Raw genomic sequence first — 55676 nt, 5'->3', positions numbered from 1 at the left:
GTGCTGGAGGGGCGGTAGAGTGGGAGGAGTGGGAGGAGTGGGAGGAGTGGGAGGAGTGGGAGGAGTGGGAGGAGTGGGAGGAGTGGGAGGAGTGGGAGGAGTGGGAGGAGTGGGAGGAGTGGAAAGAAAAGCCGAGAAAGTTACTGACCCCGTTGCGCTCCGCGCCGACGCTCTTCCTTCCCCTTCCTCCCGTTCTCCCCATTCCTCCCACTCCGCGCCGAAGGCGCACTCCCGGATCAGCCCACCGCCTGCGCCGTTGGAGTCCTCGCCCTTCTCCCGCTGCCCCTCGCGCCATGTCCGACGACCTCGCGTTCGACCTGCTCAACAAGCTGCCGCTCGGCATCCTCGTCTACCACCTCGAAGACCCCGAGGACCCCGGCTCGCTCCGGCTCGTCCAGGCCAACAAGGCCGCCTCGGTCGCTCTCGGCTTCGACGTGCGGCCGGACCTCGGCAGGACGATCCGCGAGGCGTCGTCGCAGGCGCTGGGGACGGACCACGCGGCGGCGTACGCGAGCGTAGCCCTGACCGGCGAGGCGCGTGACCTCGGCGCGGTCGAGTACGGCGACGACCGGGTCGAGCGCGGCGTCTTCCGCGTGTGCGCGTTCCCGCTGAGGGGGCGGCGCGTCGGCGTCCTCTTCGAGGAGGTCAGCCGGCGGCAGAGCAACGAGCGGCGGCTCCGCCTGCTGACGAGCGCCGTCGAGAACGCCCGCGACTCCGTCGTCATCACCGACGCCCGGCTCGACGAGCCGGGGCCGGAGATCGTCTACGCCAACGCCGCCTTCACGCGGCTGACGGGCTACACCCTCGCCGAGGTCCTCGGGCGGAACCCGCGCTTCCTCCAGGGGCCGGAGACGGAGCGCGCCGTGCTCGACCGGCTGCGGGCGTGCCTGGAGGCGGGCGAGTCCTTCTCCGGCGAGACCTACAACTACCGCAAGGACGGCACCCCGTTCGTCATGGACTGGGAAATCGACGCCATCCGCGACAGCGGCGGCCGCGTCACCCACTGGGTGGCCACGCAGCGCGACGTCACCGAGCGCCGCCGCGCCGCGGCCCGGCTCGCCGAGCGGACCGACGACCTCGCCGGGTTCTCCGAGGACCTCAAGCTCCTCCACCGCATTACCACGACGCGCCACGAGACCGCCGCCGAGGCGTTCCAGGCCTACCTCCGCACCGGCTGCGAGATCTTCGAGATGCCCATCGGCATCCTCAGCGAGACGCCCGTCGTGGACGAGGCCACGGGCGAGCGGAGCTACCGCCTGCGCACGGTCGAGAGCCCCGTGCCGGAGGTCCACGCCGGGATCGAGATGCCGCTCCGGGAGTCGTTCTGCGACGCTGTCGTCGAGCGCGGGACGACGGTGAGCTACGCCGACGTGTCGGCCGAGGACGACAGCGTGACGTGCAAGGCTGCCCATGCCGAGCACGGCCTCCGCGCTTTCATCGGGACCCCGCTCGTCGTCGACGGCGCGCTCTTCGGGACACTGAACTTCGTCTCGCCCGAGCCGCGCCCCGAGGGCTTCGCCGCCCACGAACACGAGCTCGTCGAGGTCATGGCCGAGTCCGTCGTGCAGCTCCTCAGCCTGGAGCGCGCCGAGGCCGCCCGCCGCGAGGCCGACGCCCGCATCCGCTCGGTCGTCGAGACGGTCGAGGAGGGGCTGATGATGGTCGACGCCGAGGGGCGCGTGCTGATGAGCAACCCGGCGGCGCAGGAGATGCTCGGGCTCGACGAGCGCATGGTCTTCGAGCGCGTGGCGGGCCTCCCGCGCTGGCGCCTGCTCCGCGAGGACGGCTCGCGCTTCCCCGACGACGACCTGCCCGAGCGCGAGGTCCTCCGCACCGGCCGGCCGGTCAGCGGCGTCGTCCAGGGCGTGGTCAAGCCCAGCGGCGAGACGTGCTGGTACTCGGTCAACGCCCGCGCCGCCGACCGCGCCGCCGACGGGGCCGTCGTCTCGGTCGTGCTCTCGTTCAGCGACGTCACCGAGCAGCGCCAGGCCGAGGCCGACCTCCGCGAGTCCGAGGCGCAGCTCCAGAAGGCCCAGGAGATCGCCCACATCGGGAGCTGGCACTGGGACATCGAGTCGAACGACCTCACGTGGTCCGACGAGATGTTCCGCATCTTCGGGCTCGAGCCCGACGCCATCAAGCCGAAGCTCGACAGCGCCATCGAGCGCCTCCACCCCGACGACCGCGAGCCCATCCGGGTCCTCCTCGCCCGCACCCTCGAGCACAAGTCGAGCTACGAGATCAACCAGCGCGTCGTCCATCCCGACGGACGCCTCCGGCACATCCACGCGCTGGGCGCGACCGTGCTCGACGCCGGCGGCGAGGCGGTCGGGATCCAGGGCACGGCGCAGGACGTGACCGAGCAGGTCGAGGCCGAGGCTGCGCTCCAGCGCTACGCCGACCAACTCGAGGAGCGCAACGCTGAGCTCGAGCAGTTCGCCTACGTCGCCAGCCACGACCTCCAGGAGCCGCTGCGCATGGTGTCGAGCTTTCTCCAGCTCCTCCAGCGGCGCTACGGCGAGCAGCTCGACGACACCGCCGACGAGTACATCGCCTACGCCGTCGACGGGGCTAAGCGGATGCAGAAGCTCATCCAGGACCTCCTGGCCTACTCCCGCGTCGGCACGCGGGGCAAGGCGTTCCGCCCGATCGACATGAACGAGCTCGCCCGCACCGTGCAGACGGACCTCAGCCAGGCGCTCGCCGACCACGGGGCGACGGTCGAGGTCGGCACCCTGCCGACGGTCTCGGCCGACGAGACCCAGATGCGGCAGCTCCTCCAGAACCTCGTCGCGAACGCCGTCAAGTTCCGCGCCGAGGCCGCCCCGGTCGTCCGCGTCTCCGCCGACGAGGTCGAGGACGGCGGCCGCCGCGTGTGGCGCTTCGCCGTCGCCGACAACGGCATCGGCATCGAGCCGCAGCACGCCGAGCGCGTCTTCCAGATCTTCCAGCGCCTCCACACCCGCGACGAGTACGAGGGAACGGGGATCGGGCTCGCGATGTGCAAGAAGATCGTCGAGCGCCACGGCGGGCGCATCTGGTTCGAGTCCGCCCCGGACGCTGCTCAGAGCGCCACCGAGGGCACGACGTTCTACTTCACCCTGCCCACGTCTCCATTCCCTTCCGGCCGCACCGATGGTTGATGAAACCCCACGTCCTATCGAAATCCTCCTCGTCGAAGACAGCCCCGGCGATGTGACCCTGACCATCGAGGCGCTCCGCGACGCCAAGGTGGCCAACAACCTCCATGTGGCCCGCGACGGCGAGGAGGCACTCCGCTTCCTCCGCAAAGAGCGCGAGTTCGAGGGCGTCCCCCGCCCCGACCTGATGCTGCTCGACCTGAACATGCCCAAGAAGAGCGGGCACGAGGTCCTGGCCGAGATGCGCGCCGACGACCGGTTCAAGAAGATCCCCGTCGTGGTGCTGACGACGTCGCAGAGTGAGGACGACGTGGCGGCCGTCTACAACCTCGCCGCCAACTGCTACGTCGCCAAGCCCGTCGACCTCGACCAGTTCCTCGAAGTCGTCCGCGCCATCGACGACTTCTGGCTCTCCCTCGTCAAACTGCCCTCGGAATGACGAACTGCGAATGCCGAATGACGAGTGGGCGCTGCGACAGGCCGCTCGACATTCGCCACTTGACACTCGGCATTTGACATGACCCGTATCCTGCTGGTCGAGGACAACCCCGGCGACGCCGTCATCTTCCGCGAGACGCTGGACGGCAGCGAGCTGGACTACGACCTCGTCCACGCCCAGCGCCTCGGCGAGGGCCTCGAGCACCTGGGCGGTGCGGCCTTCGACATCCTGATGGTCGACCTCTCGCTGCCCGACGCGCAGGGGATGGAGACCGTCGGCCAGGTCCGCGACGCTGCCCCCGACGTGCCGCTGATCGTGCTGACCGGCCTGGACGACGCGGCCTCGGCCGCCGAGGCCAAGCGCCTCGGGGCCGTGGACTACCTCGTCAAGTGGTACGTCGACAGCACCTCGCTGGCACGCTACATCCGCTACGCGATCGCGCAGTACGAGATAGAGCGAAAGCGTGCTGCGGACGAGACGGTCGCAGAACCTAGCCCGGCCCCGCCGCCGGCCGCCGAGGAGCCCGAAGCCGAGCGTCCGCCCCCGGACCCGCTCCCCGAGCCCGGCACGCCGGAGCCGGCGGATCCGCTGGCCGGCCCGTCGACGCCGCAGGCCGACGGGCTGCTGCGCGGCGCGGCCGAGTGCGCCCTCGCCTTCGCCGAGCGCTCCGAGCGTCGCAGCGCGTGGATGGCCGACGTGCTGCGCTCGGCGCTCGACCTGCACCGGGTGGCGGCGGGCGAAGTCGGGGTCCAGCCGGAGGGCGTGGACGTGCTCGACCTCGCGCGGCAGGCCGCCGCGGCGCAGCGAGGCCTGGCCATGCAGTGCGGCGTCCCGCTCCACGTAGACTCGGAGCGCAAAAAGGTCATGGCGCAGGCGGACCGCAACCTCGTCACCGGCACGCTGCGCCGCCTCGTGGTCGATGCCTTGCAGGCGGCCGACGCGGCCGGCGTCGAACTCCGCGTCGGCGTCGAGGGGCCGCAGGCCGTCGTCGAGGCGGTGTGGACCGAGAGCCGGGCGTCGCTCGACGCCGCCGCCGACTGCGTCGCGCTCGGCCGCAGCGTGGTCGAGCAGACCATGCGCCTGGCCGGCGGCGAGGCGCTGCGCCAGGGCGACGCCAGCGGCCGCCACGTCCTCACCCTCCGGCTGCCGGGGCCGGCATGAGCGCACCCGCCCAGCCGCGCCGCGCGGCGCTCCTCGTCTTCGCCAAGCAGCCCGAGCCGGGGGCCGTCAAGACCCGGCTGACGGCCCTCCTGACGCCGGGCGAAGCGGCCGATCTCTACGCAGCCTTCCTCTTCGACAGTCTCGACGCCTACCGGCACCTGGCGGAGACCGTGCCGCTCGACGTGCGGCTCTACCTCGCCCCGTCGGCCCGCCCCGCGCCCGAAGGCTTTGCCCCCGACGGGGCCTCCGTCCACGCACAGCGCGGCGACGGCCTGGGTGCTCGGATGCTGAGCGCCTTCGTCGAGACCTTCGTCGCGGGCTACGAGCGCGTCGCCGTGATCGGGACCGACCACCCGACGCTGCCCCTCGCGTTCGTCGCACGCGCGTTCGAGGAGCTGGCCGCGCCGCTCTCCGTCGTCCTCGGGCCGAGCGACGACGGCGGGTACTACCTCCTCGGGATGAACGAGGTCTACCCGCAGCTCTTCCAGGACATGACCTACAGCCACCCCCATGTCTTCGCCGAGACCCTGGACCGGGCGCAGGCTACGGGGGCGGCCGTCAGCGTGCTCCCTCCGTGGTACGACGTGGACACGCCCGACGCGCTCGGCCGCCTCGCCGCCGACCTCGCGGACGGGGAGGCCGCGCACGCGCCACGCAGAACCCGTGAACTCCTCGCCATCCTTTGCGAGAAATACGAAGCGCTAGTGTAGATTGCCAGCGTTAACCCGTCCTGCGCCCGTGCCGATAGGTTGAATCTCCAAGCCTTTGCCCCTCCTATGCACACCGTAACCGCTCCGACCCAGCAGTCGCTCGCCAACGGCGGCGGCAAGCTCAAGACCCTCGAACAGTTCATCCTCGAGCGCCAGAGCGACGTGCCCGGTTCGACGGGGCAGTTCTCGCGCCTGATCCGCGACATTGCCCTCGCGGCGAAGATCGTGGACCGCGACGTGCGCAAGGCCGGCCTCGTGGACATCTTCGGCGAGGCCGGGGGCGAGAACGCGACTGGCGACACCCAGAAGAAGCTCGACGTGCTCGCCCACGACGAGTTCGTCCGGGCGCTTCGGCGCGGCGGCGAGGTCTGCATGATCGGCTCCGAGGAGCACGACGAGGCCATCCCGATCCGCACCGCCGGCCACTCTGGCCGCTACATCGTGCTCATGGACCCGCTCGACGGCTCCTCGAACGTTGACGTCAACGTCTCGATCGGGACCATCTTCTCGATCTACCGCCTCCCCGAGGGCTGCGAGGAGCCGACGACCGAGCACTGCCTCCAGCCGGGCCGCGACCAGGTCGCCGCCGGCTACGTCGTCTATGGCTCCTCGACGATGCTCGTCTACACGACCGGGGCGGGCGTCAACGGCTTCACGCTCGACCCCTCCATCGGCGAGTTCCTGCTGTCGCACCCCAGCATCCAGACCCCGGACACGGGGCGCATCTACTCTATCAACGAGGGCAACTACCGCTCGTGGGAGGCCGGGACGAAGGACTACATCAAGTGGCTCCAGATCGAGGACGAAGCCACGGAGCGCCCCTACACCTCGCGCTACATCGGCTCCTTCGTCGCTGATTTCCACCGCAACCTCCTCAAGGGCGGCATCTACATCTACCCAGCCAACGTGCGCGACCCGCGCGGCAAGCTCCGCCTGATGTACGAGGCCAACCCGATGGCCTTCATCGTCGAGCAGGCCGGCGGCCGCGCCTCGACGGGCACCCAGCCGATCCTCGACGTGAAGCCGGAGATGCTGCACCAGCGCACCCCGGTCTACATCGGCAGCGCCGACATGGTGGAGATGGCCGAGGACTTCGTCGCCGGCCGCCGCACGCTGAAGGGGTGAAAGAGCGGATGAGCGGACGCGGGAAAGAGCGAAAAAGGGCATGGAGACCACGGTTCTGCCTGATCCTCTTCCGCTCTTCCGTTCTTCCGCTCTTTCTCGCTTGCCCCGCCCTCGCCCAGCCTGCCGACTCGACGATGAGGCAGGCAGAGCCGGCGGCCCCTGCCACCGTCGAGGTGCCGTTCGAGCGGCAGCCGGGGGAGCGCGGGACGCTGCGCGTCACCAAGACGCTCGCCGAGCGGGAGGACGGCCTCCTCGCCGACAGCCTCAGCGGCGCGTGGCTGGTCGAGACGCGGGTGCTCGCGGCCCGGCCGCGCGGGTACACGCTCGCCTGGACCTACCGCGCCGAGGACACGGGGGCCGCACCGGGCAGCCTTGCCCGCCGCGCCATCCGCTTCGACCTCCGGACGAACACGCTCGAAGGCGTCCCCATCGTCTTCCGCACCGACCGCACCGGGCAGCCGTACGAGATCGCCAACGGCGACAGCCTCCGTGCGGCACTCGACCGGGCGCTCCGCCGGCTCGCCCCGCGCCTCGCTCCGGAGCAGCGCCCCGCCCTCGACGTGGTCCGCGCCACCGCCGCCACCGACGACGGGCTGGAGAACCTGCTCCTCGCCGATGCCGAGCGTTTCTACCTCGCCTCCGGCGGGCGCTACCCCCCTGGGCGCGCCCTCACGTCGCGCTCGCTGCTGCCCAACCCGTTCGGAGGCGCGCCGATTCCGGCCGTGACCAGTTTCCGCCTGAGCACGCCGGCGGCGGCCGACTCCGTGCTCACCGTGCGCTGGCAGCAGACGCCCGACGCCGGAGCCCTCGCCCGCGTGATCATCAACCTCCTGCGCGAAGTCGCACCGGGCAGTCCTCGTCTCTCTCCCGACGAGATCGCTCAGCGGTTCGGGGTGGAGGAGGAGGCGACGTACCGCGTGGAGCAGAGGCGAGGCACCGTGCTCGGCGTGGACTACCGGAAGACCGTGCGCTTCGGCGGCCGGCTCCGCACGGAGCGCACGGCGATGGAGGCGTTGCCGAAACGAACCCCAGGCTGAGCGCGCCGTATCGCCTACCTTCCCAGCGCATCATGACGCAGATACTGAAGCAGGCTATCGAAGAGATAGCGACCTTGCCGGAGGACCGGCAGGAAATGCTGGCGCATCGCATCCTGGTCCATGTCGAGGAAGAGCGGCGCAAGGAAGCCGACCTGCTGGCTGCCCTAGACGTTGGGCTGAATCAGCTCGACCGAGGAGAGTCTGGACCTGTAGACTTCGAGGAGGTCAAGCGCCGAGGCCGAGAGCGGCTGGCGAACCGGCAAGCGGCGGCAGACTGATGGCGCGCCTGAGCTTCGCCGACCAAGCCCGCCTCGATGTCGACGACATCTAGTTCCACATCGCCGAGCGCAATCCTGCCGCTGCCGACCGGTTCGTCGACGAGGTACGCGACAAGTGCTGGATGCTCGCAGAGAACCCGCTGCTCGGCCAGTCGCAGGAGCACCGGCGGCCAGGACTGCGCAAAGGGCCGGTCGGGAGCTACCTGATCTTCTACCGAGCGACGAGGGACGGGGTCGAGGTGGCTCGCGTTCTACACGGCAGCCGAGACATCGACAGCTTGATCTGAACAACGAGCCAGGCAGCGTGAGGAGCGACCGGGGGAGGCTACAGGAAGACAGCAAACCCGACGGAGGCCGCGAGGAGCACCTCGCCGACGAGCGCGAGCCGAAGCTGCGCGAACGGAGCGCCGACCGCCGCTTCGGCTACGTTGATGTCGGGAAACTGCACGCCGGCCGAGGCGCTCGGCCCGAACCGCAGCCCGTCGTCGGCACCTTCGAACGACCCCTGGAACGCGTCGCACGCCGGGTCCCCGCCGCAGTCGAAGCCCGTCGTGACGTAGTACAGCGCGAGCCCGACCCCGCCGAACGGACGGAGGCCCTCGGCTCCCACCCGGGCGCTCAGTCCGGTCCTCGCCAGGAACCCGGACGCCGTCGCGTCGACGAGCGCCGTGTCCACCGCGTCGAGGAACACGTAGTCGACAGCGGGGCGGACCGAGAGCGCGAACGCGCCGCGCTCCAAGACCGGCACGTTCAGTTCGGCCCCCACAAGCGGGCCGGAGGCGCCAAAAGCGTAGCCAGCGTGCGGGACCGCGGCGAGCTGGGCGAGCGCGCCCGGCGCGCCGCACACGAGGCAGAGGAGCAAAAGGCGAAAGACGGACACGCCGGAAGATAAAGAAGCCCCGGCCCGCCGAAGCAGACCGGGGCGCTCGCGGAACGCAGCAGACACTAGTTGGCACCGAGCGGAATGCGAAGACCACCGAGGATGGAAATCGCGCTTCCATCGAGCAGGGTCAGGCGGCCCTGGACGTACGGCTCGCCAAAACCGAAGGCACCGGGGAAAGACACGCCGCCACCGAGGTTGAGGCCGAGATCACTGCTGCTGGCGTCGAAACCGCTGATGTCGCTGTCGACGGAGAAGATGCCGAAGGCCAGACCGGCGAACGCAAACGGAGCGATGGAGCCGTTCGGCGCGAACTTGGCCACTACGTCGCCATTGATCTGGATGTAGCTGGTGCTTACGCCCTCGAAGCCGAAGCCTCCGTCGAAGTCTTCCGTGAAGACGTACTCGACGCTCGGCGCGATGCTGAGGTCGAGGTTGCTGATCTCGAAGGGGGCCACGAACTCGCCTCCGACGCCGACGAGAAAGCCAAAGCCGCTTTCGATGTTGTAGCCGATGTAGGGCATCAGGACGAACTGAGCTTGGGCCTTTTGCGCCGTGAAGGGCAGAGCAACGGCGATGAGGAGGGCGAGGGCGAATGCTTTACGCATAGCGTATTCGGGGTTGGGTTGAACGAGGGGGGAGGGTGTCGCGTAGGGGGGTGAGTACCCCCGGTCCATCACGACAAAAATAAGCAAGGCAGGTCACTCAATGGCATCACCCCTTCACGTAGTAAGCAAAACAGCGGACCCTTCACACAACCCAGCTGTGTCCGCGGAAGCCCGGCCGTTCCTCACACCGTCACCATTGAGTTTGGACTTCGAAGGCTTCGGCGAGGAGACCTTTGCCGTGCTGGAGCGGCTGCGCGAGGAGCCGCACATCGGACAGTACCGGAAGGAGAAAGAGGCGATCAAGCAGTTCGTCACCGACCCCTTCAAGCGCTACCGCGACGACCTCGCCCTCAACTGGGTGATCCCGAACCGGCTGGGGTTCGAGACCGAGAAGAACGTCTTCAGCCGCCTCCTCAAGAATGACTTCGGGGCCGGCGGCTGCCACCACCACCTGTGGATGGCCTTCTACCGCCCGCCGCGCCGCCGCCTCTCCGACGTCCAACTCTCGCACGGCGTCTACCCCGACGGCTTCGCGTTCGGCCTCTACGCCGGCGAGTACGCCAAAGACCTCTTCGCGCAGGCGAAGGCGCGGATGCAGGCGCACCCCGAGCAGACGCTCGCGCTCATCAACGACCTCATCGAGCAGGGCTACACGTTCAGCTACGCCCCGACGGTGACCAAGAAGCAAACCTCGCCGAGCTTCGCCGAGCCGATAGACGCCCTCCCGGACGACCTGGGCCGGGCGAAGGGGCTGTGGATGCGGCGGAGGATGCCGCGCGAGGCTGTGCTCGAAGCCGGGCCGGACCTCGTGCGCCACGCCATCGGCGCGCAGGCGGAGCTGTGGCCGCTCTACGCGTGGTGGGCTGAGGGCGCATAGACGCAGTGAAGCACGCCAGGACGGGGTCTGCGTATCGGGTCGGCGGGGTCGAGGCAGCGGTCTCCTCGCCGTTGCATGGTTCAGTATGGCTCCTGTACCTTCCGCCGGGAGCCGCGCTCTCACTCATCCTGTTTCAAATTGACTCCCCTTACCCTCATGCGTCACGCTTCCAGCATGCTCCTCCTAGTCCTCGTCGTCGCGGCGACGGGTTGTTTCCACACCCGCGTCGAGACCGGTCTTCCGCCAGGGGCTGTGGGCTACGAAAACACCTTCGCGCCCAGTTTCCTCTTCGGGCTCGTCCCACCGCCGCCGGTTGACGGCGCGGCAGAGTGCCCGACGGGCGTCGCTATCGTCGAGAGCCAGATTAGCTTCCTCAATGGACTCGTTGCCGGGTTGACGTTCAACCTGTTCACGCCGATGACGATCAAGGTGACGTGCGCTGCCGGCGGTACGTCGGCAGCACCGGGTCAGACGCTTGACGTGGCTGCCGACGCCTCCGCGGAGGAGATCCGTAGTGTTATCGGGACTGCTGCCGATCAGGCCGTCGAGACCGGCAGCCCGGTCTACGTGCAGTTTACCCCCTAGCTCCGGCGATGGGGTGCGGCTCAACACTCCACGCGTAGGGGCGGCCCAACGGGCTGCCCCTACTTTTTTCTACCCCCGCTCATGGCGTACGTGCCCCATGTCTGACCTCGTACTGCGCGACCACGACGGCCCTGTCCTCACCCTCACCCTCAACCGCCCCGACAAGCGCAACGCGCTCAGCGCCGCCCTCGTTGGGGCGCTGGGCGACGCCCTTGCAGAGGCCGCCGCCGACGATGCGGTTCGTGTCGTTGTGCTGACGGGGGCGGGCAAAGTATTCTCCGCCGGGGCCGACCTCGCGGCACTGGAGGCGCTCCAGACGGCCTCGCCGATGGACAACCTCGCCGACAGCCAGCACCTCGCCGGCCTCTTCGAGGCGATCTACCGGCACCCGAAGCCGGTCATGGCGAAGGTCAACGGGCACGCGATCGCGGGCGGCTGCGGGCTCGCCGCGGTGTGCGACTTCGCCCTCGTCTCGGAGCGCGCCAAGCTGGGCTTCACCGAGGTGCGGATCGGGTTCGTCCCGGCCATCGTCTCCGTCTTCGTGCTCCGCAAGCTCGGCGAGGCGGCGGCGCGAGACCTGATGTTGCGCGGCCACCTCGTCACCGCAGCCGAGGCGGCCGCCGCCGGGCTCGTCACCCGGGCCGTTGCCGCGGACGACCTCGACGAGGCCGCGGGCACCCTCGCGCACGAGCTCGCGAGCCAGACCAGCGGGACCGCCGTCGCCCTCACCAAGCAGCTCCTCGCCGACGTGCCGGGGATGGGGCTTGCCGAAGCGCTCGGCCACGCCGCGAAGCTCAACGCCCTCGCCCGAGGCACCGATGACTGCAAGGCAGGAATCGCCGCGTTCCTCGGCAAGACGGACCCGCCGTGGCGAGTGGCAAAGGGAGGGTGAAGGAGTGCCCGGAGTGGAACACAGGGCCCCGAGTTGTTCGTTGAAGAAACCACAGCACAGTCAGCCCCAGCGCGGGGCCTCTTCTCACGAATTCTCTTCTACCATGTCTGAATCTGTCGCCACCCAAACCGCTCAACCTCAAACTGCGCACGCGCCCGAAGCCAGCGGGCAGGACAGCGGCCTTGAACTCAAAGCCTCCATGCACGCCCAGCCCATCCGCAAGGTCGGCGAGTACGAGGGCAACCCCATCGGCCTCAGCGAGGAAGCCTGCAAGGCTATCGCGCCGGAGTTGGACAAGCACCTCGCGGCCTACAACGTGCTCTACCACCAGTACCACAAGCACCACTGGCTCGTCGTGGGGCCGCAGTTCCGCGACCTCCACCTCTTCCTCGAAGAACACTACCAGAAGGTGCACGAGCACATGGACAAGGTGGCCGAGCGCCTGACCGTGCTCGGGTTCGTCCCGACATGTAGCCCCATCGAGCAGGAGAAGCTGAGCTACATCCGCCACGAGCCGGAAGGCCAGTTCCGCGTCCGCACGATGCTCGATCTCGACCTCGCCGCCGAGCGCAAGGTGAGCATCAGCCTCCGCGAGACCGTGAAGCTCTGCCTGGAGCACGGCGACTTCGGGACGAAAAAGCTCCTGGAGAAGATGCTCCAGCACGCCGAGGACCGGGCGCACCACCTCGAGCACTTCCTCGAAGAGGACAGCCTCGCCATCGGCCTGTTCCACGACGCGTCGGACCTCAAATAGACGCGCTCACGGCCCGAACAACCTGAGCGGGGCGGCCCTTCCGAGGCTGCCCCGCTTTTTGTGTCCCGGCCCCGCAGGGTCTCAGCCTGGTTCTGTGTAGGCCGCGATCCGGTCCACCTCGATGCGAAAGGGGCCATCCTGTCCGTCGTAGATGAACAGTTCGAGCACGGTGGCCCCCGCCGGGTCGAGCACCGCGCCCTCGACCGGGCGGCCGATGCTGGAGCCGCGGAAGGCGGTGAAGGGCAGCTTGGCCTCCTGCCAGGTCCCGTCGCTGGCCGCGGTCTCGAACGAGGCGCGGTAAGCAATCGGGAAGCCCCCGGCGCGCTCGCCCGTCTGAAGGCCGATTTCGTAGGTGCGCCCGTCGGCCCGGTAGCGGACGAGGATACCGTCGGCGTCGCCGAGCGCGAAACCGGCGGCACGGGTGCGGATGGAGGAGAAGCCGCCGCCGTTGGTGTTGGTGGACCCGGAGAAGACGAGGGTCGAGTCGGTGAAGGCGGGGCCGCCCTCAGAGCGGCCGCCCATCACGTTGTCGTTGACGATGCGCCAGCGGTCGGCCTGGTCGGGCTCGGAGAAGTCGATGAGGACGCGCGGTGCGGCGTCTTGGGCGGAGGCCATCGGGACGGAGGCGAAGAGGAGGGCAGCGAGGAGAAAGGTAGCGTACGGCATAGGAGTGACAGGGTATAGGAGCGAGAGGTAAACACCGGTGAAACTACCCGCGACGTGCGCCTAGTGTACACGGGAATGGAGCGCCCACATTTAACTGCCGGTCCACCGGGCGCTCGCCTATCTTGCAGCCCCACCCGAACCTGCCGCTCATGACTACCTACCGCGACGCCGGCGTCGACATCGCCGCCGGGGACGAGACCGTCGACCGCATCAAAGGCCTCGTCCGCCAGACCTTCACGCCGGGCGTGCTCGCCGACATCGGCGCGTTCGGCGGGTTCTTCGAGCTGCCGGCGGGCTACCGGCAGCCGGTGCTCGTCTCGTCGATCGACGGCGTCGGGACGAAGCTCAAGGTGGCCGTCCGCGCCGGGCGGCACGACACGGTGGGGCAGGACCTCGTCAACCACTGCGTCAACGACATCGCCGTCTGCGGGGCGCGCCCCCTGTTCTTCCTCGACTACCTCGGCACGGGGCGGCTCGACCCCGATGTGGCCGAGCAGATCGTCAGCGGGTTCGTCGCGGCGTGCGAGGCCAACGGCTGCGCACTCGTCGGCGGCGAGACGGCCGAGATGCCCGGCATCTACGACGTGGGCGACTACGACCTCGCCGGCTGCATCGTTGGGATCGTCGAGCGCGACGGGGTCCTCGACGGCAGCCGGGTCGAGGCGGGCGACGTGCTCCTCGCCCTCCCGTCGACGGGCCTCCACACGAACGGCTACTCCCTCGCCCGCGCCGTCCTCTTCGAGCATTTCGAGGTCACCGGCCGGCCCGGCGAACTGGGCGGGGAGAGCGTAGGCGAGGCGCTGCTGCGGGTCCACCGCTCCTACCTCGATGCGATCCAGGCCCTCATCGACCAAGACTTGGCCCACGGGTTCGCCCACGTCACGGGCGGCGGGATCGAGGGCAACACGCGCCGGGTCGTGCCAGACGGGCTGGGGCTGGATATCGACTGGAGCGCCTGGACGCGGCCTGCGATCTTCGAGTTGATCGGGCGGCTCGGCGAGGTGCCGGAGGAGGACCTGCGGAGCACCTTCAACCTCGGCGCGGGGCTGGTCGCGGTGGTCGCGCCGGATAGGAAAGACGAGGCCGTCGCCGTCTGGGAGGCGATGGGGGAGACGCCGTTCGAGATCGGTCGCATCACCGGGTAGGGGCGGGTCTGCAACCCGCCCGTACGACAACCCATCTTGCCATGTCGAATCTCGCTGACCAACCTATCGCGATGCTCGGGGCCGGGAGCTGGGGCACGGCGCTCGCGCACAGCCTCGCCGTCTTCGGCGGGCACGAGGTCCGGCTCTGGGCGCGGCGCCCCGAACTCGTCGAGACCGTCCGGCGCGAGCGGCGCAACCTCGAATACCTCCCCAACGCCGTCCTGCCTGAGCGCGTCGTAGTTACCTCGGACATCGACCAGGCCGTCGACGGGTGCGCGCTCGTCGTCGTTGCCACGCCCTCGCAGTCGGTGCGTGCGGTCGCTGGGTCGGTCGCGGGCGCGCTCGGGGCAGAGCACGCCGTCGTCTCCGTGGCCAAAGGCATTGAGATCGGGACGCTCCTGACGACGACCGGCGTGCTCCGCGAGGTGCTCCCCGCGGCCGACCCCGACCGGATCGGGGTGCTCTACGGCCCGAGCCATGCCGAGGAAGTCGGCGCGGGCAAACCGACGACCGTCGTGGTGGCGATGCCGGACGACGCCGTCGCCCACGGCGCCCAGCAGGCGTTCATGACCGACCGGCTGCGGGTCTACGTCAACGCCGACCTCGTCGGGGTCGAGATCGCGGGCTCGGTCAAGAACGTCATGGCCCTCGCCGCGGGGATGGCCGACGGGGTCGGGCTGGGCGACAACGCGAAGGCGGCGCTCGTCACGCGCGGCCTGGCCGAGATCAAGCGGCTCGGCCTCGCCCTCGGCGCGGACCCGCTGACCTTCGCCGGCCTCGCGGGCCTGGGCGACCTCATCGTGACCTGCTTCAGCCGCCACAGCCGCAACCGCTACTTCGGCGAGCAGATCGGGCGCGGACGCTCGCTCGGCGACGTGGAGCACGAGATGCGCATGGTCGCCGAGGGCGTCAAGACCACCAACTCGGCGAAGGCGCTCGCCGAGCGGCACGGGGTCGAGATGCCGATCACCGAGGCGGTCTACGACATCCTGTTCAACCACCTCCGGCCCGAGGACGCGGTCTACGAGCTGATGACGCGGGCGGCGAAGCGGGAGGACGCCCTGGCCGAGGTGGGGAAGGGGTGAGCGTGGAGGGCGTGGAGGGCGTCTCAAGGAAAGCCGAGAAAGGTACCGAAACCCTCGCGCTCCGCGCCGACGCCCTTACCCTCCCTGCCCCCCACGCTGAACTAACCCTCCGAGCCGAAACATCCCCCGGCCCCCGGCCATATCTCTGGCATGGACCTGTCCGACATCAAACGGTACGTCCGCCTCGGCGAGGGGCAGCACATCGAGTTCAAGCACCGCGCCCCGCGGCCGGAGCGGATCGCCAAGGAGATCATCGCGCTCGCCAACGCCCGCGGCGGCAAGCTCTTCGTCGGGGTCGAAGACGACGGGACGATTCGCGGGGTGCGCGACGTGGAAGAGGAGCGCTTCGCGTTCCAGCAGGCGCTCGAGACGCACTGCGACCCGCCGGTGGCGCACACGATGGAGCAGGTGCCGGTCACCCGCAAGCGCGAGGTGCTCGTGATCGACGTCCCCGAGAGCACCGAGAAGCCGCACTACCTCGTCGGTGCCCTGAACGGCAACGGGCGGGCGCGGACCCCCTACGTCCGCGTTGCCGACCAGAGCATCGAGGCCAGCCGCGAGGCGGTCCGGCTGATGAAGCACGAGCGCGCGCCCGGCGACGTCCGGTTCGAGTTCGGCGACAAGGAGCGGGTCCTGATGCGCTACCTCGACCGTCACGAGCAGATCACCGTTGAAGGCTTCGCCCGCCTCGTCGACATCCCGAAGCGCCGCGCCTCGCAGACGCTGGTTCTGCTCGCGAAGGCCAACCTCCTCCGGCTCCACCCGAGCGAGCAGGCCGATTACTTCACGCTCGCCTACGACGTGGAGTAAGACAGACGGTGGGGGAACATGGAGAGCGGGGAGGAGCCTTCGCAGGCTGGGCGAATCCGAACCCAATCCCTACACTCGTCGTCCCCGCGCAGGCGGGGACCCACAGGCGGAGCCAGTCGGTGGGTCCCGGATCGGGGTCCGGGATGACATATGCTTCCAGGATTGGAAGTCGTCACAAGCGGAACCGCAGCATTTGGAGCTTCGCTGATGGGTACTGTCGGAAGGGCCAGGCCTGGCCCGCAGTGCCCGCAGAACCGACAGGGTGTCGGAAACCGAACGCGCCGTTGCGTGTAGAGGAGACGAATCCTAGCCACCGAGCACGCGCGCCTCTTGCACCTCCCGCCCGCCGGAGCTAGTCTTCCGCGAAACCACTCGGACCCGCATGTCAACCTTCGCTCCCTCCAACACCTTCCTCCGCGCTGCTGCGATGCAGTGTAAAGGGATGTGTATGCCTTGCCGTGGCATGGAGGGGGACGCCTAGCGTCCGCGCGCGTTTCGTCGCACCACTGCACCCCCTCCAGCCATCCGGCCGGAGGGGTTTTCGTTTGCCCTGACGGCCGGTCCATCCCCGCACCGTCATGAGCACAGCCAATGGCCACGACCGGCCGCTCCGCTTCGAGACCCTCCAACTCCACGCCGGGCAGCGGCCCGACCCGGCGACCAACGCCCGGGCGGTCCCGATTTACCAGACGACCTCCTACACGTTCGACGACGCAAGCCACGCCGCGCGCCTGTTCGGGCTCGAAGAGTTCGGGAACATCTACACCCGGATCATGAACCCGACGACGGACGTGTTCGAGCAGCGGGTCGCCGCGCTCGAAGGCGGGGCCGCCGCGCTCGCTGTTGCCTCGGGCCAAGCCGCCCACACGCTCACGTTCGCCACGATCGCCCAGGCGGGCGACAACATCGTCGCCTCGAGCAAGCTCTACGGCGGGACCTACAATTTGCTCAAGGTCTCCCTCCGGCGGCTTGGCATCGAGACGCGGTTCGTCGAGGCCGAAGACGAGACGCCCGAGGCGTTCCTCGCCCTCGCCGACGATGACACCAAGGCCTTCTTCGTCGAAACCCTCGGCAACCCCGACCTCACGGTTCCCGACTTCCGCGCCCTTGCCGACGCTGCGCACGACCTCGGCGTCCCGCTGGTCGTCGACAGCACGTTCGGCGCGGGCGGCTACTTCGTCCAGCCGATCGAGCACGGCGCGGACATCGTCACCCACTCGGCGACGAAGTGGATCGGCGGGCACGGCAACTCGATTGGCGGCGTGATCGTGGACTCGGGCCGCTTCGACTGGCGGAATGGGCGGTTCCCGCTCTTCACCGAGCCCAGCGAGGCCTACCACGGGCTCGTCTTCTCGGACGTCTTCAACCCGGACAGCGACCTCGGCAACATCGGGTTCATCATCCGGGCGCGCGTCGAGGCGCTGCGCGACTTCGGCCCGGCGCTCTCGCCGATGAACGCGTTCCTGCTCCTCCAGGGTTTGGAGACGCTCTCGCTCCGCGCCGAGCGCCACGCCGAGAACGCCAACCGCCTCGCCGCCTGGCTCGACGCGCACGACGCGGTCGAGTGGGTGTGGCACCCGTCACTGGCCTCGCACCCGAGCCACGAGCGGGCGCAGCGCTACTTCCGGGACGACACCTTCGGTGCCGTCCTCAGCTTCGGCATTCGGGGTGGGAAGGAGGCTGGGCAGGCGTTCATCGAGGCCGTCGAACTGGCGAGCCACCTTGCCAACGTCGGCGACGCGAAGACGCTCGTGATCCACCCGGCGAGTACGACCCACCAGCAGCTCTCCGACCGCGAGCAGCGCGCGAGCGGCGTGACGCCCGAACTCGTCCGCGTCTCGGTCGGGCTGGAGCACATCGACGACATCCTCGCCGACTTCGCGCAGGCGTTCGAGAAAACCCTCGTCGCAGCCTGAGCGTGCGCTGCCCGCCTCGACGGGCAGCGCCTCCGTCCGGGTGGCGAAGTGGCTAACGCGGCGGTCTGCAACACCGCTACTCGCGGGTTCGATTCCCGCCCCGGACTCCACCAACCCTTCATCATGCTCCAATCCATCACGCTCGACGCCTCGTTCGTCACCGACGCCGGCGCGACCCTCGACCGACCGACGGTGACCTACGGCGCGTGGGGCCGCCTGAACGACGGGGCCGACAACGCCGTCGTCGTCTGCCACGCCCTCACCGGGAGCCCCGACGCGACCGACTGGTGGGGGCCGCTCATAGGTCCCGGCTGCGCGCTCGACACCGACCGGTACTTCGTGGTTTGCCTGAGCGCTCCGGGGTCGCCCTACGGCGCGCTCTCGCCGCGCGCGACGGACCCCGCGACAGGCCGGGACTACGGGAGCACGTTCCCGCGCTTCACCGTCCGCGACAGCGTCCGGCTCCACCGGGCGGCGCTCGACGCGCTCGGCGTCCGCGGCGTCGCGCTTGCCATTGGCGGCTCGCTCGGCGGGATGTTCGCGCTCGAATGGGGACGCTACCCTGGGTTCGTCCGCGCCGTCGCGCCGGTCGCGGTCGGGGTGCGGCACGAGGCGTGGGCGATTGGCTGGAACGAGGCGCAGCGGCAGGCCCTCTTCGCCGACGCCGCCTGGGCCGGGGGCGACTACGACCCGGCGACGCCGCCCCGCGCAGGCCTCGCCGCCGCTCGGGCTGTGGCGATGCTCTCGTACCGTTCGCCCGCCGCCTTCGCCGAGCGCCACGGACGACGGGCGATGCCCGATGACCCCGGTCTGTTCGCCGCGGCGAGCTACCTCCGCTACCAGGGTGCCAAGCTCGCCGACCGCTTCGACGCCGCCTGCTACGTCGCCCTCACCCACACGCTCGACAGCCACGACGCGACCCGGAGCGAGGGCGACGGCGGCCTCGCTGACATCACCGTGCCCGCGCTCGTCGTCGGGATCGACAGCGACGTGCTCTACCCGCTCGCCGAGCAGGAAGCACTCGCGGCGGCGCTCCCCGACGCCACGCTCGGCGTGGTCCGTTCGCCCTACGGCCACGACGCGTTTCTGATCGAGTTCGACCAGCTCGGCACCCTCCTCCGGCCGTGGGTCGAGCGCCACGCCGCCTCGCCCTCCACCGAAGCCCTGACCTCGTAGCCCCATGCCTCTCCACGTCCTCAAGTTCGGCGGTACCTCCGTCGGCGCCCCGACGGCGCTTTCGAACGCCGCCCAGATCGTCGCCCGCGCAGCGGCGGAGGCTCAGGTCGTGGTCGTCGTCTCGGCCGCGTCCGGCGTGACCGACACGCTCGCCCACGCCGTCGCCGCCCTCGACGGGACGGGGTCAGATGCCGGCCCGCACGTCGCGCGCGTGCGTGACCGCTACGCTCGGCTCGCGGCGGCTGCGCTCAGCCGCGACGGCCTCCGACGCTACGAGGTTGCCCTCGGCATCCACACCGCCGCCCTCGGCCGGGTGCTGAGAGAGGTCTCCGGCGAGTGCGCGACGTTCGCCCTCCGCGACGCCGCGCTCGCGGTCGGCGAGCGGCTCTCGGCTCCTCTCGTGGCGGCGCTGCTGAGCGAGACGAAGCTCGACGCGCAGCCCGTCGACGCCGCTCGGCTCGTTCGCACGGACGACCGCCACGGGGTGGCCTCGGTCGATGCCCTTGCGACGTACCCTGCACTGCGGGCCTGGCACCGAGCACTACGTCCCGGCGTCGTCCCCGTCGTGACCGGCTACCTCGGCAGCACCGACCGGGGCACCGTGACGACGCTCGGGCGCGGCGGGAGCGACTACACGGCCGGCCTCGTCGCCGCCGCGCTCGGGGCCGACCTGCTGGAGCGCTGGACCGACACCGACGGGCTCTACGACGACGACCCGAACCTCAACCCCGACGCCGCGCCGGTCCCCACGCTCCGCCTCGACGAGGCCGCCGCGCTCGCCCGTCAGGGCCGCCTCGGGATGCACCCCCGCGCGCTCGACCCGCTCGTCGGGACGGCCACGCGCGTCCGCGTCCGCTCCACCGCCGCCCCCGACGCGCCCGGCTCCTGGCTGCTACCAACCTCTGCCGACGCTTCGCCTGCCGACTCTCTGACTCCCGAACCCGCTCACGCTTCCACGCCATGACCTCGTCCGCCTCCGCTGACCTCTACCTCGCCGGCGTCGGTGCCGTCGGCACCGCGCTCCTGGGCCGCCTCGAGGCGCTCAGCGACGGCGCGCCCCGTCTCGTCGGTGCCTGCACCACACGCGGTGCGGTGTGGAACCCCGATGGCCTCGCGCCTGCCGCGCTCGCCGCAACCCCGTCGTGGGACGAGCCGACCGACTGGAATACCATCCTGCCGCGACTCGAAGAGGCCGCAGGCGGGGCGCGGCCGGTCGTGTTCGTCGACGCCACGAGCGATCCCGACGTGGGGCGGGCCTACCTCCGCCTGCTCGAAGCGGGCGTCCTCGTCGTCACGCCGAGCAAGCACGCCAACACGTTCGAGCAGGCCTACTTCGACGCGCTCCTCGCGGCGTCCGGCGGTGGCGTCCGCTACCGCTACGAGACGACGGTCGGGGCCGGCCTGCCCGTCGTCCAGCCCGTCCGCGACCTTCGGGCGAGCGGGGACCGGATCGAGGAGATCGTGTGCTCGCCCTCGGGGACGCTCACGTTTGTGTTCGACCGGCTGGGGCAGGGGGCGTCGTTCAGCGAGGCCGTCGTCGAAGCCCGGCAGCGCGGCTATGCCGAGCCCGACGTCCGCGACGACCTCTCGGGCGAGGACGTGGTGCGCAAGCTGATAATCCTCGCGCGGACGGCCGGCTACCGCGTCGAGCGGAGCGAGGTCGAGGTCGAGCCGCTCACCCCGCCTGCCCTCGCCGACGTGCCCGCCGCCGAGGTCCCCGACCGGCTCGCGGCCTACGACGCGGCCTGGTCCGACCGGGCAGCAGCGGCAGCAGCCGAAGGCCAAGTGCTGCGCTACGTCGGGCGGTTCGAGGACGGCCGGATCGCGGTCGGCGTCCGCGAGGTGCCGACGGACTCGGCGCTCGGGCAGCTCGCCGGGACCGACACGCTCTTCACGTTCCGCACCGAGCGCTACGGCGACGCCCCGATCACGATCTCCGGCCCGGGAGCTGGGGCCGACGTGACCGCAGGCGGGATCCTCGCCGACGTCCACACCGTCGTCGCGCAGGCACACGCAGCGCAGGAGCAGGTGGTACCGGCAGGCTGATCGACGCAGGCCGGGTAGCGATCGTCAGCGTTCCGTCATCCTAGACTCGATCCGGGACCCGTCAGGAGAGGCGTAGCGCGCCTGTGCGGCGGGAGGCCTCGGCCGGTTGAGTCCGTTTTTGCAAACTAGAAGCGGAGTGACACGGGTTGACACCCCCGGGTGGTATGTTGCGGTCGCCGCAGGAAGGCAACCGGTTGTCTGTTATTGTGAGATGACTTGACATCCGCTGTCTTGCCCGTAGGTTACACCGGGCACACTTCGCCCGCTCGTCGTCCGTCACCCGTAACTCGACCCTCCCGCCGTGCCCGTCGTCGACGTCATCCCCCTCCACGAGACCGCGAAAGAGCGCTACCTCAACTACGCGCTCTCGGTCATCACCAGCCGCGCGCTCCCCGACATCCGCGACGGCCTGAAGCCGGTCCAGCGCCGCATCCTCCACGCGATGCACAAGGACCTCCGCCTCACGCCCGACGCCCGCTTCCGCAAGAGCGCGACGGTCGTCGGCTCGGTGATGGGGCAGTACCACCCCCACGGCGACACGGCGATCTACGACGCCGCCGTCCGCATGGCGCAGCCGTTCAGCCTCCGCGCGCCGCTCGTCGACGGCCACGGCAACTTCGGCTCGCTCGACGGCGACAACCCGGCCGCGATGCGCTACACCGAGGCGCGGCTGACCCCGCTCGGCGCGTCGTTCTCGGAGGAGATCCGCAAGAAGACGGTCCCGTTCCGCCCGAACTACGACGGGACGCTCTTCGAGCCGGTCGTCCTCCCAGCGCAGTTCCCGAACCTGCTCGTCAACGGCGCGACCGGCATCGCGGTCGGGATGGCGACGAACATTCCGCCGCACAACCTCGGCGAGGTGATCGACGCCGCCATTTACCTCGTCGGCAGCCCGAACGCGCGCATCTCGACGCTCGTCGAGAAGTTCATCCCGGCCCCAGACTTCCCGACCGGCGGGCGTATCCTCAACACGCCAGACGAACTCGTCTCGATCTACGAGAAGGGCGAGGGCGCGGTCGACCTCCGCGGCGGCTACGAGATGGAAGGCAAGGGTAAGGTGATCCTGACCTCGGTGCCCTACGGACTGGCAAAGGGCGACCTGATCGAGAAGATCGCCGACCACATCCGCACGGGCCGGGTCCCGCAGATCGTCGATATCCGCGACGAGAGCACGGACGAGGTGCGGGTCGTCCTCGAGATCAAGCGCGGCGCGGACGCCGAGGCCGCGCTCGCCTACCTCTTCAAGCACACGCCGCTCCAGACCCGCTTCCACGTCAACATGACGTGCCTCGTCCCGACCGAGAACCCGGAGGTCGCCGCGCCGAAAAAAGTCAACCTCCGCGAGGCGCTCCAGGCGTTCCTCGACTTCCGGTTCGAGGTGGTCGTCAAGCGGCTGCGGTACGACCTCGAGCTGCTCGAAAAGCGCATCCACATCCTCGAGGGCTTCGTCAAAATCTTCGACGCGCTCGACGAGGCGATCAAGCTCATCCGAAGCTCGAAGAACAAGGCCGACGCCGCGCAGCGCCTCATGCACCGCTTCGGGATCGACGACCTGCAGGCCGACGCGATCCTGGAGATCAAGCTCTACCGCCTCGCCCGGATGGAGGTCGACGCCATCCGCGCCGAACTCGCCGAGAAGGAGAAGGCCGCCGCTGCGCTCCGCACCCTCCTCGGCGACGAGAAGGGCCTGTGGACCCTCATCAAAAAAGAGCTGCGCGACCTCCGCAAGCAGTATGCGACCGATCGGCTCTCCGAAGTCATCGGTCCCGACGCGGTGCTGGAATACTCCGCCGAGGACTACATCACGAAGGAAGATGTCTACGTCATCGTGACGCGCGACGGGTGGGTCAAGCGCCAGCGCTCCTACACCGAGATGGGCGCGATCCGCGTCCGCGACGGCGACGAGGTGGCCTACGCCCTCGCCGGCTCGACGCGCGCCACCGTCGCCTTTTTCACGAGCGCAGGCCGCGTTTTCACCGCCCGCATCGACGACCTCCCGCAGACGACCGGCTACGGCGACCCGGTCCAGAAGTTTTTCGACTTCAGGGACAAGGAGCACGTCGTCGGCGTCGCTTCGCTCGACGAGCGCGTCCTGCCCACGCCGATCCCGGTGGGTGAGGCCGAGCCCGAACTCTTCGGCGGCGACGGTGCCCCGGCCGACCTCGACGTCGGCCCCTTCGGCGTCGCCCTCACGGACGACGGGATGGCGGTCCGCTTCACGCTCGACGCCTTCGCCGAGCCGTCGAACAAGAACGGCCGCGTGTTCATGCGGGTCGGCAAGGGGAGCCGGGTCGTCGGGGCGGCGGTCAGCCGGGGCGACGAGAACGTGTGCCTCGCCTCGCGCGAGGGCCGGGCGCTGATCTTCCCCGCGCCGCAGATCCCCGTCTTCAAGAGTGCCGCTAAAGGCGTCATCGCGATGCGGCTCGACGAGAAGGACCGCGTCCTCGGGTTCGTCCTCTCCGACGCCGCCCGCGAGGGCTTCGAGGTCGAGACCAACCGGGGCCGGACGGAGATCGTGCGGACGACCAAGTTTGAGGTCTCGAACCGGGGTAACAAGGGCAAGAACGTGATCCAGCGCGGCACGCTCCGCCGTGTCGTCCCGCCGCCGGTCGAGCTTCACCTGAACGGCCAATGAGTGACGAATGCCGAACGACGAGCGACGAGTTTCTGAACGGCCAAGGCCGCACCAGCGTACTCCGTACTCGACTATCCAGTGATCTTATGCCTACGGTCTCGATCCCACCTGCTGCCCGTGCGCTCCTCGACTCGCCTACGCTCCCGCGTCACCTCCGGGCGCTGCAGGAGACGATGGCTCAGGAAGCCGCCCGCCGCGAGCACTTTCTTGAGGCGCTGTCGCCGGACGAGAAGTCCGAGTTCATAAACGGAGAGGTGATTGTGCATTCCCCCGCCCGCCACCGCCATAACGATGTAACCGCTCGCCTCGTCGCGCTTCTCAAGCCGTACGTGACGCTCCACGACCTCGGGACGGTCGTAGCCGAAAAGGCGCTCATCTCGCTGACCCGCAACGACTACGAGCCGGACGTGTGCTTCTTCGGCCGAGAGAAGACATCGGAGATCACACCCGACACGCTCCGCTACCCCGCGCCCGACCTCGTGATCGAAGTGCTCAGCCCGAGCACCGAAGTGCGAGACCGCGGCGTCAAGCTCGAAGACTACGCCGCCCACGGCGTCGCCGAATACTGGCTGCTCGACCCCGACGCTGAGACGGCCGAGGTCTACGTCCTCGACGAGGAGAGCGAGACCTATGCGCTCCGGCTGAAGTCTGACCACGGCACGCTTGCCAGCGTCGCCGTCGAAGGCTTCGCCGTTCCCCTCCGCGCCGCCTTCGACGATGCCGAGAACCTCGCCGCCCTCCGCAGCCTCCTCGCTGCCTAAACCAACGACAGACGACCGACCACGCATGGCAGAAGTAGCAACCACCTACACCGGCAGAGACATTCAGGTCCTCGAAGGACTGGAGCCGGTCCGCCGCCGCCCCGGCATGTACATCGGCGGGACCGGCAAGGCGGGCCTCCACCACCTCGTCTGGGAGATCGTCGACAACGCCGTCGACGAGGCCACCAACGGCTACGCCTCGCAGATCGAGGTCGTCCTCCACCGCGACGGGCGGAGCCTGACCGTCACCGACAACGGGCGCGGCATCCCGGTCGACAAGCACCCGACGAAGAAGGTGCCGACGCTGGAGGTCATCCTGACGACGCTCCACGCAGGCGGCAAGTTCGACGGGGCGAGCTACATCACCTCCGGCGGCCTCCACGGCGTCGGCTCGTCGGTCGTCAACGCGCTCTCCGAAGAGCTCGTCGCCGAGGTCAAGCGCGACGGGACGCTCTACCGGCAGACCTACGAGCGCGGCGCGCCGACCTCGAAGCTGAAGCGCGTCCGCAAGAACGTCCGCGGCACCGGCACCAGCATCTTCTTCCGGCCCGACCCCGACATCTTCGAGACGGTCGTGCTCGACGCTGCGGTGATCGCCGAGACGCTCGAAGTCAAGACCTACCTCAACGCCGGGCTGAAGATCGTCTTCAAGGACGAGACGGCCGGCACGCGCCACGAGTTCGAGCACGAAGGCGGGATCGCGGAGTACCTCGAAAAGCTGATCGTCGACGACACGGCGCGGCCGGTCCATCCGGCGTCGTTCGTCGTTAGGCAAGACCTGGAGGAAGGCGGGCGGATCGAGGTCGCGCTCCACTGGACCGAGGCGCCGAAGGAGCGACTTCATTCGTTCGTCAACGGCATCCCGACGCGCTTCGGCGGCACGCACGAGCAGGGGATGAAGGACGCCGTCACGAAGTCAGTCCGGAACTACATGGACACCCACGACCTCGTCCCGAAAAAGCTCGACATCACCGCCGACGACATCCGCGAGGGGCTCTACGGGATCGTCAACCTCTTCATCGTCGAGCCGCAGTTCCAGGGCCAGACCAAAGAGCGCCTCAACAACCCCGAGGCGCGCGGTGTCGTGAGCGGTGCCCTCCGGGTTGACTTCGAGCAGTACCTGAACGCGCACCCGACCGTCGCCGAGGCGATCATCACCCGCGTCGTGCAGGCGGCGAAGGCGCGCGTGGCGAGCCGGACGGCGGCGCGGCAGGCCCGGCGGAAGTCCGCCGTCAGCCACCGCCTCAACCTCCCCGGTAAGCTCGCCGACTGCTCGTCGACCGACCCCGCCGAGAGCGAGCTGTTCATCGTCGAGGGCGACTCGGCCGGCGGCTCGGCCAAGCAGGGGCGCGACCGGAAAACGCAGGCGATCCTCCCGCTCCGCGGCAAGGTCCTCAACGCCGAGCAGGCGACGACGGCGAAGGTCAGCGCCAACAAGGAGCTGTCGAACATCGTCGACGCCCTCGGCTGCGGCCTCGGCGACGACCTCGACCCGGCGAAGCTGCGCTACCACAAGGTCATCCTCCTGATGGACGCCGACTCCGACGGGCACCACATCGCGACGCTCCTGCTGACGTTCTTCTACCGTTACCTCCGCCCGCTCATCGACGAGGGATACGTCTACATCGCGCAGCCGCCGCTCTACCGGATCGACGCCGGGAAGGAGACCTACTGGGCGCTCGACGAGGCCGACCGCGAGAAGATCCTCAAGAAGCTGACGAAGGGCCGCGCCAAGCCGGAGATCCAGCGGTTCAAGGGGCTCGGCGAGATGATGCCCGCGACCCTCAACGAGACCACGCTCGACCCCGCTTCGCGCCGCCTCCTCCAGGTCACGATCCCCGACGGCGAGAAGCTGGAGACCGAGACGACGATCTCGGACCTCATGGGCCGCGACGCCGCCCCGCGCTTCGCCTTCATCATGTCCAACGCCGCCGAGGTCGAAGAGCTTGACGTGTAGCAGAGGGCGCTTAGGCGTCCCGCGCTCGGTCAATCTCCTGAGCCTGCTTGACCAAATCCTCGAGCGATTCGTCACCGAGCCACTCGTGACGCTCCGCCGTGTAGTCGCCGTGCCCCGTCGCGTATTGGTTCAGGAAACGGATCGCGTCCACGACACCTAGCTCTCGCACGAGCGCGGCGTGCCCAGCGCGAATAATCTCGTAGAGGGGGCGCATCCGTAAGGTCATGAGTCAGCCTTGGTTGGAGAGCTAAACGTGTGACAGAGGTCCGTTATCTGGACCCTGGTCGGTCAAGGCTCCAAGCGAATACCCAAACTTCGCAGACGCCCCTCGAACGCCTCCGGCTCGTCCACGACAAGGCCGATACGGCGAACGCTCCGGGCGACCCCATAGGGGCCAGTCGCCTCAAGAGGCATGTGGAGTTCCACGACGTACTGGGGGCTGCCGACCGGGACGGTGCTGAGGTAGTCGTCACCGGGGGCCGGTTGCCGTGTCCGGCTGACGCCGGCGACATGCCTCCACGCTACAGCCAGGTCCCAACGCAGGCCGTAACGGAGGCGGAGTCCGTCGACCCCGAGTTCATGTGGACGACTACGCATGGCCCGGTAGTCTCCGATCAGCCAGATGATGCCGTAGAGCGAGAGCGCGGCGTGAGCGAACGCCGCCGTCTCGCTCCAGGCTTGAAGGAGAAGGTGGACTGCAACGAGTTCGACCGCAGCAACCATGAGTACGGCGGCGAATACAGCACCATACCCGCTTCGGCGGTGGTAAGCGAAGCTGTGCACCGGTGGCTCCGTGCGCCGGAATAAGAAGGCGTAGTGGAAAAGCGAGACCTCGTAAGCCAGCGCGCCCGCGACGGCTGGCACGTCGAACGCCCCCCGCAGCGCCTCCCTCACGCGGTCGTAGAAGTCACCTCCTGCCGCGCTCGCTTCCCGGTTCGCGCGGACAACGCGCCACGCCTTGTGGCCGACATATCCGACGAGCGCCAGCTCGACTGCCGGGAGCGCGTATCCGATGGCTCTCAGCACCGACTGGTGCTCCGCAGGAACGATGAGCGACGCCAACCCGAAACTGAGAAGGAAGACCGGGGCGAGCGTGATTGCTGGCCAACCCCGCCCACGGACCAGGACGACGTAGTAGAGGGCCGGGACGAGGATGACGAGGTCGGCCGTCATCCCCACGGCTACGGCACCCGGTGCGCTGGCCTGGGGCAGAACTTCAACGATGAAGAACGTGGCAGCGTAAACGGCGAGGAGCGGTGCTGCAAACCAGAGAGGAGATGTCAGCCGTCGGACGGTCATCGCTCAGCGTTCTAGTTCTGGAGAGTGTACATGACCAGTGACTGAGCAAAATAGCCACCTTACTTCTTCACAACAGCGAAGAAGCGATACGGCTCATCGGAATGGCAGAGGTGCCGCAAGCAGTTCGTGGTCTGGGCTTACCGCGTGACTTCCGAGCCGCTCACGACTCCGTCTCGATAAAGCCTCGGTTGCGCAGCAGGGCGTCCACGTTCGGCTCGCGGCCGCGGAAGCCGACGTAGGCGTCCATGGCGGGCTGCGTATCACCAGCCGAGAAGACATTTTCGTACAGCTTCTGCGCTAGCTCGGGGTCGAAGATGTCGCCGGCTTCTTCGAACGCGGCGAAGCCGTCGTTGTCGAGGACGCCCGCCCACAGGTAGCTGTAGTAGCCCGACGAGTAGCCCTCGCCCGCGAACGTGTGCAGGAAGTGCGTCGAGCGGTGGCGCATCGGGATGTCTTCCAGGTTCTCGCGGCTGGCCAGCACCTCGGTCTCGAACGCGTCGATCTCGAGGGAGGCCGGGTCGGTGTTCAGGTGGTAGGCGAGGTCGACGAAGCCCGAGTTCAGGAACTCGACCGTCGCAAAGCCTTGGTTGAACGTGGTCGCGCTGAGCACGCGCTCCAGAAGCGCGGCCGGCATCGGCTCGCCGGTCTCGTGGTGCAGGGCGAAGCGCTCCAGCACCTCGGGCTGCGACAGCCAGTGCTCGTAGATCTGCGCCGGGAACTCGACGAAGTCGCGGTCGACCGATGTGCCCGCGAGGGAGGGGTACTCGGTGTTGGAGAGCAGCCCGTGGAGGCCGTGGCCGAACTCGTGGAAGAGCGTCGTCGCGTCGGTGAACGATAGGAGGGCGGCCTCGCCCTCGGCGGGCTTGTTGTAGTTGCAGTTGTTGAGGATCAGCGGGAGTTCGCCGGTCAGCCCGTTCTGGGGGCGGAAGCTGGACATCCAGGCCCCACCGCGCTTGCCGGGACGGGCGAAGAAGTCGCCGTAGAAGATGCCCGCGATCTCGCCCTCGGCGTCGCGCATCTCCCACGTTCGCACGTCCGGGTGGTAGGTCGGGATGTCCTCGCGCTCGGTGAGGGTGATGCTGAAGAGTCGCTCCGCGACGTAGAACATCGCCTCGACCATGTTGTCGAGCTGGAGGTAGGCCTTGACCTCGCTCTCGTCCAGGTCGAAGCGCTCGGCGCGCACCTGCTGGGTGTAGTAGCGCCAGTCCCAGGGCTCGAGGTCGTGGTCGAGACCCGCCGCGGCGATGCGCGCCTCGATGTCGGCGGCTTCTTCGAGGGCGCGGTCGCGGGCGGGGTACCAGACCTGCTCCATCAGCGACATCGCCGCCACCGGCGTACCGGCCATCGTCCCGGCCGTGCGGTAATGGGCGAAGGTCTCGAAGCCGAGGAGGTTGGCCAGTTCGAGGCGCAGGGCCAGAATCTCGCGGATCGTGTCCTCGTTGTCGTTGTCGTTCGCGTTCGACCCGCGCTGGGTCCAGGCGCGCCAGGCCGTCTCGCGCTGCGCGCGGTTCGGGGAGGCCTGGAGGAACGGCTCCACGCTGGAGCGTGCCAGGGTGATGACGTGGCCCTCCATCTCGCGGTCGGCCGCCGCCCCGGCCGCGGCCGAGACGATGTAGTCCGGCAGGTCCGCCACGTCCTCTGCGCTCAGCTCCAGCGTCCAGGCTTCGCGGTCGGCCTGCTCGTTCTGGGCGAACTGGGTGTAGAGCCCGGCCAGCGACGAGCGGATCTCGGCGAAGCGCTCGCGGTCCGCGCCTTCGAGCTGGGCACCGGCACGGATGAAGTCCTCGTGCCTAGTCTCCAACAGGCGCATCTGCTGGGGCGCCAGCCCGAGCGTACCGCGCGCCTGGTAGAGTGCATCGATGCGCGCGAACAGGTCCGGGTTCAGCGTAATCGACGCGCTGTGCTCCGCCAGGCGCGGACTCATCTCGCGCTGAATGGCCCGGAGCTCGTCGTTCGAGGCCGAGCTGGTCAGGTTGAAGAACACCCGCGAGATCCGGCCCAGCTCGCGCCCCGCCTGCTGCATAGCCAGCATCGTGTTGTCGAAGGTCGCCGGCTCGGGGTTGGAAGCAATCGCCTCGATCTCGGCGGTGTGCTTGGACAGGGCCACGTCGTAGGCCGGCAGGAAATGCGATTCCTCAATCTCGTCCAGCGGCGGAGTGCCGAACGGCGTGTCCCACGCCGCCAGCAGCGGGTTATCATCGGCGACGACTGCAGCCGCTTCAGGTTTGGCCTCAGCAGGGGCCGGCTCGTTGTCTTGGGGCATGGAGGCTGCCGTGTGGGTAGTGAGGAAAAGAACCAGCAGGAGAATCGGCAGTCGGTCGGACTTCATCGGCTCGGGCGGTAGGGCTGGAGAACGGAAGGTGCGGTGGTGTTCAAGGTACGGTACGCCATCGCGTTTGGTGGGGTCACAGCCTGCCCACCGTCGCAGGGCGTACCACCGGTACGCCCCTACCTGTCGGCGTCGAATGCTGTCGGCGTCGAAGCGCTCGACGTCGAAGCCCTTGGCATGCAGGTCTGCTACCGTCTCTCTGAGTTCACTGTGCACCCTGCCGGCGTAGGGGCGTACGGCCGTACGCCCTACAGCGATTGAGGCGGAGCACCGTGCAGGCACCCTGCACCACCATCTCAGCGAACTGGTATGCGGAGTCACCTCGGCGGAAACTGACAGGCTGAGGCTGTGTTGAACCTCAACACACCTGACGACGCGACTATGCGTGATACTGTCTCGATCAGTCTACCTAAGGAGGTCAAAGCCGAGCTCGACGCTGCCGTCGAGCAAGAGGGACTCTCGCGCAGCGACCTCGTCCGGCAGGCGCTGCGCGACTACCTCTTTGTCCGACGCTTCCGGCAGCTTCGCGCCAGCATGATGAGCAGGGCGCAGGCGCAAGGCATTTTCACGGACGACGACGTGTTCGGCCGCGTCTCGTGAGAGTCACGCTCGACACGAACGTGCTGATCGCGGCCTTCATCGCTCGTGGCACATGCGCCGACTTACTGGAGCATCTCGTCCGCCACCACACGCCGGCTGCCTCGCCGTTCATCCTCGGCGAGTTCCGCGAGAAGCTGGCGGGGAAGTTCAAGATGCCCGAAGCCGAGGTCGATGAGGCCGCCGTGCTGCTGCGTACACGGCTGGAGATCACCGAGCCGGAGCCGCTGGCGGAGCCCGTCTGCCGCGACCCGGATGACGACGCCGTGCTAGCGGCTGCGAGAGGAAGCGCCTGCCTGGTTACAGGCGACAACGACCTGCTCGTCCTGCGACGGTTCGAAGGCCTTCCCATCCTGCGCCCGAGCGAGTTCTGGGCTTTCGAGGCGAAGACGGCCTGATCGTCAGCTGGGCAGGTAACCGGGCTGGGTCCACACGAAAGCGCCGCCCCTCGGCATGCGAGGAGCGGCGCTCAAGTGCGGCCGGGTCAGGTCAGCCTCCGTAGCGCTGGTACCACGCGTCCGCGCCGATGGGGTGGCCGTGCCGGTCGATGACCGACACCTCGGACGATAGGCCGTGCCCGCGCACGCGGATGCGGTCGCCGTCGAAGCTCGTGAAGCTCATCGACACCGGCTCGTTGAAGCAGGCGAGCTGCTCCTCCAGGATCGAGGCCGTGAGGCGCTCGCCCTGCCGCACCGACGCGAAGTAGTCGGTGTAGTAGTGCACCCCGGCCATGTTGCGGGCAATCGAGATGTTGGCGGCGAGCTTGTCGAGTTCGCCCTGCAGGGTGAGGTCGTGCGAGCCCGGCGCGCGCCGGATCGTGCTGCCGTTGCCGACATAGGCGTGGTTGAATCCGTAGGCTCCGCTGCCGCCCGGGCCGTCGCCCGCGTCGAGCGGCCACGGCAGCTCGTCGCCGCGCTCGTCGTACATCTCGAAAAACGCCTTGAGCACCGTCACGCAGGCCCCGGCGACGGTCGCGTGGCCGGCCCCGTAGGAGGGGTGCGTCGGCGAGCCTTCGGGGAAGGCCATCGGGAGGAGGTAGTTCTTCGCGTCGTCGATCACCGGGAGGTCGGCCGTGTTGCCGTTCGACGTGATGCGGTCTTGGGCATCCGGCTCCGCGTTCTTCGCAGCGATGGCCGAGAGGAGGTCCGCCGGCATCTTGCTGTGGAGCTCGGCGAGCGCGCTGCGGAGCGCGTCGTTCGGGATGCGCGCCGGGTCGTTAGCGTAGAGCGTGAGGAGCGCGGCGGCGACCTCGGGGCGGAGGCGGCGGTGGTGGAGCCACTTCTGGCGCCAGACCAGCTTGAGGGCGCGCGTGGCGACCTCGGCAACGAGGCTCAGGACGTGCGCCCCGCCGAAGCTGGCGAACGCCGAGCGCGTCCGGCTGAGCGTCTCCGGCATCCCGCGGTCGAACCCGAACGGCGCGCCGCCGGCGAGCATGAGGTTGCACGCGACCTGGTAGGCCTGGTAGAGCGCGTCGAAGTGGACGTAGGTGGCCACGTCGCGGGGCGTGGTGAGGAAGCGGCGCTCCGGCTGGAACTGGTCCTTGCCGTTGAAGTCGGCCCCGTTCTGGGCGTCGAGCCACGAGGCCCAGGTCTGGAGCCAGTCCACGCCGGCCTCGGCCACGGCGCTGCGCTGGTCGATGAAGGCGGAGCCGTAGAACACGTACCCGTCGTCGACCTCGATGGCGGTGCGCTTGCAGACCGACGGCTTGGACGGCCCGGTGTCGGGGCCGCGGTTACCGACGAGCATGAACTGCGAGAGCCACGGCCCGGCCTGGGACCCCGGCGTCGAGCCGCGGAAGAGCGTGTCCGGCCCGCCGAGCATGCGGCCGGCCCCGCTCGGGATGCCGGCCGTGTTGCCGTCGAACCACGACATGCTCCGCAGCGCGTCGGTCACCATCGTGCTGGCCGGGGTGCCGGCCTGGAGGTCCTCGAACGACTCGTCGCGGAGGAGCGCCATGCCGTATACCTCGGCGAGTTCGGCCGCAAACTCGTCACTGCCGAGGCGTGGGGCGGCGTCGACAGAGAGGGCGCCGGCGTCCGCTCCCTGGAGGTCGAAGGCGTGGCCGGTGAAGGGGCTGGTCAGCTTGCGGCGTCCCTCCGTGCCTGTGGTCCGGCGGGGGTGCGTGCCCTCCGGGAAGTTGTCGCCGGCCAGGACCCCCTCGAACCGGCGATGGTCCTGGCTGAGCAGGGCCTCGACGAAGTCGCGGTAGGCGTCGGGGTCGACGAAGCCATCGGCGTCGTGGGGTAGGCTCTTGTGATAGTTGGCCGCGAACGTGTCGCCGTAGGCGACCTCCTCGTCGTTGGCGTTCGTGCGGACGGCTCCGCGCTCTCCGGCGCGGCTGCCGGCGTGACGCCGGTGCTCGTAGGCAGCGTCGGCCCGGGGGGCGCGGTCCGGGTTGGGCGTTCCGATAACTCCACTCATGGGGAATACCTGTCTGAATTGTTTTGTAGGGATGACATTCTCCAAAAGGAGACGCCTACAGAACGCAAGCCGCGAGGTGGGGGGGACGCCCTGCTTTTCGTCAGGGAATAATCCCGACGTGTCGGGCGGCGGGCCCTGGGTCAGTCGAGCAGTCCCGTCACGAGTTCGGGGAAGAGGATGATCAGCAGCAGCCCAACGAGTTGGATGCCGATGAACGGGAGTACGCCCCGGTAGATGTCCGTCGTCTTGATCTCGGGCGGGGCGACGCCGCGGAGGTAGAACAGCGCGAACCCGAACGGCGGGGTGAGGAACGAGGTCTGGAGGTTCATCCCCACCATCACCCCGAACCACACGAGGTCGACCCCGAGGAGAGCGGCGGCGGGCGCGAGGAGCGGGATGATGATGAAGGCGATCTCGAAGAAGTCGATGAAGAAGCCGAGCACGAAGATCACGAGGTTCGCCACGACGAGCAGCCCGATCACGCCGCCGGGCAGGCTCGTGAGCAGGTCCTCGATCCAGAGGTCGCCGTAGAGGCCTCGGAAGACGAGTGCGAAGGCCGTGCTCCCGATCAGCAGAAAGACGACCATCGTCGTGAGGAGCGTCGTCGTCTTGGCCGTCTCCCACAGCGCCGACCGCGTCAGCCGCCGGTTGACGAGCGCGAGGAGGGTGGCGCCGACGGCCCCGAGCGCGCCGGCCTCGGTCGGGGTGGCGATGCCGGCGAAGATGCTACCGAGGACGACGACGATGAGGACCAGCGGCGGGAGCATCACCTTGAGGACGCGGCCGAGGAGCGCCGCCCCGCGCTCGCGGCGTGCCTCCGGCGGGAGGGCAGGCGTAGCCTCGGGCTTGAGGACGGAGACGCCGACGATGTAGAGCGCGTACAGCCCGGCCAGCAGCAGGCCGGGCATGAGGGCCCCGACAAAGAGGTCGCCGACGGACACCCCGAGCTGGTCGGCGAGGACGATCAGGACCACGCTCGGCGGGATGATCTGCCCGAGCGTGCCCGAGGCCGTGATGACGCCGGTCGAGAGCGCCGCGTCGTAGCCGTAGCGCTGCATCACCGGGAGCGAGATCATCCCCATCGCCACGACGCTCGCGCCGACCACGCCCGTCGCCGCCGCCAGGAGCGCGCCGACGAACACAACGGCGAAGGCCAGCCCGCCGCGCATGCGGCCGAAGAGCGCGCCGATCGTCGTCAGGAGGTCCTCGGCGAGGCGGCTCTTCTCCAGCATCGTCCCCATGAAGATGAAAAACGGGACCGCCAGCAGGATCGCGTTCGACATCACCCCGAACGTTCGGTCGCCGAGCGCGAGGAGGTAGGGCCAGTCGAAGAACCCGAACTCGACCCCGAGGAGGGCGAACCCGAGTGCGGTCCCGCCGAGGGCGAAGGCGACGGGGTAGCCGCTGAAGATCAGGAGCAGCGCCGCCGCGAACATCAGCGGCCCGAGGAGGTCGGCCGTCACGGGATTCGGGTGTGGGCGGGTGGGCGGGTGCGGGTATGGGGATGAGCATGCGGTGGGGATGAACCTACTCCCGCACTCCCAACCACCCGGACTCCCGGCCTCATCTCAGGCCCCCTCGGCTGCGTGGGACTCCGGCGGGGTGCTACCGCTCCGCAGGCGTGCCGCCACCTTGATGATCTCGGCGATGCCTTGCAGCAGGAGCAGCACGAACGCGACCGGGACGAGCGCCTTGACCGGGTAGCGCGGCAGCCCGCCGGGGTCGGGCGAGACCTCGCGCACGGCCCACGACTCGGCGACGCTCGGCCATGTCGCCCACAGCATCAGCCCGCAGAAGGGGAGCAGGAAGAGGAGCGTCCCGAGGAGGTCGGTCCAGGCCCGGCCCTGCGGCCCGAGGCGGCCGTAGAGCACGTCGACGCGGACGTGGTCGTTCTCGCGGAGCACCCACGCGGCGGCGAGCAGAAAGACCGCACTGAAGAGGTACCACTGGCCCTCCAGAAACGCGTTCGAGGTCAGCGACAGCCCGAGCGGCCGCCCGGCGTAGCGCAGGAGCGCCGTCAGCGCCCCGAGGCCGACGAGGGCGATCATCAGCCCGCACGCCACCTTGCCGATGGCGGCGTTGATCCGGTCGATGGCGCGGGCGAGGCGGAGCACGGAGGGCAGAGGACGGAAGACAGAGGACAGAAAACGGTAGGGGCTCAGAAAACTACCGAGGCCGCAGCGCTCCGCGCCAACCGCGTAGGGCCTCACCGTCCACTGTCCTCCGTCCGCTGTCTACCGGTCCAGCCCTAGCTCGATCCGCAGGTCGTCGATGGCACCGACGGCGACGCCGTCGACGTAGTTGTTGCGCTCGTCGTCGGCGTGGCCCTTGACCTTGACGAACTCGACCTCGTGGTTCGCTTTAAGCCGGAGGAGGTCTTCCCAGAGGTCGCGGTTCTTGACGGGCTTCTTGCCGGCGGTCTTCCAGCCGCGCCGCTGCCAGCCGTCGATCCACCCCTCGGCGAAGGCGTTGACGATGTAGGCGCTGTCGGTGTGGACGGCGACGCGGCAGGGCTCCCTCAGCGCCCGCAGCCCCTCGATTACCGCCACCAGTTCCATCCGGTTGTTGGTCGTCTCTGGCTCGGCACCTTTGAGGGTCTTCTCGTGCGGGCCAGACTGGAGGAGGACGCCCCAGCCGCCGGGCCCGGGGTTGCCGGAGCACGCGCCGTCGGTGTAGAGGACTACGTCTTTCAAGGAGATCGGGAGGAAGTGGGATACAAGGCGGTGCGTGAAACGTAAGGGTGCCCGCAGCGAAAAGGCGGAGCAGCGCGCCGTCACGCATCACGTTTCACGCATTACGCACTCCATGAAATTCGTCGACTACGTCACCATCTCCGTGCGCAGCGGGCGCGGCGGGCCGGGGGCGGCCACCTTCCGCCGCGCCAAGTACGAACCGAAGGGCGGCCCCGACGGTGGCGACGGCGGGACGGGCGGCTCCGTCGTTCTCGAAGCCGACAAGAACCTCTACACGCTCCTCGACCTCCGCTACAACCGCCACCACTTCGCCGGGCACGGGCAGCCCGGCGGCAAGGCCCAGAAGACCGGCAAGAGCGCCGACGACATCGTGCTCCGCGTCCCGCTCGGGACGGTCGCGCGCGACGGCGAGACGGACGCCCTCCTCGGCGAACTAATGGGCGATGGCGACCGCGTCGTGCTCGCGCAGGGCGGGCGCGGCGGCCTCGGGAACGTCCACTTCAAGAGCGCCACGAACCAGGCCCCAACGTATGCCCAGCCCGGCGAGCCGAACGAGGAGCGCGAGGTCACGCTCGAACTCAAGCTCCTCGCCGACGTCGGCCTCGTCGGGTTTCCGAACGCGGGCAAGAGTACGCTCGTCTCGACCCTCTCGGCGGCCAAGCCGAAGGTGGCCGACTACCCGTTCACGACGCTGGAGCCGAGCCTCGGGATGGTCTACCTCGGCGACCACCGCTCGTTCGTCATAGCCGACATCCCTGGCATCATCGAGGGCGCGAGCGACGGCAAGGGCCTCGGCCTCCGGTTCCTCAAGCACATCGAGCGCAACGCGGTTCTCCTCTTCGTCGTCCCCGCCGACGAAGACGACCCCGGCGCGCAGTACCGCACCCTCCTCGCCGAGGTTGAGGCGTTCAACGCCGACCTGCTCCGCAAGCCCCGCCTCGTCGCGCTCTCCAAGACTGACCTCCTCCCGGCCGATATGTTGGGCGCCTTCGTCGCCGACGCCCGCAGCGGCTTCCCGGACGACGTAGAGATGCTGCCCGTCTCCGCCGTCGCGCAGCGCGGACTGGACCGGCTGAAGGAGGCGCTTTGGAAGAGGGTGAACGAGGGCGTGGAAGGCAGGGAGAGAAAGGAGGAGAACGCCGGCTGAGAAGCATGACGCTGGAGCCCGTCACCCTCCCTGCCCTCCGTACCCTCCACGCTCCTATCTTGAATCTCTTCCGCTCTTCCTCGCCTGACCGTGGACCTCTTCGCCCGCACCGCGCCGACCGACGCCGACGAACTGCGCGCGCTCGTCGCGCTCTCGCTCGTGCCGGGCGTGGGGCCGGGGCGCATCCGGTCGCTGCTGGCGCACTTCGGCTCGGCGACGGAGGTGCTCGCGGCCCCGCCGCAGGCGCTGGCCCGGGTGGAGCGCGTCGGGCGCAAGACAGCCCAGGCCATTGCCCGGTTCGAGGGCGAGGCCGAGGTCGACGAGCAGTTCGAACGCGCCGAGCGGATCGGGGCAGCGTTGGTCCCGCTGTGGGACGCGCGCTACCCGTCGCTCCTCCGGCAGATTTACGACCCACCCGCCGTCCTCTGGCTGCGCGGCGACCTGGTACCCCAAGACGAGCGCGCTGTCGCCATCGTCGGGACGCGGCGGGCGACGGCCTACGGCAAGCGCGTCGCGCAGGACTTCGCCTTCGAACTCGCGCGGCGCGGGTTCACCGTCGTCAGCGGCCTCGCCTACGGGATCGACGCGGCGGCGCACCGGGGGGCGCTCGACGCCGGGGGCCGGACGCTCGCCATCCTCGGCTCCGGCGTGGACCGCATCTACCCGGCCAAGCACAAAGCCCTCGCCGAGCAGATCACGGGGCAGGGTGGTGTGCTCTCCGAGTTCGGCCTCGGAGCCTCGCCGGACGCGCCGAACTTCCCGCGCCGCAACCGGATCATCGCGGGCCTCTCGCTCGGCACGTTCGTCGCTGAGGCGCGGGCGACGGGCGGGGCGCTCATCACGGCGTGGATGGCAACGGAGCAGAACCGCGCCGTCTGGGCCGCCCCGGCCGCGCTCTTCTCGCCGACGGGCACCGGTACCAACCAACTCATCCGCAAGGGCTACGCGACGCTCGTGACGAGCGTGGACGAACTGCTCGAAGAGATCGAGGGGCAACTGCCGAAGGTGCCGGGTGCGGAGCCCACGACCGAGGCAGCGCCCGCGCCGCCGGTGCTGGGCGGAGCGGAGAAGAAACTCTACGAGGCGCTCACTGCCGAGCCGGTCCACCTCGACACGCTCTGCGAACGGGCGGGACTGGACGCGTCGTCGGCCCTGGTCTACCTGTTGTCGCTTGAGTTCAAGGGCCTCGTCCGCCAACTCGCGGGCAAGCAGTTCTTCCGCGCCTGAACAAGTCGGGACGTGACGACTATCTTGAGAGGCCTCTCTCACGTCTCGCTTACATGAAGACCAGCCTCCTCTGCCTCGCGGCGTTCTTCGTCGTCGCCACCGCGCTGCCACTGATCCGCGAGCCGTACTGGTGGATTCGGATGTTCGACTTTCCCCGCGCCCAACTCGCGGTGCTCGGCGTGGTCACGCTCGGGCTGATGCTAGCGTTTTACGAGCGGGGGAGCTGGCCCGACTATGCGGTCCTCGGGCTGGTCGGGCTCTGCCTCGTCTTTCAACTCTGGCGCATCTGGCCGTACACGGGCCTCCACCCGGTGCAGTCTGCACCCGCAGCGATGACGAGTAGCGACCGGACCTTCCGGCTCGTCGTCTCGAACGTGCTGATGGACAACCGCGACAGCGAGACGTGGCTCCGGGTGATCCGCGACGCGGACCCCGACATGGTGGTGGCCGTCGAGACCGACGCGTGGTGGGCCGAGCAGGCGCGGGCGCTCGAAGCGGAGTGGCCGCACACCGTGCTGGAGCCACTGGAGAACACCTACGGGATGCTGGTCTACTCGCGCTGGCCGCTCTCCGAGACCGAGACGCGCTACCTCGTCCAGGACGACGTGCCCTCGATGTGGGGCCGGGTCGAGTTGCCGAGCGGCGACCGGGTGCGGTTCGCGTTCATCCACCCGCGCCCGCCGCGCCCCGACATCCAGCAGGACTCCGAGGCGCGCGACGCCGAACTCGTCCTCGTCGCACGCGAACTGGAGGGTGAGAACGGGCCGGTCGTCGTGGCGGGCGACCTCAACGACGTCGCGTGGAGCTACACGACGCGGCTCTTCCAGCGCATCTCCGGCCTCCTCGATCCCCGCATCGGGCGCGGGCTCTACGCGACGTTCCACGCGGACTACCCCGTGATGCGCTGGCCGCTCGACCACGTCTTCCACTCCGAGGACCTTCAGGTCATCCGGATCGAGCGCCTCGCGCACGTCGGCAGCGACCACTTCCCGATCATGATCGACCTCGCCTACGAACCGGAGCGGAGCGACGAGCAGGCGGCCCCGGAGGCCGACGCCGAAGACCAGGACGCTGCGGAGGAGATCCTGGACAAAGCCCGCGAGTGAGCACGGGAGAGTGGGAGAGTGAAATAAAACCGATTAAGTCAACGAGACCGTTCGCACGAAGCGCCAACCGTCTCACCGTCCTCCGTCTCACCGTCCTCCGTCTCACCGTCCTCCGTCTCACCGTCCTCCGTCTCACCGTCCTCCGTCTCACCGTCCTCCGTCTCACCGTCCTCCGTCTCACCGTCCTCCGTCCCCCGTCTGTCGTACCTTTGCTGAGACCGCCGCATAGAGCCACCCTCTGACCGTATGGGCATCCTGGAGCGCCTGGGCCTGGGCCGCAAGACGGGCCGCCGCCCGAGCCGCGTCGGGCTTCAGCTTTCGACCGCGAAGCCGAAGCCGGGTCGCCGCATGACGCGCAACGAGGTCCTGGTGCGCGTCGGCATCTTCGGGACGCTGCTGCTGCTGACCACGCTCGCCTTTCCCAACCTGGAACCCTACGAGCAGGGGACCCAGGTCCAGCCCGGCGACGTGTGGCAGCGCCAGGAGGTGATCGCGCCGTTCCGGTTCCCGGTCTACAAGAGCGAGGCCCAGCTCCGCGCCGAGCGCGACTCGGTCCGCTACGAAGAGCCGCCGCTGTTCGTGCGCGTCCCCGACGCCGCCCAGCAGACCGAGGCCGCTGTCGACTCGCTCGACCGGCGGTTCGAGAGCTTCCTCCAGGCCTACGTCAACTGGCAGCAGAACCGCTCGCGGGGCCAGGCCGAGGCGGCCCAGCGCGACTCGGTGCAGTATGGCGAGCGCCTCGTGACGTTCCAGCGCTGGCTGTCGCGGGCGCAGGTCGACCTCCTCGTCGCCTCCTACGCCGCCCGCGCCGGGCTCGCTACCACGTCGCGGGCCAACACGTCCGGCCCCGCGCTCCACGACCTCCTCACCCGCGCCGTCGGTACGGTCTCCAGCCGCCTGCTCCCGTTCGGCATGCTCGACGTGCCGAAGGACAGCGTGCTGACGTCCCAGATCGCGCTCGTCGACGCGGAGGAGCGGACTGAGACGCTGATCCCGAAGGAGGACGTCTACGGCCTCAACGAAGGGCTGACCCTGATCCGAAACGAGCTCCGCATCCGCTTCCCGAACCGGCCGGACGCGGTCGAGATCGGGATGGCGTTCGTTGGCCAGACCCTCCAGACCTCGCTGCAGTACATGCGCGAGGAGTCGGAGGCGCGGTGGCAGGAGGCGGCCGAGGACGTCTCCCAGGTGACCGGTGTCGTAGAGGAGGGGCAGTCGGTCGTGCGGCGCGGCGACCGGGTGACGGAGGAGGTGCAGCGCCAGCTCTACTCGCTGGCCCGCATCCGCGCCGACCAGCAGGGCAACGTCGGGCCGCTGCAGGTCCTGCTTGGCGAGACCCTCCTGTCGCTGGCAGCGTTCCTGATCTTTTTCCTCTACCTCTTCCTGATGCGGCGGCGGGTGTTCTACGAGGCCCGCTACCTGCTCCTGATCGGGCTCGTCTTCGCCGCCATCATCGGGTTCTTCGGCGTGGCCGTCCGCCTCCCCGAAGTGGCCGACCTCGCGGTGCCGGTCGGCCTCGCCTCGATCCTGCTGACGGTGATCTTCGACTCGCGCGTCGGGATGTTCGCCACGATCACGCTGGCCTGCATCGGCGGGCTCATCTTCGGCTACAACTTCGAGTTCACGTTCGCCACCATCTTCGCCGGGATGCTCGCCGTCTTCAGCGTGCGCGACGTCAAGAACCGGAGCCAGATCATCCTCACGGCCGCGCTCGTCTTCGGGGCCTACGCCCTCATCCTCGGGGGCTACTTCCTGCTCCGCGCCGGCGAGGTCGAGCGCCTGCTCTCCGAGCTGTCGTTCATCGGGATCAACAGCATCCTCCTGCTCTTGGCCTACCCGCTGCTCTGGATCTTCGAGCGCACCTTCGGGGTGACGACGGACCTGACGCTGCTCGAACTCTCGGACACCAACCGGCCGCTCCTGAAAGAGCTCTCGCTGCGCGCGCCGGGGACGTTCAACCACGTCCTCCAGGTCGCCAACCTCGCCGAGGCCGCCGCCGACGCCGTCGGTGCGAACGTGCTCCAGGCCCGCGTCGGGGCGCTCTACCACGACGTCGGCAAGATGATCAAGCCGGAGTACTACATCGAGAACCAGCAGGGCGGCGAGAACCCGCACGACCGCGTGACGCCCTACATGAGCGCGCTCGTCATCGCCAGCCACGTCAAGGACGGCCTCGACCTCGCCCAGCAGGAGAACCTCCCCGAAGTCGTGCGGAACTTCATCCCGACCCACCACGGGACGACGATGATGGAGTTCTTCTACCGCAAGGCCGAGGAGCTGCGCGGCCCCGAGGACCCGCCCGTCGACGAGATGGAGTTCCGCTACCCCGGCCCGCGCCCGCAGACCAACGAGCACGGCATCGTGATGCTCGCCGACTCGGTCGAGGCCGCCAGCCGGAGCCTCGACAAGCCCACCCCGAAGCGGCTCGAAGGGCTCGTCGATGACATCTTCCGCGCCCGCATCGAGGACGGGCAGCTCGACGGCTGCGCCCTCACCTTCGCCGACCTGAACCGCATCAAGGAGGCCTTCCTCTCGATCCTGAACGGCATCTACCACCTCCGCGTCAAGTACCCGGACCAGGACAAAACGATCGGTGCCGAGGAGGCCGACGCGGCACCCACGCCGGCCGAGGAGGAGTCCGGGACTCCCGAAGTCCCGCAGCGCCCCCAGGACGTCCCCGCGCGCCCCGACGGTGCCTCTGGAGGCACCGCCGGGCGCGCGCAGGACCCGTCCACGGAAGAGCGCGCCTCGCTCGGCTAAGGTCGCTCGCTCGGCTAGCGGGTGAGCACCAGCCGGCCCGACTCGGTGCGGGTGCCGGCCTCGAGCCGCCACAGGTAGACCCCGCTCGGGAGCGCGCTCCCATCGAGACGGGCGGTGTGGCTACCGGCCTCCTGCCAGGCGTCGACGAGCACGCCGACGCGGCGGCCGAGGGCGTCGTAGACCGTGAGGCGGACCGGTGCCGCCTCGTCCAGGGCATACCCGAACGTCGCTACGCCGCGCGCCGGGTTGGGATAGGCGAGGACGGGAACCGCCGCGCTGGCCGCTGCCTCGGGTCCGGCTTCGCTCTGGGGAGCCGCCGCACCGACCGTGCGGACGACGATCGCACCCACACCCGCCGCGCCGGTCGTCGGGACGAAGGCGAGGTCGAGCTGTCCGTCCGCGACCTCGACCGTTGCCGTGAGGTCGTAGGCCGTGTCGTCGTCGGCCACGTCGTCGATGTTGAAGTCGGCCACGACGGTCTCGCCCTCGGCCTCGACGCTGAAGACGCGCGTGCCCGGGATCGGGGCGATGTCGGCGAACTGGAGGGTCACCTCGTAGGTCCCATTCGCAAGCGGGGCGGCGTAGGAGAACGCCCCGTAGCGCGCCGACTGGTAGAGCGCGTCGTCGTCGGTCCCAGCGATGGGGTCGGCGGTGGCGTAGGTCCGGCCGCCGGAGAAGGCGATGTCGGCGAGGTAGGCTACGCCGCTCGCAGACGTGTACGCCGCGCCGCCCGCGTTGACGGCCCCGACGACCTCGCCCACCGGGTTCTCGCGCGTGACGAGCGCGGCCCAGTCGGACCCCGCGTCGGACGGCGGCGTGCCGAGGCTGCGCGTGCCCCCGCCCTCGACCGAGGCGACGGAGCCGGCCTGGAGCGCCCCGCCGTCGCGCGGGTCGAACCACTGCACGTCGAAGGTGCCGCTCGGGAGGTCGAGGCGGACGCTGCCCGCGTCGGGGGCGTAGACGGCGTAGACCTCGCCGGGGAGGGCGAGCACGTAGTCGTCGTTGTCCGCCGCGAGGTCGTCGGCGCTTTCCATCTCCCAGAACGGGAGGTGGGTGCGGAAGAACGTGAGCGCGTGGCGGGTGTAGTCCCAGAGCCGGTCGCGGGTGCGCCAGTCCTGGGCGCTGAGGTCGCCGGCGCAGGTCTGGTAGCCGAAGTACCACTCGACGCCGGTCCCGCCGGCCATGAGGTTGGCCCAGAGCGCTTCGGTGCGTGCGGCCGTGTGGTTGTTGCCCGGCCCGTCGCAGCTCACGCCGGTGTTGGCGTTGCCCGGCTCGTCGATGGCGACGTGCCACGGCCGGCCGGCGGCGGCGGAGCGGTCGAGCCACTCCAGCGTCTGGTCGTGGCCGCCGTTCATGCTCGAGAGTTGGAGCGAGGCTCCGGTCATGTGGGGATCGCCGAGGAGCGGCCCGTAGACTTGCTCCTTCTGGCCGGGGTAGGTGTGGATGACGATGGGCCGGTCGTAGGCGTCGAGCCGGTCGAAGTACTCGGCGAAGGCGGCGCGCTGAGTGGTCGTGTTGGTGTTCTCCTCGCCGAGGTTCCAGTTGAGCGCGAGGTGGTGCCCGAAGCGGGCGACGAGCTCGCGGTAGTAGAGCTTGCGCTCAGTCCCGAGTGCGCCGCCGTCGAGCACCTGGTCGTTCTCGGTCTCCTGCGTCTTGAAGTGCAGGAAGAGGCCGAGGCTGTCGGCGTGGGTGAAGACAATCTCCCACTGGTCGAGCTTCGAGACGTCGTAGCGGAGGCGGGCGGTGGACGACTGGCCGGGCGTCGTCCACGGCCACACGTCGCGCCCGTCGCCGAGGGGGTTGTTGAAGGGGAGGAAGCTGAACGCATTCATCCCCTCACTGGCGAGGTAGTTGAGCGCGCCGATGAGGCCCTTGCCGCGGCCGCCGGCCCACGTCGGATCGCCCGGGTTCCAGTCGGCGACGTGGGGTGCCCAGGTCTTGGCTTGGCCGTTCGTGTCGAAGGTGTCGTCGAAGTCGACGTAGGCGAGGAGGTTCTCCGGGCTGTCGGCCCCGCCCTTGACGAAGTACTCGCCGTTGTCGAAGCGGAGGTAGCGCTCGCCGACGTAGCGGAGGACGCCTTTGCCGCGGTTGTCGCGGCAGTCGGTGACGCCGTCGCACGCCTCGGAGGGGACGAGGACGAGGGCCGTGCCCGCGCCGCCCGGCGTGCCGGGGTCGTCGGCAATCGCGACGCCCGGACCCTCGTAGGTTTCGAAGCTGACCGCCCAGGACCCGGCCGGGAGCGTCGCGTGGGCGCGCCACTTGTTGCCCGACGTGGCACCGGTGTTGGCCGCGTCGCCGTCGGCGGCGAAGTAGCCGGGGACGGTGAAGCCCGAGCCGTCGTCGTAGCTCGTGAACTGGACGTCGAGCCGGTAGTCGAGGAACGGGTTGGGCGCGCCGTCTTCGCTCAGGCACGGGCCGGTGAGGGTGATCGTGACCGGGTGCCAGGCCATGAGCTGGCCGGACGCGCTGCGCGTACCCTCGACGGTGTAGTCGCCCTCGTCGCCGGTGCAGTTCGTGGGCGGCGGGTCGTCGCCTTGGACGACGGTGAGCTGGACCGCGAGGGCGTCGCCGGCTTGGCCGCCGCCGTTCGTGCCGGTGAAGGGTGTCGCGGTAAGGGTGTACGCGCCGGGCTGGGCCAGCTCCGGGACGGGGTTGAAGTCGCCGCCCGTATCGCCGCCTAGCGCGTAGGGAGCGACGTTCTCCGTCTGGTAGTCGGGATTGCCCGCGAAGGCGAACCGCACGCTCCCCACGTTGCCCGAGGCGTTTGCCACGATGCTGAGGTTGGTCGTGGGCAGCGCCGCGAGGTCGAGCGTGTCGCCGGTGGCGAGCAGGCCGAGTTGCTGGTCGGTGTCGGCGTTGTAGAGCGCGAGATCGGTGACAGCCGGTTGGGCCAGTGCAGCAGGGACGAGCAGGGTGAGGGCGGCGCACAGGGCGGCCGCCTGCCGAAACAGGTAGGGCATGGTGGTGGGGGATGGGCGGCTGCTCCGCGACAGGCTCTGTCACTCGGGCAGGGAAAGGCCGGGGCGGTGAGGCCCGGTGCGTGCAGCCGGTGGTGGAGCCGACCGGTGCGTCCTCGCCGACGCCGCTACGTGGTGGGAGCGTCGACCGGTCAACGTGGTGGGTGGGTTGGGCTGGAGCGCCAGAGGCACTCGCGGCCCCGAACATACATCGGTAGGCTGCGGAGCGCAAACACCGCGCTAGCGCCGCACGGCCTCGCGGACGCCGTCCAGTGAGGCAGGGTTGACGAGGTGGCGCAGCGGCGCGTGTGCTGTGTCGGTCAGCAGCGGGCGGAGCTTGCGCCGCGCCTGCGGCGTGAACAGCAGCAGGTCGATGTCCTCGCAAAAGCCGGCCAGGCGTTCACGGTTGGCGTCCGAGGGCAAGGCGAGGGCCGTCCCCGAGAAGGCGGTCAGGCTGCGTAGCTCGGCCAGCAGCGGCGCGACGGCGTCGTCGTGGCGCGTGACGACGCCGAGGGTGTCGGTCGGCAGGAGGCGGGCGACGCGCGCGAGCGTGGCCGGCGGCGGGTGGACGAGCACGCTCACCGTTTCTCCGAGCGGCACGGCCTGCGCCGCTGCCTGCGCCGAGGCGTGGGGCGTCACGACGAGGTCGGCGTCGGCGTGGTGCGCGAGCGCGTCGAGGCGGACGGCTTCGACGCGCTCCTGGATGGCGGCGCTCACCTGCTCGGCGCACGTCTCGGCCAGCTCCCGGTAGGCCGCCGCGAAGACTACCTTCGGGCGTACGCCGGGGTCGTCGAGGAAGGCGAGTTGCTCCTGGAAGAGGTACTCGACCTCGCCGTCGTCGAGCCCGAGCCCGATCAGCTTCTGGATGGCGTCCTGGACGACAGCGGCACCGCGCTCCATCCGGTCCGCCGCCGGGGCCGGGGCGCGCTGGGTGACGGTGTAGCCGCTGCCCCGGCGGGCGTCGAGCAGGCCCTCGGCTTCGAGCTGCTGGTAGGCCTTGCGGATGGTATGGAACGAGACGCCAAGCTGCTGGCCGAACGCCCGCGTCGAAGGAAGCCGCTCGCCCGGCCGGAACCGCCCGGTGGCGAGGTGGAACCGGAGCTGCTCGGCGAGCTGCTCGGCGATCGGCGTGCTGGCGTCCCGGTCGAGCTGGATCATCACTACCCGCCGCTTGGAAAAAAGGGAAGGGGCGCTGCAACTTGGCGCAGGCCGTCTCGAAAGACAGAGGAGCCGGGCCGTCGCTGTCCTGCCTTCGGTTGGCCCGGTTGCTACCGTCAATCTACACCTACCGGAGGCCCCCATGCGTGTCACCCGACCCTACTTCATTCCCGTCCTGTTCGTCGCTGTCGCCCTCGCAGGCTTCGCCCTGCCCGCCGCCCCGGACCGTCCGGCCTCCGAGCCGTCGATGTACCAGATCGACAAGGCGCACTCCGTCATCGGCTTCAAGGTGCGCCACCTCGGCATCACGAACGTCACCGGGACGTTTTCCGACTACAGCACCCGCATCAAGCTCGACCCGGGCGACCTCCGCACGATGGAAGTGGCGGCGCGGATCTCGGTCGAGAGCGTCGACACCGGTAACGCGCGCCGGGACGACCACCTCCGCTCGCCTGACTTCTTTGAGGCCGAGACCTACCCCGACATCCGCTTCCAGAGCACCGAGGTCGTCTCGGTCGACGGCAGCGCGTTCGAGCTGGCCGGCGACCTCACCATCCACGGCGTGACCCAGCCCGTCGTCCTCCAGGGCGACGTGATCGGCACGGCCGAGGGGCCAGGTGGCAACCGCCGCATCGGCATCGAGGCCGAGACGACGGTCGACCGGCGCGCGTTCGGGCTGGAGTGGAACGGCCTCACCGAGGCCGGCGGCATCATCGTCGGGCACGACGTGCGCATCTTCCTCGAACTCCAGGCCGTGCAGTCCTGAGAGAGACTGTTGGAAGTGCGGGTGCCGAAGCGAGAGCGAATGGAAAAGGCTCCCGTTGAGGCGTGCCAGGAGCTAGATGCCGCAGCATCGATGATGCAGCGCAACGCTGACGGGCTGTCTCGCAGCCCTTCGCAGCGCGTGGCGGTGAATCTTAAACAGTCCCCCAACAGTCCCTGGTGGGCTCGGAACAGGAGCAAAGCGGGCGGGGCCCTGACGGTAACCGCCCGCTTTGCGCAGTCGGTTTCCCCTAGCGCAGCCGCGAGACCTGCTGCGTTCGGACGACGGTACCGCTCTGCCCCTCAGCCTGCATTCGAACGAGATAGGTCCCGCTCGGAAGGTGGGCGGCGTCGAAGGCGACGTGATGAAACCCTGCGCCCAACGGGCCGTCCACGAGGGTTGCTACCGTGCGCCCCAGCACGTCGTGCACCACAAGCTGGACCTTCGCGGCGGTCGGCAGGTCGAGGCTGAGCGCTGTGGCTGTGTCGAAAGGGTTGGGGTAGGCCGGGCGGAGCGCAAACGCTCCTCGTGCGGCCGCCGAGGCAGTCGCCGCACGCTGCTGCGGAACGGTCGGGGTGCCGAAGGCCTCGATCTCGTAGTAGCGCGCGCGCTTGGGGAGTTCGAAGAACCCCCACTGCCGCCAGGGCGGCTCCGTGAACCGGAACTGGATCGCCTTCACGCCGGTGGCCAGCGGCGCGCCCTCGAGCCCCGTGATGACGAGGGCCGACCCTCTCTGGAGATCGTTGACCGGAATGTGCTGAAAGGCACCGAGTCGCAGGAACGCCGCGGGGGCATCGACCAGGGAATACCAGACCTCGTAGGCTTGCGGGAGCTTGCCGTGCTCGTTCCCGCCGGCTCCCGACTGGATACGGTCGATGTCGTAGCCGGCGGCGTTCTCGTTCGTGTTGAGAGCGAACGTGCTGGTCCAGGTGTGATCGGGGTCCTGGGCGAAGTCGTCCGAGAGGCCGTTGTAGACGCCCGTGAGCCCGTCGTTGAGGACACCGGGGTCCGTCTCGCCATCGTAGTCGGTGTGGATAGCGCGCTGCAGCGTCGTGCTGCCAGCCTGGATGAGGCTGTTCCGGGAAGGCTGCCAGGGCGTCGCGGACGAAGTGCTGTAGTAGTCGCGCTGGCGCACGCCGTCGTCGCGGCCTGGGTTCGGGTTCCTGATCTCGCCGTCGAGAAAGCCGATGGCGCGCAGGCCCTCGAACCAGACTTCAGCCATCGTCTGGAACCCGCCGAGGCTTGGGTGGATGCCGTCGGGATTCGGGAAGGCGAGCATTGGGGTGTACATGTCCACCATCGTCACGCGGTGCCCGAGCGCCTGGTGCCGCGTCACCATGGCCGGGATGCGGCGGTTGAGGGCGACGATGTAGTCCCGCGTCTGCTGGCTCGCCGGCGGGTTGGCCGGGATGATCTGCGCCACGATCACGTAGACGTGCGGCGCGTGGGCGACGATGCGGGAGACAAGGTCGTCAAGCCGCTGGAGTACGTTCGGGATGCCCTGCGCGGCACTGCCATAGGGGTGGTAGTTCTGCTGCGCGTCGTTGGTGCCTGCGTGCAGAAGCACGACGGCCGGGTCCCAATCGTCGAGGCGCTCCTCGATGGGCGGGGCCCCCCAGAACCCCTCGCCACTGGCGATCTGGTCGATGCGGTAGGCTGAGTAGCCGTCTTGGTCGTGGTCGTGCCCGACGCCGTTGTCCTGGTCGCGGCTCATCCGCCGCCCCACGAGGTCCGGCATCTCAAAGGCCTGCGTGACCATGTTGATCAGCGGGATGCGGAAGCCACCGTCGTTGCCCTCGGTAATGGAGTCGCCGACGGGCATAATGCGGACTGGCACCTCCGGCTCGGGGCCGTGGGCGGGCTGCGCCACCGTCGGTAGGGCGAAGAGAAAGAGGAGGACTGCCGAGAAGCAGTGCATGGGCCGTGGGCGCGGAAGAACGGTAAGAGCCTGGAGTATAGCACTAGGTTGACCCCAGGAGGACATCGTCAGTGTGCTCCGGTGCTCCGCATGAGACACAGGGCCCGCAACTCGGCAGAGCAAAAAGAAAGACTGGCACTCGGACGTGAGCGCCAGCCTGCTAGAGTACCCCCGGTAGGACTCGAACCTACGACCCGCTGATTAAGAGTCAGCTGCTCTGACCAACTGAGCTACGGAGGCACCGCAGCGTACCACGGGGACCGGAAGGCTGTTCCGTTCTCTGTTGAAGCGCGCTCGAAGAGTGCCGCGCGGTCAGTCGAATGCGGGCGGGCAGGCGAGCGGACGCGCGATCGGCTTGCCGCCGGCCTGCTGCCGGACCCGGTAGGCGTAGGTGTGCATCGCGGCTAAGTCCTCGGGCGTGACGCCGAGTGCGGCGCGCACCCGCTCCAGCGTCTGCGGCTCGCCAGGCTCGATCTCGTCGTCGGCGAGAGCAACGTCCACGAGGCCGAGCATGAGGGCGCGGCGGATGGTCTCGTCGGCGTCGTGGAGGAGGTCGAGGCAGGCGTCGAGCGACGGCGGCGAGATGCTGAGGGCGAAGGCGCGCTGCCGGGCATCTTCGGAGAGCGCGTCGAGCCGGAGCGATTCGAAGATGATTTCGGACTCTCGCTCGTGGATCGAGTTGTCGGCGGCGGCGAGGGCGAAGAGAGCCCCGTAGAAGGCGAGTTGCTGGCGCTCGGTGAGGCCGGAGAGGTCGAGTACCTCAGGTACGGTAGCGGGCGTCGAGTCGGTCATCAGCGGAGGAGAAGGGATTGTCAGAAGGGAGGGCCAAGATACGGAAAGACCGTGCGAGGAAGCGAGTATTTGGCGCGTCCCGGCCTGTCCCGGAGAGCATCTCCCGGTTGAAGCGTTACCCCTCGAGCAGGCCGCGGATCACGTCCACGGCGGACCTGCCCTCGGCCTCGGCGTTAAAGTTGGGGACGATGCGGTGGCGCAGGACGGGGATCGCCATGCGGTCGACGTCCGCCACGAGCGGCGTCAGGCGGCCGTCGAGCAGGGCCTGAGCCTTGGCGCCGAGGATGAGGTACTGCGAGGCGCGCGGCCCGGCTCCGTAGCTGAGATAGTCGTTGACGGCCTGCGGCGTGCCGTCTCGCCCAGGCCGGGTGCGCGCCACGAGGCGGACAGCGTGCTCGATCACGTTGTCCGCCACCGGCACCTGCCGGACGAGGTCCTGGTAGGCGAGCAGCTCCTCGTGCCCGAGGACGGGCGCGACGTCGGCCACGCGCGCGCCGGTCGTGGAGCGGACCACGTCCACCTCCTGGCCGAAGCTCGGGTAGTCCAGCCACAGGTTCAGCATGAAGCGGTCGAGCTGGGCTTCGGGGAGGGGGTAGGTGCCCTCCTGCTCAATCGGGTTCTGGGTGGCGAGCACGAAGAACGGCTCCTCGAGCGCGAACGTCTCGCCGCTGGCGGTGACGCGGTGCTCCTGCATCGCCTCCAGCAGCGCCGCCTGCGTCTTGGGCGGCGTCCGGTTGATCTCGTCGGCGAGGACGACGTTGGCGAAGACCGGCCCGCGGACGAACCGGAACTCGCGCCGCCCGGTCTCCTGGTTCTCCTCGATGATCTCGGTGCCGGTGATGTCGCTCGGCATGAGGTCGGGCGTGAACTGGATGCGGCTGAACCGCAGGTCGAGTGCCTGCGCGAGCGTCTGGATCAGGAGCGTCTTGGCGAGGCCGGGGACGCCGACGAGCAGGCAGTGGCCCCGCGCCAGCAGGCACACGATCACGCCGCGCACGACCTCGTCCTGCCCGATGATGACCTTGCCGATTTCGCTGCGCAGCCGCTCGTAGGCGTCGTGGAGCGCCTCGACGGCGGCGGGGTCGGAAGAGGTGGGGACCATGGCGAGTTGCGAGTTACGAGCGGCGAGCTACGGACGGGAAGGGGGAGCCGGTGTCACTGAGCATTCGACGTTTGCAACGCGTCGCGCTCGAACCGAGGGTCTTTGATGGCGATGTAGACGGTCTCGCGGAGTTCCTCGATCCACTGCTGCATCTCGCGCTGCCGCTTTTCCTGGAGCGCGAACTCCTCGATCAGCGGGTAGTCGGTGGCGAGCGTCATCTGGTGCGCCGGCGTGCGCTTCTGCAGCTTGACGATGTGATAGGCTCGCTGACCGTCGAGGAGGTCCACCTCGGCCGCCGCGCTCACCTCGCCGATGGCGAGCGTGTCGATGGCGGCGTGCCACGCCGGGCTGAGCGCTTCGTAGCGCAGGTCGCGGTTTGTGGTCTGGGGGACGGTGACGTTGCCGCCGCGCGCGGCCGAGGTCTCGTCCTCCGAGAACGTCTTGGCCAGGAGCGCGAACGAGCCGCCTGCGAGGACGGAGTCGCGGACCGTGCGAAGCGTGGCGAGGGCCTCGGTCGGGTCGGTCTGCGAGGCGTCGATGCGGATGAGGACGTGGTTGAAGTCCACGAGGTCCCCGAGGCGCTGGTTGAGGCGCATGACGTGGAAGCCGAACTGGGTCTCGAAGACCTGGGACAGCGCCCCAGGTTCGAGCGTCGCGGCAATCGCCCCAAACTCCGGGACGAGGTCGCGGATATTGACGCGCTCGTAGCGGCCGCCGCGCTGCGCGCTGCCGGGGTCCTCGGAAAACGCCCCGGCGAGGGCTTCGATCGTGCGCGCCCCGGTGTCAACCGAGTCGCGGATGGCGTCAATCGTGGCGCGGGCAGCCTCGCGGGCGCGCTGGTCGACGGCCGGGAAGCGCACGATGTGGGCTACGCGGACGAGCTCGGGCACTTCGGGGAGGGAGTCGGCCGGGATCTCGGCGAACCACGCGCGGACCTCCTGCGGCGTGATGCGGATCTGGAAGTAGCGCCGGCGCTGGAAGTTCTGAGCGAGGAGCTGGTCGCGGACCTGGTCCCGGAAGTCCTCGCGGATCTGGTTCACGCTCCGGCCGTAGAGCTCGACGACGGCGTCCTCGCCGCCGAGCTGCTGGATGAGGGCCTCCGTGCGCTGGTCCAGCGCCTCGCTGACCTCGTCCGGGCTGACGACGACCGTCGTGTCGCGCCCGGCGTGCTCGACGAGCACCTCCTGCGTCACGAGGTCGCTGAACGCCTGGCGGCGGACCTCGTCGCTCACCGCCCCGCCGCGCGCGAGCTGGAGCGACAGCGCCTCGACGTCCGAGCGGAGGATGACGTTGTCCCCGACGACGGCGACGATGCCGTCCACCTCGCCGACGAGTTGGGCAGAGGCGGGGGCCGCGCAGAGGACGAGCGCACCGGCGAGGGCAAGGAGCGGGCGGGGTAGAGTCATCGACAGAGTGGGTAAAAACGGGGGGTAGAAACGAAGACGCTAGGCTTCGGGCGCTTGGCGCGTGGAGTCGGACAGCGGCGCGGCTATGGGCCTCGGCTCGCGGATTTCGAGGTGGCCGCGCGAGAGGGCTTCGTTGCGGAGGCGTTGCACCTGACGGGCCACCATCTGTTTCCGCACGCCGAGCGTGACCTGCTGGCGGACCTCGTCCTCGATCCACGCCAGTTCGGGCTCGCTGCCGGCCGCCGCGCGGGCTATGAGTTGGAGGACGTGAAACGTGGTGTCGGTCTCGAGCACAGCGCTGATCTGGCCCGGGCTGAGCTGGCGGATCGCCTGCCAGGCTGAGGCCTGGTCGGCGAGCAGGCGGCTCTCGGGGACGTAGGTCCGTCCGAGCGTGAGCGAAGCCGTCGTGTCGAGGGCGAAAGTCCGGGCGGCCGCCTCCCAGAGCGAGTCCGGGCTTGCGCTCAGCATAGCCTGCTGCATCGCCCGCCGCGCGTCCTGCGCCTCGCCGCGCGTTGCGGTCTCGATGAAGCGCACGCGCACGAACGGCTCGCGCAGGCGGAGGCGCTCGCGGTTGCGCTCGAAGTAGGTGTCGAGGTTCGCCTGGCTAGGGTCGGTGGCGTCCTCCTCGTAGAGCGAGCCCAGGAGGGCGGCGGCGAGGACGGCCCGTTCGTTCTCTTCGAGCTGGCGCTGCACGTCGGGCTGCTCGCGCAGGCCCCGGGCCTCGGCCTCGCGCGCCATCAGCTCCGCCGTCACCCACTGCTCGATCACCTGCCGCCGGGCGGTCACGCTGTCGAGCCCTACCGGGGCCACGTCGAGGGCCCGCTCGAGGTCGCCTGCGGTGAGGACCTCGCCGCCCACGCGGGCGACGTAGTCCTCGGGCACCGGCGGGGCCGGGTCGCCGCACGCAGCGAGGCCAAGCGCAAGGAGCAGGCAGAGAAAACGGGGCATGGCGGGCTGAAACGAGGAGGGGAGCCGGCGTGCGTGCGGCTCCCCTCTTCCATACGCGGTACGGGGACGGCTTATTGCATCGAGGCGCTGCCCATCATGGCCTCCATCGTGGGCTCGCCGGCAAAGGCGAAGCGGAGGAGTTCGGGGTAGAGCGCCGCTCCGTAGGCCTGGCGCAGCCGGGCGCGCAGCCGCTCGTCGAGCACGTCCTGGTAGTCGGCGACCACCTGGGCGCGGGCCTCGTCGAACGTCATCGGGCGCGGAGCTTCGATCGCGTCGAGCAAGAGCACCGCCTGGCGGCTCTGGTAGGGGAGCACCGAGGAGCGCTGCCCGACGTTCAGCACGCGGGCCTGGTCGAAGATCGTCTCGGACCCTTCGGCGGTCATCGTGGGCTCGTTGTTGATGAACACGGTGTCGATCTGCACGCCCTGGTCGGCCCCCGCGACGAGCGCTTCGATCTCCACCGGCCCCTGCCCAGCGTCGAGGGCCGAGGCCACGACCTGGAGCAAGGAGTCGCTCCGGCTGTAGAAGCCGACGACGCGCCGGCGCTCGGGGAACTGGTAGTCGGCGGTGTTCGCGTCGTAGTGCGCCACGAGGGCGAGCGAGTCGCGCGTGGCGGCGTTCCAGACGGAGTCCTCGGAGATGCGGAAGAGGAGGACGCCGTCGGCGTAGTCTTCCATGATCCGCCGGAACTCGGGATCGCGCTCTTCGAGGCGGAGCGCGACGAGCTCGACGGACTCCTCGTTGAGGAAGTCGTCGGCGAGGTCGAAGAGCTGGCCGAACTGGTCGGCCCCGGGTACCGGGCGGGCCTGGCGGATGTAGTCGGCGAAGGCACCGAGCGTGAACGTCGAGTCGCCGACCGTGGCGAAGGTCTCGCCGGCGAAGTCGCCGAAGTTCTGGGTCGCGGCGAGGAAGAGGAGGCTGTCCGGGGTGTAGGCAGCCGTGGCGCGGCGCAGCATGTTCGCGTCGACCGTGCTGCCGGCCTCGGTGCGGAAGGCGCGGCCGACGGCCTGGCGGCGGACGGCGGTGCGCGGCAGGCGCTCGGCGGTCTGCTTGAGGTCGGGGTAGGCCTCGTCGTAGGTCTCGAGCTCCTTGCGGCCGGTGAGGAGGATGACGTGGTACCCGAAGCGCGTCTCGACCACGTCCGAGAGGTCGCCGATCTCTCCGAGCGCGTAGGCGGCGTCGGCGAAGGGCGGCACCATGCGTGAGCGGGCGAAGAAGCCGAGGTCGCCGCCGCGCTTGCCGGAGGCCTCGTCGTCGGAATACTGGCGGGCGAGCGTGGCGAAGTCCTCCCCGGCGAGGGCGCGGTCGCGCAGCGAGGCGGCCAGGGTGCGGGCCTCGGTGGAGTCGGTGGCCGTCGCCTCGGGGCTGATGCGGACGAGGATGTGGGACGCCTGGATTTCGCCCTCGGCCGGGCGGCGGTCGGTGACGTTCAGGATGTGGTAGCCGAAGCGCGTGCGGAAGGCGGGCGAGACCTCGCCGACCGGCGTGGCGTAGGCCATGTCCTCGAACGCCTGGATCATCCGGCCGCCCGAGAAATAGCCGAGGTCGCCCCGGTTGTTCTGGGCCGACGGGTCCTCGGAGTTGCGCACGGCGATCTCCTCGAAGTCGGCCCCGGCGGCGACGGAGTCGCGGAGCGCCGCGATTTTCGTGAACGCTGCGAGGGTGTCCTCGGGGGCGGCGGTCTCGTCGACGCGGATCAGGACGTGCGCGGCGCGGATCTCCTCCTTCTGCTTCTCGAAGAGGTCGCGCGTGATGTCTTCGAGGACCTCGCGCTCGACGAGGTACGGCTTGGCAAGCTGCGCGCGGTAGTCGTCGATCTCGGCGAGGATCGTCGAGTCCCGGTCGAGGCCGAGGTCGCGGGCCTGCTGGACCTTCAGGCGGAAGTCGACGTAGCGCTGGAGGAAGTCCTCGTAGGCCGCCAGGGAGTCGGCGGCGGCGGCCTCGCGGCTGCCGACGGTCAGCGCGTAGCGGTTCTCGAACTCGCCGAGCGTCAGGGTCTCGCCCGTGAACTCGGCGACGGCCGCCGCGTCAGGGTCGGCGGGGATGCGCGGGCCGGACGAGCAGCCGGCGACGAGGCCGGCGACCAGGAGGACGGCGAGGGCGGGCAGAAGGGCAGAGCGGAGAAGCTGCATGGCGAGTCGTTGGGTACCGGTGGACGTCGGAGGAGCTAGGGCTGAAAGCCTGCGAAAATACTTCGCCGCGCCGGCTCGTTCAGACGCCAGAGGTTTAAGCATCGGCGAAAACGGCTGAGGCGTCGGGCGTGGAGGGCGTGGAGGGCGTGGAGGGCGTGGAGGGCGTGGAGGGCGTGGAGGGCGTGGAGGGCGTGGAGGGCGTGGAGGGCGTGGAGGGCGTGGAGGGCGTGGAGGGCGT

The 55676-nt window shown here is 69.3% G+C and carries 47 protein-coding genes and 2 tRNA genes; 29 read left to right on the top strand and 20 right to left on the bottom strand.

Annotated elements, in window-relative coordinates; all coding sequences use genetic code 11:
• Positions 1-293: 293 nt before the first annotated feature.
• The 7 genes from AAGI91_09840 to AAGI91_09810 all read left to right on the top strand — a co-directional run bounded on the left by AAGI91_09840 (position 294) and on the right by AAGI91_09810 (position 7890).
• Positions 294-3143 carry a PAS domain S-box protein gene (locus AAGI91_09840; GenBank protein ID MEM1042918.1) on the top strand — a complete coding sequence of 950 codons (2850 nt, stop codon included), beginning with the start codon at positions 294-296 and terminating at the stop codon, positions 3141-3143.
• Entirely contained in the window at positions 3136-3579 is a 444-nt protein-coding gene (locus AAGI91_09835; protein MEM1042917.1) for a response regulator, read from the top strand. The genes AAGI91_09840 and AAGI91_09835 overlap by 8 nt, the downstream gene beginning before the upstream one ends.
• A gap of 78 nt (positions 3580-3657) precedes the next feature.
• Positions 3658-4740, top strand: a complete 1083-nt coding sequence (locus tag AAGI91_09830; GenBank protein MEM1042916.1) for a response regulator — start codon at positions 3658-3660, stop codon at positions 4738-4740.
• Entirely contained in the window at positions 4737-5450 is a 714-nt protein-coding gene (locus AAGI91_09825) for a TIGR04282 family arsenosugar biosynthesis glycosyltransferase (protein MEM1042915.1), read from the top strand. Before AAGI91_09830 ends, AAGI91_09825 begins: the two co-directional genes overlap by 4 nt.
• Before the next feature lie 66 nt (positions 5451-5516).
• On the top strand, positions 5517-6575 hold the full coding sequence (gene fbp / locus AAGI91_09820; protein ID MEM1042914.1) for a class 1 fructose-bisphosphatase: 1059 nt from the start codon (positions 5517-5519) through the stop codon (positions 6573-6575).
• A gap of 134 nt (positions 6576-6709) precedes the next feature.
• Positions 6710-7612, top strand: a complete 903-nt coding sequence (locus tag AAGI91_09815) for a hypothetical protein (GenBank protein ID MEM1042913.1) — start codon at positions 6710-6712, stop codon at positions 7610-7612.
• Between the two features lie 32 nt (positions 7613-7644).
• Positions 7645-7890: a hypothetical protein gene (locus tag AAGI91_09810; GenBank protein MEM1042912.1), complete on the top strand. Its 246-nt coding sequence runs from the start codon at positions 7645-7647 to the stop codon at positions 7888-7890.
• A gap of 325 nt (positions 7891-8215) precedes the next feature.
• On the opposite strand, the gene AAGI91_09805 is transcribed toward AAGI91_09810, so the two are convergent.
• Together AAGI91_09805 and AAGI91_09800 are read right to left on the bottom strand one after the other, a co-directional pair.
• Complete coding sequence (locus tag AAGI91_09805; protein MEM1042911.1) at positions 8216-8770, bottom strand: hypothetical protein; 555 nt, start codon at positions 8768-8770, stop codon at positions 8216-8218.
• 65 nt (positions 8771-8835) lie between these two features.
• On the bottom strand, positions 8836-9378 hold the full coding sequence (locus tag AAGI91_09800) for a hypothetical protein (GenBank protein MEM1042910.1): 543 nt from the start codon (positions 9376-9378) through the stop codon (positions 8836-8838).
• Positions 9379-9580: 202 nt separating this feature from the next.
• Between AAGI91_09800 and AAGI91_09795 the strand changes: the two genes are divergently transcribed.
• The 4 genes from AAGI91_09795 to AAGI91_09780 all read left to right on the top strand — a co-directional run bounded on the left by AAGI91_09795 (position 9581) and on the right by AAGI91_09780 (position 12486).
• Positions 9581-10255 carry a hypothetical protein gene (locus AAGI91_09795; GenBank protein MEM1042909.1) on the top strand — a complete coding sequence of 225 codons (675 nt, stop codon included), beginning with the start codon at positions 9581-9583 and terminating at the stop codon, positions 10253-10255.
• 156 nt (positions 10256-10411) lie between these two features.
• Complete coding sequence (locus tag AAGI91_09790; GenBank protein MEM1042908.1) at positions 10412-10840, top strand: hypothetical protein; 429 nt, start codon at positions 10412-10414, stop codon at positions 10838-10840.
• A 97-nt stretch (positions 10841-10937) separates the two neighbouring features.
• Positions 10938-11732: an enoyl-CoA hydratase-related protein gene (locus tag AAGI91_09785; protein ID MEM1042907.1), complete on the top strand. Its 795-nt coding sequence runs from the start codon at positions 10938-10940 to the stop codon at positions 11730-11732.
• A gap of 103 nt (positions 11733-11835) precedes the next feature.
• On the top strand, positions 11836-12486 hold the full coding sequence (locus AAGI91_09780) for a DNA starvation/stationary phase protection protein (protein ID MEM1042906.1): 651 nt from the start codon (positions 11836-11838) through the stop codon (positions 12484-12486).
• 81 nt (positions 12487-12567) lie between these two features.
• Here the strand turns inward: AAGI91_09780 and AAGI91_09775 are convergent, their stop codons facing one another.
• Entirely contained in the window at positions 12568-13152 is a 585-nt protein-coding gene (locus AAGI91_09775; protein ID MEM1042905.1) for a CIA30 family protein, read from the bottom strand.
• Positions 13153-13301: 149 nt separating this feature from the next.
• Between AAGI91_09775 and purM the strand changes: the two genes are divergently transcribed.
• The 11 genes from purM (at position 13302) to AAGI91_09720 (ending at position 26683) form a co-directional block, all read left to right on the top strand.
• Positions 13302-14297, top strand: coding sequence for a phosphoribosylformylglycinamidine cyclo-ligase (gene purM / locus AAGI91_09770; protein ID MEM1042904.1), 996 nt, complete (start codon positions 13302-13304; stop codon positions 14295-14297).
• A 41-nt stretch (positions 14298-14338) separates the two neighbouring features.
• Positions 14339-15382 carry an NAD(P)H-dependent glycerol-3-phosphate dehydrogenase gene (locus AAGI91_09765; protein ID MEM1042903.1) on the top strand — a complete coding sequence of 348 codons (1044 nt, stop codon included), beginning with the start codon at positions 14339-14341 and terminating at the stop codon, positions 15380-15382.
• A 150-nt stretch (positions 15383-15532) separates the two neighbouring features.
• A complete protein-coding gene (locus AAGI91_09760; protein MEM1042902.1) occupies positions 15533-16192 on the top strand; it encodes an ATP-binding protein in 660 nt (219 codons plus the stop codon).
• 578 nt (positions 16193-16770) lie between these two features.
• Positions 16771-18108 carry an O-acetylhomoserine aminocarboxypropyltransferase/cysteine synthase gene (locus tag AAGI91_09755; protein ID MEM1042901.1) on the top strand — a complete coding sequence of 446 codons (1338 nt, stop codon included), beginning with the start codon at positions 16771-16773 and terminating at the stop codon, positions 18106-18108.
• 34 nt (positions 18109-18142) lie between these two features.
• Positions 18143-18218, top strand: a tRNA-Cys gene (locus AAGI91_09750).
• Between the two features lie 13 nt (positions 18219-18231).
• Entirely contained in the window at positions 18232-19284 is a 1053-nt protein-coding gene (metX, locus tag AAGI91_09745; GenBank protein ID MEM1042900.1) for a homoserine O-acetyltransferase, read from the top strand.
• Positions 19285-19288: 4 nt separating this feature from the next.
• Positions 19289-20248 (top strand): aspartate kinase, encoded by a 960-nt coding sequence (locus AAGI91_09740; protein ID MEM1042899.1) that lies wholly within the window; start codon positions 19289-19291, stop codon positions 20246-20248.
• Positions 20245-21330: an aspartate kinase gene (locus tag AAGI91_09735; protein ID MEM1042898.1), complete on the top strand. Its 1086-nt coding sequence runs from the start codon at positions 20245-20247 to the stop codon at positions 21328-21330. Before AAGI91_09740 ends, AAGI91_09735 begins: the two co-directional genes overlap by 4 nt.
• 301 nt (positions 21331-21631) lie before the next feature.
• Complete coding sequence (locus AAGI91_09730) at positions 21632-23965, top strand: DNA topoisomerase (ATP-hydrolyzing) (GenBank protein ID MEM1042897.1); 2334 nt, start codon at positions 21632-21634, stop codon at positions 23963-23965.
• An 86-nt stretch (positions 23966-24051) separates the two neighbouring features.
• Positions 24052-24726: a Uma2 family endonuclease gene (locus tag AAGI91_09725; GenBank protein ID MEM1042896.1), complete on the top strand. Its 675-nt coding sequence runs from the start codon at positions 24052-24054 to the stop codon at positions 24724-24726.
• A 25-nt stretch (positions 24727-24751) separates the two neighbouring features.
• Positions 24752-26683, top strand: coding sequence for a DNA topoisomerase IV subunit B (locus AAGI91_09720; protein MEM1042895.1), 1932 nt, complete (start codon positions 24752-24754; stop codon positions 26681-26683).
• 10 nt (positions 26684-26693) lie between these two features.
• Here AAGI91_09720 and AAGI91_09715 read toward each other — a convergent pair whose 3' ends face one another.
• From AAGI91_09715 to AAGI91_09705, 3 genes are all read right to left on the bottom strand, one after another.
• Entirely contained in the window at positions 26694-26909 is a 216-nt protein-coding gene (locus AAGI91_09715; GenBank protein ID MEM1042894.1) for a hypothetical protein, read from the bottom strand.
• Between the two features lie 62 nt (positions 26910-26971).
• Complete coding sequence (locus tag AAGI91_09710) at positions 26972-27982, bottom strand: hypothetical protein (GenBank protein ID MEM1042893.1); 1011 nt, start codon at positions 27980-27982, stop codon at positions 26972-26974.
• 160 nt (positions 27983-28142) lie between these two features.
• Positions 28143-30245 carry a M3 family metallopeptidase gene (locus AAGI91_09705; protein ID MEM1042892.1) on the bottom strand — a complete coding sequence of 701 codons (2103 nt, stop codon included), beginning with the start codon at positions 30243-30245 and terminating at the stop codon, positions 28143-28145.
• A gap of 447 nt (positions 30246-30692) precedes the next feature.
• Here AAGI91_09705 and AAGI91_09700 point away from each other — a divergent pair, with 447 nt between their 5' ends.
• Positions 30693-30911, top strand: a complete 219-nt coding sequence (locus tag AAGI91_09700) for a YlcI/YnfO family protein (GenBank protein ID MEM1042891.1) — start codon at positions 30693-30695, stop codon at positions 30909-30911.
• On the top strand, positions 30908-31306 hold the full coding sequence (locus tag AAGI91_09695; GenBank protein MEM1042890.1) for a putative toxin-antitoxin system toxin component, PIN family: 399 nt from the start codon (positions 30908-30910) through the stop codon (positions 31304-31306). The genes AAGI91_09700 and AAGI91_09695 overlap by 4 nt, the downstream gene beginning before the upstream one ends.
• Before the next feature lie 91 nt (positions 31307-31397).
• Here the strand turns inward: AAGI91_09695 and AAGI91_09690 are convergent, their stop codons facing one another.
• From AAGI91_09690 to rnhA, 4 genes are all read right to left on the bottom strand, one after another.
• Positions 31398-33329: a vanadium-dependent haloperoxidase gene (locus AAGI91_09690; GenBank protein ID MEM1042889.1), complete on the bottom strand. Its 1932-nt coding sequence runs from the start codon at positions 33327-33329 to the stop codon at positions 31398-31400.
• Positions 33330-33469: 140 nt separating this feature from the next.
• Positions 33470-34792 carry a TRAP transporter large permease subunit gene (locus AAGI91_09685; GenBank protein MEM1042888.1) on the bottom strand — a complete coding sequence of 441 codons (1323 nt, stop codon included), beginning with the start codon at positions 34790-34792 and terminating at the stop codon, positions 33470-33472.
• Positions 34793-34897: 105 nt separating this feature from the next.
• A complete protein-coding gene (locus AAGI91_09680; GenBank protein MEM1042887.1) occupies positions 34898-35443 on the bottom strand; it encodes a TRAP transporter small permease subunit in 546 nt (181 codons plus the stop codon).
• Positions 35444-35563: 120 nt separating this feature from the next.
• Positions 35564-36022, bottom strand: coding sequence for a ribonuclease HI (rnhA, locus tag AAGI91_09675; GenBank protein ID MEM1042886.1), 459 nt, complete (start codon positions 36020-36022; stop codon positions 35564-35566).
• 112 nt (positions 36023-36134) lie between these two features.
• Here rnhA and obgE point away from each other — a divergent pair, with 112 nt between their 5' ends.
• From obgE to AAGI91_09655, 4 genes are all read left to right on the top strand, one after another.
• Positions 36135-37169, top strand: coding sequence for a GTPase ObgE (gene obgE, locus AAGI91_09670; GenBank protein MEM1042885.1), 1035 nt, complete (start codon positions 36135-36137; stop codon positions 37167-37169).
• 90 nt (positions 37170-37259) lie between these two features.
• Positions 37260-38396, top strand: a complete 1137-nt coding sequence (gene dprA / locus AAGI91_09665; GenBank protein ID MEM1042884.1) for a DNA-processing protein DprA — start codon at positions 37260-37262, stop codon at positions 38394-38396.
• A gap of 53 nt (positions 38397-38449) precedes the next feature.
• A complete protein-coding gene (locus AAGI91_09660) occupies positions 38450-39502 on the top strand; it encodes an endonuclease/exonuclease/phosphatase family protein (GenBank protein MEM1042883.1) in 1053 nt (350 codons plus the stop codon).
• A 246-nt stretch (positions 39503-39748) separates the two neighbouring features.
• A complete protein-coding gene (locus tag AAGI91_09655; protein MEM1042882.1) occupies positions 39749-42262 on the top strand; it encodes an HDIG domain-containing metalloprotein in 2514 nt (837 codons plus the stop codon).
• Between the two features lie 14 nt (positions 42263-42276).
• Here the strand turns inward: AAGI91_09655 and AAGI91_09650 are convergent, their stop codons facing one another.
• Both AAGI91_09650 and AAGI91_09645 read right to left on the bottom strand, forming a co-directional pair.
• Positions 42277-45222: a malectin domain-containing carbohydrate-binding protein gene (locus tag AAGI91_09650; GenBank protein MEM1042881.1), complete on the bottom strand. Its 2946-nt coding sequence runs from the start codon at positions 45220-45222 to the stop codon at positions 42277-42279.
• Between the two features lie 237 nt (positions 45223-45459).
• Positions 45460-46377, bottom strand: coding sequence for a GntR family transcriptional regulator (locus AAGI91_09645; protein ID MEM1042880.1), 918 nt, complete (start codon positions 46375-46377; stop codon positions 45460-45462).
• 142 nt (positions 46378-46519) lie between these two features.
• On the opposite strand from AAGI91_09645, the gene AAGI91_09640 reads away from it, so the two are divergent.
• Positions 46520-47143, top strand: a complete 624-nt coding sequence (locus AAGI91_09640; GenBank protein ID MEM1042879.1) for a YceI family protein — start codon at positions 46520-46522, stop codon at positions 47141-47143.
• 247 nt (positions 47144-47390) lie between these two features.
• Here AAGI91_09640 and AAGI91_09635 read toward each other — a convergent pair whose 3' ends face one another.
• The 8 genes from AAGI91_09635 to AAGI91_09600 all read right to left on the bottom strand — a co-directional run.
• Positions 47391-49058, bottom strand: a complete 1668-nt coding sequence (locus AAGI91_09635; GenBank protein MEM1042878.1) for a GDSL-type esterase/lipase family protein — start codon at positions 49056-49058, stop codon at positions 47391-47393.
• A gap of 166 nt (positions 49059-49224) precedes the next feature.
• Positions 49225-49298, bottom strand: a tRNA-Lys gene (locus tag AAGI91_09630).
• A gap of 72 nt (positions 49299-49370) precedes the next feature.
• Entirely contained in the window at positions 49371-49850 is a 480-nt protein-coding gene (locus AAGI91_09625) for a TerB family tellurite resistance protein (protein MEM1042877.1), read from the bottom strand.
• Positions 49851-49965: 115 nt separating this feature from the next.
• Positions 49966-50952 carry a MoxR family ATPase gene (locus AAGI91_09620; protein ID MEM1042876.1) on the bottom strand — a complete coding sequence of 329 codons (987 nt, stop codon included), beginning with the start codon at positions 50950-50952 and terminating at the stop codon, positions 49966-49968.
• A 53-nt stretch (positions 50953-51005) separates the two neighbouring features.
• Positions 51006-52358, bottom strand: a complete 1353-nt coding sequence (locus AAGI91_09615) for a peptidylprolyl isomerase (protein ID MEM1042875.1) — start codon at positions 52356-52358, stop codon at positions 51006-51008.
• A gap of 39 nt (positions 52359-52397) precedes the next feature.
• On the bottom strand, positions 52398-53306 hold the full coding sequence (locus AAGI91_09610; protein ID MEM1042874.1) for a peptidyl-prolyl cis-trans isomerase: 909 nt from the start codon (positions 53304-53306) through the stop codon (positions 52398-52400).
• A gap of 71 nt (positions 53307-53377) precedes the next feature.
• Positions 53378-55438: a peptidylprolyl isomerase gene (locus AAGI91_09605; protein ID MEM1042873.1), complete on the bottom strand. Its 2061-nt coding sequence runs from the start codon at positions 55436-55438 to the stop codon at positions 53378-53380.
• 35 nt (positions 55439-55473) lie between these two features.
• A partial coding sequence (locus AAGI91_09600) for a hypothetical protein (protein MEM1042872.1) occupies positions 55474-55676 on the bottom strand: 203 nt, incomplete at its 5' end.

The organism is Bacteroidota bacterium (assembly GCA_038746285.1).
Taxonomy (GTDB): domain Bacteria; phylum Bacteroidota; class Rhodothermia; order Rhodothermales; family JANQRZ01; genus JANQRZ01.
This window is presented reverse-complemented; position numbering and strand designations above follow the sequence as displayed.

What these genes read in the sequence shown, in the direction of transcription:
- AAGI91_09780 (MEM1042906.1), top strand. Translation starts at nt 11,836, where the DNA reads ATGTCTGAATCTGTCGCCACCCAAACCGCTCAACCTCAAACTGCGCAC.
- AAGI91_09635 (MEM1042878.1), bottom strand. Translation starts at nt 49,058, where the DNA reads ATGCACTGCTTCTCGGCAGTCCTCCTCTTTCTCTTCGCCCTACCGACG.
- AAGI91_09660 (MEM1042883.1), top strand. Translation starts at nt 38,450, where the DNA reads ATGAAGACCAGCCTCCTCTGCCTCGCGGCGTTCTTCGTCGTCGCCACC.
- obgE (MEM1042885.1), top strand. Translation starts at nt 36,135, where the DNA reads ATGAAATTCGTCGACTACGTCACCATCTCCGTGCGCAGCGGGCGCGGC.
- AAGI91_09775 (MEM1042905.1), bottom strand. Translation starts at nt 13,152, where the DNA reads ATGCCGTACGCTACCTTTCTCCTCGCTGCCCTCCTCTTCGCCTCCGTC.
- AAGI91_09740 (MEM1042899.1), top strand. Translation starts at nt 19,289, where the DNA reads ATGCCTCTCCACGTCCTCAAGTTCGGCGGTACCTCCGTCGGCGCCCCG.
- AAGI91_09765 (MEM1042903.1), top strand. Translation starts at nt 14,339, where the DNA reads ATGTCGAATCTCGCTGACCAACCTATCGCGATGCTCGGGGCCGGGAGC.
- AAGI91_09690 (MEM1042889.1), bottom strand. Translation starts at nt 33,329, where the DNA reads ATGAGTGGAGTTATCGGAACGCCCAACCCGGACCGCGCCCCCCGGGCC.
- AAGI91_09625 (MEM1042877.1), bottom strand. Translation starts at nt 49,850, where the DNA reads ATGACCGACTCGACGCCCGCTACCGTACCTGAGGTACTCGACCTCTCC.
- AAGI91_09815 (MEM1042913.1), top strand. Translation starts at nt 6,710, where the DNA reads ATGAGGCAGGCAGAGCCGGCGGCCCCTGCCACCGTCGAGGTGCCGTTC.
- AAGI91_09755 (MEM1042901.1), top strand. Translation starts at nt 16,771, where the DNA reads ATGAGCACAGCCAATGGCCACGACCGGCCGCTCCGCTTCGAGACCCTC.
- AAGI91_09840 (MEM1042918.1), top strand. Translation starts at nt 294, where the DNA reads ATGTCCGACGACCTCGCGTTCGACCTGCTCAACAAGCTGCCGCTCGGC.
- AAGI91_09790 (MEM1042908.1), top strand. Translation starts at nt 10,412, where the DNA reads ATGCGTCACGCTTCCAGCATGCTCCTCCTAGTCCTCGTCGTCGCGGCG.
- AAGI91_09810 (MEM1042912.1), top strand. Translation starts at nt 7,645, where the DNA reads ATGACGCAGATACTGAAGCAGGCTATCGAAGAGATAGCGACCTTGCCG.
- AAGI91_09800 (MEM1042910.1), bottom strand. Translation starts at nt 9,378, where the DNA reads ATGCGTAAAGCATTCGCCCTCGCCCTCCTCATCGCCGTTGCTCTGCCC.
- AAGI91_09605 (MEM1042873.1), bottom strand. Translation starts at nt 55,438, where the DNA reads ATGCAGCTTCTCCGCTCTGCCCTTCTGCCCGCCCTCGCCGTCCTCCTG.
- AAGI91_09710 (MEM1042893.1), bottom strand. Translation starts at nt 27,982, where the DNA reads ATGACCGTCCGACGGCTGACATCTCCTCTCTGGTTTGCAGCACCGCTC.
- AAGI91_09645 (MEM1042880.1), bottom strand. Translation starts at nt 46,377, where the DNA reads ATGATCCAGCTCGACCGGGACGCCAGCACGCCGATCGCCGAGCAGCTC.
- metX (MEM1042900.1), top strand. Translation starts at nt 18,232, where the DNA reads ATGCTCCAATCCATCACGCTCGACGCCTCGTTCGTCACCGACGCCGGC.
- AAGI91_09640 (MEM1042879.1), top strand. Translation starts at nt 46,520, where the DNA reads ATGCGTGTCACCCGACCCTACTTCATTCCCGTCCTGTTCGTCGCTGTC.
- AAGI91_09835 (MEM1042917.1), top strand. Translation starts at nt 3,136, where the DNA reads ATGGTTGATGAAACCCCACGTCCTATCGAAATCCTCCTCGTCGAAGAC.
- AAGI91_09650 (MEM1042881.1), bottom strand. Translation starts at nt 45,222, where the DNA reads ATGCCCTACCTGTTTCGGCAGGCGGCCGCCCTGTGCGCCGCCCTCACC.
- AAGI91_09705 (MEM1042892.1), bottom strand. Translation starts at nt 30,245, where the DNA reads ATGCCCCAAGACAACGAGCCGGCCCCTGCTGAGGCCAAACCTGAAGCG.
- AAGI91_09720 (MEM1042895.1), top strand. Translation starts at nt 24,752, where the DNA reads ATGGCAGAAGTAGCAACCACCTACACCGGCAGAGACATTCAGGTCCTC.
- AAGI91_09825 (MEM1042915.1), top strand. Translation starts at nt 4,737, where the DNA reads ATGAGCGCACCCGCCCAGCCGCGCCGCGCGGCGCTCCTCGTCTTCGCC.
- purM (MEM1042904.1), top strand. Translation starts at nt 13,302, where the DNA reads ATGACTACCTACCGCGACGCCGGCGTCGACATCGCCGCCGGGGACGAG.
- AAGI91_09615 (MEM1042875.1), bottom strand. Translation starts at nt 52,358, where the DNA reads ATGACTCTACCCCGCCCGCTCCTTGCCCTCGCCGGTGCGCTCGTCCTC.
- AAGI91_09735 (MEM1042898.1), top strand. Translation starts at nt 20,245, where the DNA reads ATGACCTCGTCCGCCTCCGCTGACCTCTACCTCGCCGGCGTCGGTGCC.
- AAGI91_09700 (MEM1042891.1), top strand. Translation starts at nt 30,693, where the DNA reads ATGCGTGATACTGTCTCGATCAGTCTACCTAAGGAGGTCAAAGCCGAG.
- AAGI91_09715 (MEM1042894.1), bottom strand. Translation starts at nt 26,909, where the DNA reads ATGACCTTACGGATGCGCCCCCTCTACGAGATTATTCGCGCTGGGCAC.
- AAGI91_09610 (MEM1042874.1), bottom strand. Translation starts at nt 53,306, where the DNA reads ATGCCCCGTTTTCTCTGCCTGCTCCTTGCGCTTGGCCTCGCTGCGTGC.
- AAGI91_09830 (MEM1042916.1), top strand. Translation starts at nt 3,658, where the DNA reads ATGACCCGTATCCTGCTGGTCGAGGACAACCCCGGCGACGCCGTCATC.
- AAGI91_09620 (MEM1042876.1), bottom strand. Translation starts at nt 50,952, where the DNA reads ATGGTCCCCACCTCTTCCGACCCCGCCGCCGTCGAGGCGCTCCACGAC.
- fbp (MEM1042914.1), top strand. Translation starts at nt 5,517, where the DNA reads ATGCACACCGTAACCGCTCCGACCCAGCAGTCGCTCGCCAACGGCGGC.
- AAGI91_09785 (MEM1042907.1), top strand. Translation starts at nt 10,938, where the DNA reads ATGTCTGACCTCGTACTGCGCGACCACGACGGCCCTGTCCTCACCCTC.
- AAGI91_09760 (MEM1042902.1), top strand. Translation starts at nt 15,533, where the DNA reads ATGGACCTGTCCGACATCAAACGGTACGTCCGCCTCGGCGAGGGGCAG.
- AAGI91_09655 (MEM1042882.1), top strand. Translation starts at nt 39,749, where the DNA reads ATGGGCATCCTGGAGCGCCTGGGCCTGGGCCGCAAGACGGGCCGCCGC.
- AAGI91_09725 (MEM1042896.1), top strand. Translation starts at nt 24,052, where the DNA reads ATGCCTACGGTCTCGATCCCACCTGCTGCCCGTGCGCTCCTCGACTCG.